The organism is Buchnera aphidicola str. Ak (Acyrthosiphon kondoi) (genome assembly GCF_000225445.1).
GTDB lineage: Bacteria > Pseudomonadota > Gammaproteobacteria > Enterobacterales > Enterobacteriaceae > Buchnera > Buchnera aphidicola_A.
In genome coordinates, this window is the sequence record NC_017256.1 from 461,372 (window position 1) to 519,042 (window position 57,671).

Below are 57,671 nucleotides of genomic sequence, written 5' to 3' on the forward strand. Positions count from 1 at the left end.
TACCCTTTGAAACAATTGCTATTGGTGTTAATTTTGATCGACCAAATTTAATAAGTTTTTTAGCAATGTACACAGCTTGATAAGTACCCATGTATACTACTAAAGTATAAGAAGAATCAGATAGAATTGACCAATTATTTAAAAAACCGTCAATACACTTATGTCCTGTAATAAATATGACTCCTTGTGCATATTGACGATGCGTTAATGGTATTCCAGTATAGGCTGCAATACCAATTGCAGAAGTAATACCAGGAACAACTTGAAAATTAATACCCGAATTTTTAGCAGCTTCTATTTCCTCACCACCACGTCCAAAAATAAAAGGATCTCCCCCTTTTAAACGTACTACTTTTTTCCCTTCTCGTGCTAAAAAAATTAATAGTTTAATAATTTTATCCTGAGTAATATTTTTTAAACCAGCACGTTTGCCAACACATATACGTTTTGCATCACGACGAATTAAATCTAAGACATCCTCAGAAACTAAATGATCATATAAAACAACATCTGCTTGCTGTAATATTTGCAAACCTCGTAGTGTTAATAAACCACTATCTCCTGGCCCCGCGCCTACTAAAATAATTTCACCTTTCAACAAATTATTTTTATGCATATTTTTTTTTAAAATCTTAATTGCTTCTTCTTTTCTTCCGTTAAGAATATGTTCGACAAAAATACTCTTAAATAATCTTTCCCAAAATCGACGTCTTTCTAAAAAGTTAGAAAAATATTGTTTGATTACTATTCTCCATTCACCCGCTATTTTGGCAACATCACCTAATCTTATAGGTAATATTGCTTCAATTTTTTCACGCAAAAAACGTAACAATACAGGAGCAGTACCTCCAGAAGAAATAGCTACAACAATAGGAGAACGATCAATAATAGAAGGAAAAATAAAAGAACATTTTGATTTATCATCAACTATATTAACTAACAAATAACGTTCATTGCATTTTTTAAATATATATTTATTTAATTTTATATCATTTGTAGCAGAAATTACTAAAAATATTTTCTTTAAATAAATTAAATCGAATTTTTTAGATAGCCAATTTATTTTTTTTTGTTCTAAAAGCAATTTTACTTCTGAACATAATTCTTTGGCAATAACATTTACTATAGCTTCGGCACGAAGTAATAATGTGATTTTATTAAAAGCTACTTCTCCAGCACCAATAACTAAAACATTTTTGCACTTTAAATCTATAAATAAAGGAAGATAATTCACAGTAACCTTATTTCAAAAATATAAAATTTATTAATAGAAAAAATATTTTTTTATCTCAATAAAATATTAAAAAAATTATATGTATGTCATATAAACATTTATTAGATGTAATACTAAAAAATATTTCTTATTGTTCTAAGATGAAAAGAAAATTATTATAAAATAATTTTTATATAAAAAATAATGATTAATATTTTATATATTAAAAAAAAGAGTTAATATAAAATATATTTATCTATAAATTAGAAAAAATCTTTTATTTTTAATTAGATAAAAAAAATTACAAGTATTTTTTAAAAAATATTTTTTATTAACAATTTAACTAGTATTTAATTTAATTTTCATGCAAACCACATTCGCGTTTTAATCCAAAAAAACGAGTGTCTTCTTCTAACATCCCAGGCATGTGTTTTACGGTAGTATGTATATCGCCTACTGACGAATATCCATTTTGATATAAAGGATGAATATCTAAATTATTTTCTTGTAAGTAATTTTTTATTTTATTATTAGACCAATCTAATATTGGTAATATTTTAAATATTTTTTTTTGAATAGAAAGATATGATAATGAATTTCGACTTTTTGATTGATCATGACGCAATCCAGCAAACCATGTTTGTGCCGATAATTCATGTATAGCACAATTCATTGGCTGTACTTTATTGATATTATTATAAAAATTAATTCCCTTTATCCCCTTTTCCCATAATTTTCCATATCGTGCTTCTTGCCATGCTGGAGATATTTTTGATCTAAAAATTTTTAAATTTAAATTAAACTTATCAGTTAATGTATCAATAAAATTATATGTTTCAGGAAATAAATAACCTGTATCAATTAATACGACAGGAATGTCAGATTTTTGTTTAGTAATAAGATGTAATAATACTATTGATTGAATGCCAAAACTAGATGACATAATATGTGTATGCGGTAAATTTTTTAATGCCCAAGTAATACGCTCTTCTGCAGAATAATTCGACATAAGTAAATTATATTCAGATAATATCTTGTTTTTTTTTTCAGAATTTAATAGATCAATATTTTTACTGTGAAATATAGACATTATATTTTCTCCATACTAATTCCAAAAATCATGAATTGGATTAACAATTTCTTTAACAAAATTTTTCCTAATAACAAAATCTCCAAAATCTTCTTGTGCTTTCCGTTTATTAGACCAAGTCTTAATTAAATATTTTAAATTAATTAATATCTCTTTTTGAGTAATATTTTCTTTATAAATTTTTGGAATACGATTTCCAATTCGATTTCCTCCTATATATAAATTATATCGATCAATAGATTTTCCAATTAAACCAATTTCAGCTAATAAAGATCTTCCACAACCATTAGGACATCCAGAAACACGTACAATTATAGTCTCTTCTTCTACACCATATTTTAACATGATATTTTCTAATTGAGTAATAAAAAAAGACAACATACGTTCGGCTTCAGCCATAGCTAAAGGACATGTAGGAAATGAAACACATGCCATGGAGTTTTTACGTACATTACTAATTTTATCAATTAATCCATATGATAAAGCTATTTTTTCTATTTTACTTTTATTTCTTTCAGAAACTTCGGAAATAATTATATTTTGATTGGATGTGATCCTAAAATTACCATCATGAATATTTGCTATTTTTGACAATCCAGATTTCAATGATTTGTTATTATCATCATATATACGTCCGTTTTGAATAAACAATGTTAAACTCCAATAATTATTAATATCTTTAATCCAACCAAATCTATCTCCTCGATTAGTGAAACTATAATTACGAATTGGTTCGAGATTAACATTAGATCGTTTTTCAATTTCTTTTTTGAAAACATCTAAACCTATATTTTGTATAGTATATCTAGTTTTAGCATTCGCACGATCAGTACGATTTCCCCAATCTCTTTGAGTAGTGACTATAGCTTCAGCAATAGATAAAGTGTTTTCTATAGAAATATAACCTATTTCTATTGCAAGAAATGGCCATGTATTTTTATTTCCATGGATAAAAGACAATCCTCCACCAATTAATACATTAAAACCAATAATTTTATTATTTTGAACAATAGCAATAAAATTCATGTCATTAGCATATAAATCTACATCATTATATGGTGGAACTACTACTGTTGTTTTAAATTTTCTTGGCAAATATGTTTGACCTAATATAGGTTCTTTATCTGTCGTGACAATTTTTTTTTGATCCAACCAAATTTCTGCATATGCTTTAGTATGTGGTAATAAAAAATTTGAAATTTTTCGCGCCCATTCATATGCTTCTTGATGGACTAAAGATTCCATAGGATTTGATGTACAAAGTACATTTCTATTTACATCATTAGCTGTAGCTAATGAATCTAATCCTATATTATGCAACATTTTATGTACATTTTTGAGATTTTTTTTAAAAATTCCATGAAATTGAAAAGTTTGACGGTTAGTTAATCGAATCGTTCCATATAATGTATATTTACTAGCAAAATAATCAAGTTTTAACCATTTTTTTGCTTTAATGACTCCTCCAGGTAATCGACAACGAAGCATCATCGCATAACGTGGTTCTAATTTCTGTTCATGACGTTCTATACGCAAATCACGATCATCTTGCTGATACATACCATGAAATCGAATAAGTGAAAAATTATCTCCACTGAAACCATTGGTAATTTCATTCTTTAAATCATCAACAATTGTGCCTCGAAGATAATTGCTGTTTTTTTTAATACGTTCTGCATCAGTTAATTTTTTTTCTGAAACTATTATTTTACAGTTTTTTTTCATTAATATACATCTCTTTTATAACGTTTATTTAAACGTAAATTGTTTAAAAATTCATGGGAATCTTCAGTATTTAAGCAACCATTTTCGCTAATGATATCCAACAATACTTTTTCAACATCTTTTGCCATTTTAGAAGCATTTCCACAAACATATATTTGAGCTCCTTCTTTTATCCAAGACCATATTTCTTTTCCATTTTCCTTCATTTTATCTTGTATGTATAATTTATGTTCTTGATCCTGTGACCAAGCTAAATGCATATTAGTAATTAGTCCTTTTTTTATGTATTGTTGCCATTCTATTTGATATAAAAAATCTTCAGTAAAATTAGGATTGCCAAAAAAAATCCAATTTTTTCCTTTAGCCCCCTCATTATCTCTTTGCTGCATAAAAGAACGAAATGGAGCAATTCCTGTACCTGAACCAATCATTATTATTGGAACATTCTGATCAACAGGCAATCGAAAATTATTATTAGTTTCAATAAAAATTTTTATTTTATCATCAGATTTTAAAGATTGTGAAAGATAACCAGAAGCTCCTCCTAAGTACAAACAACCAGAAATTAAATTTTTTACCACTCCAACTGTAATATGAATTTCATCATAAACTTCTGCTTGTGAAGAAGAAATAGAATATAGTCTAGGTTTTAACGGACGAAGTAAACTGACTAGTTGTTGAGAAGATAATTTTGATGGGTGATCATTTATCATTTTAATCAAAGGTGTTTGAACAACATATTTTTGTAAATGAGCATCGTCAGATACAATATTCTTTAAAAATTTATTATTTGTAAGATTTGCATAATTTTTAACAATGTTTTTAGTATTAGTTGTTAATTCAAAATTGTTTTTTAAAGCATCAAAAATTGTAACAATATTATCTTGAATTTTAATGTTATCAAACATATTGATAGATAATGATTCTAATATATTTTTTACTAAATTAGTATCATTTTTATACCAAACACCAAGTGCATCGCCTGGAGTATAATTAATATCTAAATTACTAATATCTATTTCAATATGATGAACATCTTTTTTGGAATTACGACCAGTAATTTTTTGATTTGTCAATACAATAGCTGTAGCAGGTTTATTTTTTGTATAATAAGATTGTGAGAGTGTCAATGTATTTTCTTTATGTCTATGTAATAAAGAAGTATTTGAAACTATATCTATATTATTAATAGATTTTAATAAGTCTTGAGACCATTTATTATAATTATCTTCATATTCAATATCTGCATCGAATCGATCTAATAAAGAATTACCACCTAACTCTTTAAATCTTTTATCAAAATCTTTTCCTGCTTGACAAAATAAATTATAGGATGTATCTCCTAATCCAAATATACTATAATATAAATGATTTAAATTAGGAGCTTTTTTTGACATGATAAACTTATACAAAGATAATGCTTCTTCTGGTGGTTCACCTTCACCTTGAGTAGAAATAATTAAAATTAATATTTTTTCATCTTTTATCTTTTTAAATTTATAATCAATTGCGTCAATTAAACGACTAGTCTTATTATTTTGATTAAAATATTCATACAGACGTTGAGATAACAACTTTGCATTACCAGTTTGAGAAGCAGAAACAATAGTAATCGTTTGATTATTTTCATTCAATTCATCTGTTTTAAGGGATATTGCATCAGATTTTTGATTTGCAATTTTCCAAAAATAACCTGATAACCAAGCACTTTGAATATTAGTACAAGTACTTTCAAGTTTTTTTAAATGATTTAATTGTTCTGAACTTAATGGAAGTAAAATATCAAACATATTTTGATTTTTCATTATACTAAACATCCAAATTTTATTGCATTAAAAATATAAAATTATCAATAGAATATAATTTATAGAAAATATTAATTTTGTGCTACTCGTCTAATGATAAAATTAAAGTTTTATGTAAAATTATTTTTATAAAATATTTTAAGAAAAAATAAGCCATTAATAAAATTTTATATATTTTCTATTTCCATTAACTTTCTTTTTGCATTTTCTATAACAATATCTGGTAATCCAGATAATGAAGCTACTGATATGCCATAACTTTTTTTTGATACACCATTTTTTATTTTGTATAAAAAAGCTATATGTGAATTACTTTCAACAGCAGTAAAATGAAAATTTTTTACAAATTTTTGTATTAATGCTAATCTTGTTAATTCAAAAAAATGTGTAGACAAAAGTGTCATAGATTTATTTTTATTTATCAAATATCTAGAACATGACCAAGCTAAAGATAGCCCCTCATTAGTTGAAGTTCCTCTTCCTAATTCATCAATTAAAACTAAACTATTAGATGTTGCGTTGTGAAGAATATTGGACATCTCCGTCATTTCCATCATAAAAGTTGAACATCCATTACTTAAATCATCTGCAGAACCAATCCTTGTGAAAATTTTATCAATTAAACCAATAGAAGCATATTTAGCAGGAACAAAACTACCTATCCAGGCCATAATTACAGTAAGAGCAATTTGACGCATATAAGTACTTTTTCCACCCATATTTGGACCTGTTATAATAAGCATTCTTTGTGTCTTCGATAGAATAACAGAGTTATTTATAAATGGCGTTTTTAAAAAACATTCAATAACTGGATGACGATTTTCTAGCAAAGAAATACCATACTTTTTACTCATAATGGGACAAACATAATTTAAAGATATAGCACGTTCAGATAAATTAACTAATACATCTAATTCTGATAACGCTAATGCACTATTCTGTAAATTTTCTAAAAAAGGTTCTATAATATCAAAAATTTCTGCATATAACTTTTTTTCTAAAAATAATGATTGACTTTCTGAATTAGAAACTTTTTCTTCATATTCCTTTAATAAAGGAATAGTATAACGTTCTGTGCTTTTTAATGTTTGAATTCTTACGTAATGCTGTGGGATTAAATGAATATGGCGTTTACTTACTTGAATATAATAACCAATAATTTTATTAAATCTAATTTTAAATGATTCAATCATTAATTTTTTTTTTTCTTGCTGTTCAAAATTTTTAATGTATTCTTTAGAATGTATTTTAATAGATCGAAGATTATCAAGCTGAACATTATATAATGAAGCTATTACGCCTCCATCACGAATAGATACAGATGGTTTTGAAGTAATAGCTTTTTTCAATAAAGATAAAATATCTTTAAAATAACCAATAGACAAACGTATTTTTTTTATATGTTTAAATTTTATTTTTTTTAATATCAAATGCAATTCAGGCAAGATTTCTAATGTAGAACGCATTCGTATAAAATCATGAGGTGAAGCAGTACGTAATGCTAAACGAGAATAAATCCTTTCTAGATCATTCACTTGACGAAGAATTGGTTGTAATGTTTTATAAAACAATTGTAAAATTTCAACGCTTTTATGACGGTTTCTAACTATATTAAAATCTTTTAATGGAGAATTTAACCAACGGTTTAACATTCTACTACCCATAGATGTAACTGTTTTATTTAATATTGAAGACAGAGTATTTTTTTTCCCTCCTAAAATATTTTGAGTAATTTCTAAACTTTTACGTGTGCTGAAATTCATAAAAATATTATCTTTCATGTAGTTATATTTTAACTCACGAATATTAGGTAGAACAGTGATATGCATTAACTTGACATATTGCAACAAACAACCAGCAGAACGTATTATAAAATCGTCTTTTTGTATTCCAAATCCATTTAAACTATAAGTGTTAAATTGCAAATTCAGCAACTTATATGATGTGTCTAAATCAAACTCTAACAATGGACGTTTGCGAATACATTTTCTATTTTCAATTAAAGAAATATCTGAAAAATTTTCTGGATAAAGTATTTCTTTAGGATTTGTACGTTCAATTTCTGAAAGCAAATCACTAGTATGAAAAATTTTAGATACACCAAAAAAACCTAAAGAAATATCCAAAATAGAATATCCAAATTGATTATTCTCTTTCCAAATAGCGGCTATAAAATTATCTTCATTTTCTTCAAGAAATGCTTCATCTGTAATAGTTCCAGGAGTAATTATACGAACTATTTTGCGAGAAATTAATTTGTTTTTATTATTGATCTCTTTTTCTTGATCACATATTGCAACAGATTCACCTAATTTTACTAGTTTTGACAAATAATATTCTGATTTATGGCATGGGACTCCAGCCATTGGTACAATCTTATTATTTGAATACCCTTTTTTTGTTAAAGTGATTTTTAATAATTCAGAAATACGCTTAGCATCCTCATAAAATAACTCATAAAAATCACCCATTTGATAAAAAAGCAACATATCAGGATGCTGTGATTTTAAAGATAAATACTGTTTTATCATTGGAGTATGATTATTGATATCAGTATTAATATTTATTTTTTTTTTCATGATATAAAATTTATATTTCTCTAGTTATATAATCTATAATATTAAAAGATACAAGATATATACATGTAGTATTTTCCATTTATATATTATATCATTTTCAATATCACTTTTATTCTTTTAAATATTAATGATATAAAGCAAATAAAAAAATAAAATTAGGTGATTGAAATGAAAAAAATATTAATTATGTTATGCATTTTTGTCTTGTCTTGCAATGCTTATTCTTGCGAATTTAGAAATGGAAAAGAATATACTACAAAACATAAAACTATATCTAATATTCCTAATATAATAGAATTTTTTTCATTTTTTTGTCCATATTGTTATGAATTTGAAAAAACACATAATACAAGATATTTAATAAAGAATAATATTAAAAAAAATATAAAAACAGAAACATACCATGTTGATTTTTTCGGAGGAAAATTAAGTTCTATTTTAACAAAATCCTGGATAATAGCTCAAAAAATTGGAATTGAAAAAAAAATTGTTTTACCTATTTTTAAAGGTATTCAGGAAACTCATACAATTAATAATATTCATAATATAAAAAAAATATTTAAAAAAGAAGGAGGGATCAGTGAAAATAAATTCAATGATTTCTGGAATAGTTTAACACTGAAAATATTAGTTAAAAAACAAAAAAAAGAAATTAAAAAATTTAATCTAGAAAACGTTCCAACCATGCTCATTAATGGAAAATATGTTATTGATTATTCAAAAATAGAAGAGATTTTTAAAGATGATTTTTCTCAAAAATATATTAAATTAATTCAATTCCTAATAAATAAAAAATAAAATATCTATGAAAAAATAAAAGAGAACACATGAATCAAATAAAGAAAAACCCTGTTATCATAATAGACGGAAGTTTATACCTATATTCATCTTATTATGGATTTCGTGATTTTAATAAAGCTTCAGGAGAACCATTTGGTGCAATATATGGAATATTAAAAATGATAGATAATATTTTGAAAAAATATGAAAAATCAAAAAAAATTATTATCGTATTTGATTCGCCTCAAAAAACATTTAGAACTAAACTATTTAAAGAATACAAAAAAAACCGATCACCTATGCCAAATTCATTATCTATTCAAATTCCACCTCTTTTTGAAATTCTTAAAAAAATTGGTATTAAAATATTGACTATGCCAGGAATAGAAGCAGACGACATTATTGGTAGTTTATCCTATAAATTAGAAAAAAAGGGAGAAAAGATATTAATTATCAGTCATGATAAAGATATGCTACAACTTGTATCACCTAATATTAATATATTCAATAAAAAAGATAATCGTATTATTACACCAGAAGTTATAAAAGAAAGGTATGGTATCAAACCTAAAGAATTTATTGATTTTCTGGCTTTAATAGGAGATGTTTCTGATAATATTCCAGGAGTTCCTAAAATCGGAATTAAAACTGCATTATCTTTATTACATAAATTTTCTAATATTAAAAATATTTATAACAATATTGAAAATATAAAACTTTTACCATTTCGAAATGCCAAGAACATTGCAATTCAACTAAAAGATAATAAAAAACAAGCTTTCCTTTCGTATGAATTAGCAGCAATAAAATTAAATATTCCTATTAATATAAATTCAAAAGAAATAATTTTAAAAAAATATTCTTCTCAAAACACATTTCAAATTTTGAAAAGTTATATTTTTAAAATAAAATAAATAAAAAATTTTATCATAATCAAATCAATAATGTTTTATTTTTTAGAAATTTTTATTTTTTTAAAACAACATAATTCTTATACCAATCATTTAGACTTGATTCTAGTTTTTTAATACCAATCTTTTTATAAGATGAAAACAAGATAATTTCAACAGAATCTAATAAAAAATTTAATTTTTTATATACAGTATTAACTTGAATGTTTTGTTGACTTCTTGTCATTTTGTCACATTTAGTTAATAATACTAAAATAGAAACTTTTTTATGCAAAACTATACTGATTATTTTTTGATCAAGTTTTTTTAATGGATATCTAATATCCATTAAAAACACAAAACCTTTTATTTGATCTCTTTTTTCTAAATAATTATATACTGTTTTTTGCCATTTTTCTCTAACTAATAAAGGTGCTTTAGCATAACCATATCCAGGTAAATCAACTATTCTCAGGCCTGAAATTACTTCAAAAAAATTAATTAATTGAGTTCTGCCAGGAGTTTTACTAAAACGAGCTAATCGTTTTTGGTTAGTCAGTGCATTAATAGCACTAGATTTTCCTGAATTAGAGTAACCAATAAATGCAATTTCAATACCATCTTGAATATCTATGTCAGTTATTTTTGAATAACTTTTTAAAAAACTTGTTTTTTTATAGTCTATTAGGTTCAAAATTTAATCCTGATTATTAAATCTATATGAATTGATTAAGAAAACTTTAATATAAAATTTTCTTATAATTTCTCTAATTATAAAAAAGTACTTTTTAAACATACTTGTAAAATTTAGTATTTAAATACTATCACCTCAAAAATGAATCTTATCTTGTAATTCTATCTAAAACCAGTCAATCATATATCTACTTTATTACTATTTTTTAAAAGGAAAGAAAATGCATCATAATATAAGAAATATTGCTATTATAGCACACGTTGATCATGGAAAAACTACATTACTTGATAAACTGTTACAACAATCAGGAACATTTCAAGAACATGAAGAAAAAACCGAAAGAATTATGGATTCTAATGATTTAGAAAAAGAACGTGGAATCACAATTTTATCTAAAAATACTTCTATAAAATGGAAAAATTATAAAATTAATATAGTAGATACTCCTGGACATGCAGATTTTGGTGGTGAAGTAGAACGTGTAATGTCTATGGTAGACTCTGTACTGTTAGTAGTAGACGCATTAGATGGGCCAATGCCACAAACACGATTCGTAACTAAAAAAGCATTTAAATATGGTTTAAACCCTATAGTTGTTGTTAATAAAATCGATAGAACTAATTCTCGTCCTGATTGGGTAGTAGATCAAGTTTTTGACCTTTTTGTTGACCTCGATGCAAATGATCAGCAACTTGATTTTCCTATTATCTATACATCTGCTGTTCTTGGAACCTCGGGAACAGATTATCTAAAAATGCAAAATAATATGGTTCCATTATATGAATCTATTATTAAATATGCTCCTGCTCCTAATGTTAATCCTGAAAAAAAATTTCAAATGCAAGTCTCGCAACTTGATTATAATAATTATTTAGGAGTGATAGGAGTTGGTCGAATTAAACAAGGATCTATTAAGCCCAATGATCAAGTGACTATTATTGATAGTTTTGGAAAAAATCGCAATGGAAAAGTGAATAAAGTTTTAAATTATTTTGGGTTAAAAAGAATAGAAATAAATGAAGGCAATGCAGGCGATATAATTGCTATTACAGGTCTTAATCAATTAAATATTTCTGATACAATTTGTCACCCAGATAATTTACAAGCTTTACCAATATTAAGTGTAGATGAACCTACAGTAAGTATGTTTTTTTCAGTAAATACATCACCTTTTTCAGGAAAAGAAGGTAAATATATTACATCTCGTCAAATTTTAGAACGATTAAAAAAAGAAACTATGCATAATATTGCTTTACAAATAAAAGAAACAAAAGATACAAATATTTTTTCCGTATCTGGACGAGGTGAATTGCATTTATCTATATTAATTGAAAATATGCGTCGTGAAGGATTTGAATTAGAAGTCTCTCGTCCAAAAATTATTTTTCGCGAAATAGATGGAATCAAAAAAGAACCATTTGAAAATGTAATTTTAGATATTGAAGACCAACACCAAGGAAGTGTTATGCAGTTTATAGGAATAAGAAAAGGTGAATTAAAAAACATGATTATAGATTCAAAAAAAAGAGTACGACTTGAATATATATTATCTAGTAGAGCATTAATTGGTTTTCGTACGGAATTTATGAGCATAACTTCTGGAACAGGACTTTGTTATTCATCCTTTAGTCACTATGACAATCTTCAAAATAATAATATTGGACAAAGAAAAAACGGAGTTTTAATATCTAATAGTACAGGTATGGCAGTTGGTTTTTCTCTATTTAATTTGCAAGAAAGAGGAAAATTATTCATAGGACATGGTGCTCAAGTATATGAAGGACAAATAATAGGACTACACAATCGCTCTAATGATTTAACTGTTAATTGCTTAACTGGAAAAAAATTAACCAACATGAGAGCTTCAGGAACAGATGAAGCAATAGTTTTAACAACAGCTATTAATTTAACATTAGAAGAAGCATTAAGTTTTATTAATGATGACGAACTTGTAGAAGTCACACCACATTCTATACGATTACGTAAATTTTATTTAAAGGAAAATGATAGAAAAAAAGCTAATCGTAATAAGAATATTAATATTAAATAAAAAAAAATTATAAATTAAAAAAGTAAAAATATTTGATACAATCTTTTGAATTATATAATTCTATTTATTCAATAGAATTATATAAAAGCATTTTTTACATTATTTGATATTGTTTAAAATCAGCGCTTTAATAAATTAGAAATCAATAAATTATATTTATTTTTTTGATGAAATAAACATAAATGTTCAGCAGTAATAATTGTTTTTAAATCATTTACTGCCTGTTTAAAATCATCATTAATAATTAGATAATCATATTCTGCATAATGCTGCATTTCATCAACTGCTTTTTCCATTCTATTTGCAATTACTACATCACTATCTTGACCTCTTTCTCTTAATCTTTTATATAATGTATCTTTAGATGGTGGCAATAAAAAAATGCTTTTTGATTCTGGCATTTTGCATTTAATTTGCTTAGCTCCTTGCCAATCAATATCAAGAAAAACATCAATTCCAGAAAATAACATTTTTTCGATAGAATGACGTGAAGTTCCGTAATAATTACTGAAAACTTTTGCATATTCTAAAAAAGATTCCTCTTTAATCATGATTTGAAATTCTTTTTTTGATATAAAATAATAATGTTTTCCATGTAATTCACCAGGTCGTATAATTCGCGTAGTATGAGAAACAGATACTTGAATATTATACAAGGTTTTTAATTCTAATATTCCTTGAATTAAACTTGATTTACCTGTTCCGCTTGGAGCTGAAATAATAAAAAGAATGCCTTGAGACATAATATTTTAAAAGATAGTTTTGGCTGAAATTTTATAAAAAATAAATTTTGTATTTTTTAAAATATATAAATAAAAACATAATTTCTATATCACTATCTAATTTCTTATAAAAAAAATATTTTTAAACCCACATATTCTAAAAAAATTATTTACATCTACAGGTTTACGTAAAACTGCTTGTATATAAATTTCTTTAGATTTAACATAAACTACAGATAATAAAACACCAATTTTACACCATTTATCATTTATCTGAGTTTCAATAAATGAACCTATTTCAGGAGAAATTTTTCCTGTACTTGTAAAAGAAGATAAAAAATACTTGTTTATTTTTTTAAAAAATATCCGCGCTATTGTTTCTTGTCCATAATAACATCCTTTTTCAAAACTGATAGCTTTAAGCTTATCTAAATTAATTGCTTGTGGTGTAAATCTTTGAGAACATATTTTATCAATAATAGGAAATCCTGCTTCAATATCTAATAATAACCATTGTTGGTTATTGTTCAAAAATATATTTTTATTAATTTGTCTTTTTAAATTTAAAAAATCAGAAAAAGATAAGACTAATAAAAATCGTTCTGATGGTTCTGCATACCATAGTATAGTTTTATTATTTTCATGAATTACTGGGCAATTTTTGTCGGGTATTTTAATAAAAAAACTCAATAAAAATGATCTAACATTTAATCCTGTAAATCCTATTAAACAAATATCGTTTAATTCATAAATTTTTATTTTTGAAAAAATAGAATACTTGCGAATTTCTTTAATTTGAACTTTAGAAGTACTTTTTCTCTGAATATAACCATAACCTTTTCGATAATGAAATAAATGCATAACACTTAAGACTTTCCCATTAAAATTACAGTGTGCGCAAAGTGTATGATGAGTCTTAGGTAACAAATTCATATCAATCGTCAATTGACTTTGAAGATATGTTTTACTATCAAAACCTTCTACATAAATTAGAGACCATTCTTCAAGTAAGATCATTGTTGGTGACAATTCATTTGAAGGATAAACAATATTTTGTGATGATATAAATGATGACATTATTCTTATTCCCTAAAATATATTTAATATAAACTCTATCAAATCAAAATAAATTTACCTATTGAATTAAATATATATAATAAAAAATATAATTTTTATATATTTTAAAAGCAACTATAAAAAAAATTTTAAATTTAAATTAAATTAAAAGAAGAACTATAAAATTATGTTAGAAACAAATATGATTACTAATCAAATTAAAATTTTCAAAAAACGTATACAAGATCTTAAGAGGTATCTTTGACTATAATAAAAAAGAATCGCGTCTTTCAGAAATTAATTTAGAATTATCGTTACCTGAAACGTGGGAAAAACAAAAATCCATTAAAAAACTTAATAAAGAAAAATTTTTATTAAGTTCTGTCATTAAAAATATTGATGAAATAGAAAACAAAATAATAGAAGCAATTATTTTTTTAGAATTGGCAATAGAAACAGAAGATCATATAGTACTGAATGACTCTTTTATAGAAATACAAAAAATAGAAAAAAAGATAAAAAAACTTGAATTTTATCGTATGTTTTCAAAAAAAAATGATCACTGTAATTGTTATATTGATATACAATCTGGTTCAGGAGGAACAGAAGCACAAGATTGGTCTAAAATATTACTTAGAATGTATTTAAAATGGGCTGATAGAAAAGGATTTCATACGGAAATTATTCATGAATCTGTTGGAGAGATAGTTGGAATTAAATCCTCTACTATCAAAATCAGCGGAGAATATGCTTTTGGATGGCTAAGAACAGAAACAGGGATACATCGTTTAATTAGAAAAAGTCCTTTTGATTCGAGTAAAAGACGTCATACTTCTTTTAGTTCAGTTTTCATATATCCAGATACAGATGATAAAATTGATATCAACTTTGAAACATCTGATCTAAGAATTGATGTTTATAGAGCATCTGGTGCTGGAGGTCAACATGTGAATAGAACAGAATCAGCTGTTCGAATTACTCATTTACCTACAAATGTTGTTACTCAATGTCAAAATAATCGTTCTCAACATAAAAATAAAGAAGAAGCAATAAAACAAATGAAAGCAAAGCTATATGAAATGCAAATAAGAAAAAGACAAGAAGAAAAACAAAAAATAGAGAATAATAAATCAGATATAACCTGGGGCAATCAAATACGCTCATATATATTAGATAACTCAAAAATAAAAGATCTACGTACTGGTATTGAAACAAACAATGTTCAATCTGTTTTAGATGGTGATATAGATAATTTTATCGAACAAAGTCTAATAATTGGATTGTAAGGGACAAAAATGTTGGAAGTAAAGAAAAATCATAATAATGACAACGATAGTTCTACTAATGAGATAAAAATAAGAGAAAAAAAACTTATTGATATGAAAACAATAGGATTTTCTTTTCCAAATAAATTCAAACGAAATACCACTTCAAAAAAAATCTATCAAACATATGGAATAAAAGATGGTAATGAACTTAAAGTATTAAATATTGAAGTGTCTATTGCCGGTCGTATGATACAAAGACGTATTATGGGAAAAGCTTCTTTTTTCACGCTTCAAGATATGGAAGGAAAAATACAAATCTATATAAAAGAAAAAAATATATTATCTGATATTGATTATACTGATTTTAAAAAATGGGATATTGGAGATATTTTAGGTGTTATTGGAATATTATTTAAAACTAAAACAGGAGAATTATCTGTTTATTGTAAAAATATAAAAATACTTAACAAATCATTAAAACCCTTACCAGATAAATTTCATGGTCTGTCTAATCAAGAATTACGTTATCGAAAAAGATATCTAGATTTAATTAGTAATAACAAATTAAATGATGTTTTTAAAAAGCGTTCTAATATTATAATGGCAATTCGTAATTTTATGACAGAAAATGATTTTTTAGAAGTAGAAACTCCAATGTTACAAAGTATTCCCGGAGGAGCAAATGCTCGTCCTTTTGTTACTTATCACAATGAAATTAATGCTAAAATGTATTTAAGAATAGCTCCTGAATTATACTTAAAAAAATTAATCGTAGGTGGTTTCGAACGTATTTTTGAACTTAATAGAAATTTTCGTAATGAAGGAGTATCTGCCCGACATAATCCAGAATTTACAATGATGGAAGCATATATTGCATATTCTGACTATGAAGACATGATGCAATTAATAGAAAATCTTTTTAAAAATATTACAAAATTACTTTTTAATGACACTAAAGTTTTTTTTCATAAAAACATTTTTGATTTTAGCAAACCATTTCATAGATTAACTATGAAAAATGCCATCCTTCAATTTAATCCAACAATTAAATTATCTGATTTAGAAGATTTCGATAAAATAAAAAAATTTGCAAAATTCATAGGTATAAAAGTAGAAAAAAAATGGGGACGTGGTCAAATTGAAACTGAAATATTTGAAAAAACGGTAGAAAAAAAATTAATTCAACCAACATTTATTACTCAATATCCAGTAGAAGTTTCTCCGTTAGCAAGACGGAATGACATTAATCCAGATACAACTGATAGATTTGAACTTTTTATTGCTGGATATGAAATAGGAAATGGATTTTCAGAACTCAACGATGTAGAGGATCAAAAAAAACGATTTTTAAATCAAATTAAAAAATCAAACAAAGAAGATAATAAAAATATATTTTATGATCACGATTACATAGAAGCATTGACATATGGTTTACCACCAACATCAGGTTTAGGCATTGGAATAGATCGTTTAATTATGATATTAACAAATCAAGTTAGTATTCGTGATGTTATCTTGTTTCCAACACTACGTACTTTTCAAAAATAGTTTTTATCAATTAAAAACTTTTCTTTCGAAAGATAGAAAAAAAATTTTATGAGACATCAAATGCCACAAATTTTAAATAATACTAAAAACAATCTTAATATAAAAACAATTAAAGATCTAATAAAAAAATATCAACCTCCATTTTGGGTTTATGATTCTGATATCATATACAAAAAAATAAAATTATTAAAAAAATTTGATGTTATTAGATTTGCTCAAAAATCTTGTTCAAATATTAATATATTACGATTAATGAAAGATAAAAAAGTAAAAATAGATGCTGTTTCATTAGGTGAAATTGAACGAGCTTTATCATCTGGATTTAAACCTAAAACAAATGAAATAATTTTCACTGCAGATATTTTAGATCAAGAAACTTTATCTAAAGTAGTTGATTTTAAAATACCAGTAAACGCTGGTTCATTAGATATGTTAAAACAATTAGGAAAAGTGTCACCAGGTCATCATGTTTGGTTGAGAATCAATCCGAGATTTGGATATGGACATAGCAAAAAAACTAATACTGGAGGAGAAAATAGCAAACATGGCATTTGGCAACCTAAACTTGCAATACCAATCATAGAAAAATATAAATTAAAATTAATAGGTTTACATATGCATATAGGCTCAGGAGTTAATTATTTACATTTAACAAAAGTTTGCCAATCTATGATTAAACATGTTTTTCAGTTAAAACAAAAAATATCATCTATTTCTGTTGGTGGAGGATTACCTATACCCTATAAATTCAATGATCCAGCCATTGATGTAGAAAAATACTTTATGTTATGGGATCTAGCAAGAAAAAAAATATCTGAATTTTTAGGCGAAAAAATTCAGTTAGAAATTGAACCTGGAAGATTTCTAGTGGCAGAATCAGGTCTTTTAATTTCAAGAGTATGGGCTACAAAAAAAATGGGTAGAAAAAATTTTGTTTTAGTAGATGTTGGATTCAATGATTTAATGAGACCAACTATGTATGGAAGCTATCATCATATATCTGTTATTTCTGGAGATAATAGAAATATCAACGAAAAAGAAATGATTGATACTGTTGTAGCTGGTCCTTTATGTGAATCAGGAGATATTTTTACACAAAAAGAAGGAGGAACTGTTCAAACAAGAAAATTACCTATTATAAAAGTAGGAGATTATTTAATTTTTCATGATACAGGGGCTTATGGTGCTTCAATGTCATCTAATTACAACACAAGACCACTTATTCCAGAAATATTATTAAAAAATAATAATTCTTTTGTAATTCGAAGACGTCAAACAATTGAAGAAATATTAAATTTAGAGAAATAATTTTTTTTTAAAAGGGATATGATCTAAATATATGTACATCTTTTTTCCTAACTTAAATCCTATAATTTTCACTATTGGTCCTATATCTGCTCGTTGGTATGGTTTTATGTATATAATTGGTTTTTTATTTGCAGTATGGTACGGGAAAAAATGTATTATAAAAAATAAAAATGCATGGTATGAAAAAAAAATAAATACATTATTATATTCTGTTTTTTTAGGATCCTGTATTGGAGGAAGAATAGGATATATTATTTTTTATAACTTCCCATATTTTTCTCAAAACATATTATGCATATTTCATATATGGGAAGGAGGAATGTCATTTCATGGGGGATTAATAGGTGCTATAATTGTAATGTTATATTTCTCTTTTAAATATAAAAGAAAAATATTAGAAATATCTGATTTTATAACGCCACTAATACCTTTTGGTTTAGGTGCTGGACGATTAGGGAATTTTATTAACAGTGAATTATGGGGTCGTGTATCACCAAATTTTTCATATGCAATGATTTTTCCTAATTCTTATAGTCGAGACCTAGAGATAGTAAAAAAATACCCTCAGTTACAACCATTATTAGACAAATATGGAGCATTACCGCGCCATCCTTCGCAATTATACGAATTTTTTTTAGAAGGCATTATTCTATTTTTTATAATTTACTTTTTCTCAAAAAAAGATAGACCAATAGGTAGGATCAGCAGTTTATTTTTAATTTTTTATGGAGTGTTTAGAATATTTATAGAGTTTTTTAGAGAACCGGATCCTCAAATAGGGCTATTAAAAAACATAATAACTATGGGACAATTATTATCAATTCCCATGATTATTTCTGGATTAATTATTATGTATCAATCTTTCTATAAAAAATAGATCGTGAGAAATTATGAAACAATATATTAAATTGATCAAAAAAATAATTAAGATTGGAAACAAAAAACAAGATCGCACAGGAACAGGAACTTTATCTATTTTTGGTTATAATATGAAGTTTAATTTAAAACAAGGTTTTCCACTTCTTACAACCAAAAAATGTCATATTCCATCTATTATTCATGAACTTTTATGGTTTTTAAAAGGAGATACTAATATTGATTATCTTAATCAAAATAAAATATCCATTTGGAATAATTGGGCAGATGAACATGGTAATGTTGGTCCGATATACGGAAAACAATGGAGAAGTTGGAATACATTAGAAGGAAATAAAATTGATCAAATAAAAAATATATTAATACAATTAAAAAAAAATCCTGATTCTCGTAGAATATTGGTTTCTAGTTGGAACGTTGGAGATATAGATAAAATGAGATTACCTCCTTGTCATGTTCTATTCCAATTCTATGTTTTTAAAAACACATTAAGTTGTCAACTATACCAACGTTCTTGTGACGTATTTCTCGGACTACCTTTTAATATAGCTAGTTATTCGATACTCATACATATGATAGCACAACAATGTAATTTAAAAGTTGGAGAATTTTTATGGACAGGAGGTGATGTTCACTTGTACAATAATCATCTTGAATTAGCACAAAAACAAATACTTAGAACACCTCGAAAACTTCCAGAATTAATAATTCTTAAAAAACCTCAGTCATTATTTCATTATTCTTTTCAAGATTTTAAAATTATTGGATATCATCCTTATCCTTCTATTAAAGGAAAAATATCTATATAAAAAAAGTTAAAAATAAATATAGAAATAATATTTTTGCAGATTGAAATGGATTAATTTTTATGCATACAAAAAATATATATATAAAAACTTGGGGCTGTCAAATGAATGAATATGATTCATCTATGATAGTTACTTTATTACAGAAAAAAAATAAATATTTATTTACTAAATCAGCAGAAAATGCTGATATTTTAATATTAAATACTTGTTCTATAAGAGAAAAAGCTCAAGAAAAAGTTTTTCATCAACTTGGAAGATGGAAGAAATTAAAAAATAATAACCCACAAGTGATTATTGCCGTAGGAGGTTGTGTTGCAACTCAAGAAGGCAAAGAAATTTTTAAAAGAGCAAATTATGTAGATATCATATTTGGAACTCAAACTTTACACAGATTACCAAACATGATTTCTGAAGTAGAAAAAAAACGTAAATTATCTATTGATATTAGCTTTCCTAAATTAGAAAAATTTAAATATTCTTTAGAACCTAAAAAAAAAGGATATACGGCAGATATTTCTATTATGGAAGGATGTAATAAATATTGTTCATTTTGTGTAGTACCATATACAAGAGGAAATGAAATTAGTCGTCCATGTGATGATGTTTTGTTTGAAATATCAATTTTAGCAAAACAAGGGGTAAGAGAAATTAACTTATTAGGACAAAATGTTAACGCGTATCAAGGTCCGACATTTAATGGAAAAATTTGTTATTTTTCAGAATTAATAAGATTAGTCGCGGAAATAGACGGTATTGATAGAATTCGTTTTACTACTAGTAACCCACTTGAATTTACTGATGATATTATTGAAGTATATCAAGATACACCAAAACTAGCTAGTTTTTTACATCTTCCTGTACAAAGTGGTTCGAATAAAATTCTTAATTTAATGAAGCGATCCTATACAATAGAAGATTACCAGTCTATTGTCAAAAAACTAATTATTGCTAGACCTAATATTCAAATCAGTTCTGATTTTATTGTTGGTTTTCCTGGTGAGTCTGAAATAGATTTTCAACAAACTATGAGCTTTATAAAAAATATTAATTTTGATATGAGTTTTAGTTTCATATACTCTAATAGACCTGGGACACCTGCTTCTCAAATGGAAGATTATCTTGATATAAAAGAAAAAAAAAGACGTTTATATCTTTTACAAAATCTTATAAATATACAAACAATGTTGTGGAGTAGAAAAATGTTCGGAAGTGTACAGTCTATTTTAGTAGAAGGTGTTTCTGATAAAAATATCATGCACCTATATGGACGAACAGAAAACAATAGAATTGTTACTTTTGAAGGTTCTCCTAAAATGATTGGAGAATTTGTTGATGTAAAAATTGAAAAAATACATACTCATTCATTAAAAGGTAAATTATTCTAATAATAATCGAATTAAAATATATGAAAAATATTATTATAAACCTTCAAATTTGTTGTAAAAAAAATCACAATATACCAAAAAAATTACATTTTAAAAAATGGACGCAAAAAGTTTTATATAAAAAAAAAACATTAATATTGTAACAATTCGTATTGTGGATGAATTAGAAATTAAAAAATTAAATTTTATTTATAGAAATAAAAACAAACCAACAAATATTTTATCATTTCCTGTTAATAAATTTATTAAAATAAATCACAAATTATTAGGAGATTTAGTATTATGTAAAAATATAATAGAAAAAGAATCTTTAAAATATAATAAATCATTAGAATCACATTGGGCTCATATAACAATACATGGAATACTACATCTATTGGGATATGATCATCAAAATTCTAAAGAAGCAAATATTATGGAAAAAATTGAAAATAAAATAATGCTATCTTTAAATTATAATAAACCATATATCTTAAAAAATTATTAATCTTTTATAAAAGATATTTTAACTAAGACATTTCTACAATAGAATAGTAGAACATATTTTTAAATAGACAATCTAATACTATGAGTGATAAGCATTTACCAAATTGTGGTAAAATAAATAGAAAAGGTTTTTTTTCTATTTTATTAAATCAAATTTTTCATGATGAACCTAAAAATAGAGAAGAACTGTTAGTATTAATTCGTGATTCAGAACAAAATGAACTGATTGATCAAGATACTTGCGATATGTTAGAAGGGGTTATGCATATCGCCAAAAAAAGAATAAAAGAAATCATGATCCCAAGAACACAAATGATAACATTAAAACTAAATTATAATTTAAATAAATGTCTTGATATTATCATTGAGTCTGCACATTCACGTTTTCCAGTTATGAGTAGCGATAATAATTATGTTGAAGGGTTTTTAATTGCTAAAGATTTATTACCATTTATAAAAAATTCAAAAAATATTTTTTGCATCAAAAATATATTACGACCAGCTGTTGTAGTACCAGAAAGTAAATATGTAGATAGAATGTTAAAAGAATTTCGTTCAAAAAGAAATCATATGGCTATAGTTATAGATGAATTTGGAGCTGTTTCAGGTTTAGTAACTATAGAAGATATACTTGAATTAATAGTTGGAGAAATCGAAGATGAATATGATGATGAAGAAACATTAAATATCAGAAAACTACAAAAATGCACATTTTCTATTAGAGCACTTACAGAAATAAAAGAATTTAATGAAACATTTAATACTAATTTTAGTGATGAAGAAGTAGATACTATAGGAGGATTAGTAATGAAAGAGTTTGGTCATTTACCAACTCGAGGAGAAAGTATCAATATTGATGGTTATTCTTTTAAAATTTCTATAGCAGACAGTAGGAAAGTTATACAAATACATGTAACGATTCCAGAAAATAACATACCAGTTCTAATAGAATAATAATAAAACTAATTCTTATATTCAAAAAATAAAAAATATTATATTTATCAAGTATTTCTTTCAGAGAAAAATATGGAAAAAGAATATTCTCCAAAAAAAATAGAAAATTACGTACAAGAGTATTGGAAAAAAAATAAAACTTTTGAAGTTAAAGAAGATTTTAAAAAAGAAAAATATTATTGTCTTCCTATGCTCCCATATCCTTCTGGAAAATTACATATGGGTCATGTTAGAAATTATACTATTAGCGATGTTATTGCTAGATATCAAAGAATGCTAGGAAAAAATGTCTTGCAACCTATGGGATGGGACGCTTTTGGTTTACCTGCTGAAGAAGCAGCTATAAAAAATAAAACAACTCCTTTTTCTTGGACTAAAAAAAATATTCAATACATGAAAAAACAACTGCAATCACTAGGTTTCAGTTATGACTGGAGTCGTGAAATTACTACATGTCATCCAGAATATTATCGTTGGGAACAGTGGTTTTTTACTAAATTACATGAAAAAAAACTAGTCTATAAAAAAAATAGTTTAGTTAATTGGTGTGATTATGATAAAACTGTTTTAGCTAATGAACAAGTTATCAATGGCTGTTGTTGGAGATGTCAGAATAAGATCATAACAAAAAAAATTCCACAGTGGTTTATAAAAATAAGAAATTATGCTGAATCTTTATATCAAGATTTAAAAAAATTAAATCACTGGCCTGAAAACGTAAAAAACATGCAAAAAAATTGGATTGGACGTATAAAAGGATTTCAAATCACCTTAAACGTTTTCAATACTCATCAAACATTAAAAGTGTTTATTAATAGATTAGATCTTATAATGGGTGTTACACATGTTTCAATATCCGCTTGTCATGAATTATCTACAAATATATCGAAAAATAACAAAATAATTAAAAATTTTATAAAAAAATATAAATATATCTCACAAGAAGAATTTAAAAAAGTTAAATATATAGGAATTAATACAGATTTGTTTGTTATACATCCGATTACAGAAAAAAAAATACCAATTTGGATTTCAAATTTTACTATAAAAGAATACGGTACTGATGCAGTACTATCCATTCCTGGACATAATGAAAATGATTGGTATTTTGCAGTTAAAAATAATTTAAAAATTAAATACGTTGTTTCGAATCCTAATCATCCAGAGTCAAATTCTTCTTTTATAGACATAAAAGGAAAATTATTTAATTCTGATGAATTCAATGGATTAAATTTTAAAGATAGTAGTAAAAAAATAAAAAAAATATTGTACCAAAAAAAAATATTAAAAGAAAAAATTAATTATAAATTGCAAGACTGGTGTGTATCAAGACAGCGGTATTGGGGAACACCTATTCCAATGGCAACATTAAAAAACGGAGAAATAGTATCTATACCAGAAAATAATTTGCCTGTAACTTTACCAAAAATTGAAAAAAATCTCGATTTATTTAAAAAACCTATTGATTCTAATTCTAATTGGGCTCAAATTCTTATTAATAGTGAAAGTGCTATTAGAGAAACAGATACTTTTGATACATTTATAGAGTCGTCTTGGTACTATGCAAGATATACTTGTCCAAACTTTAATACAGGCATGATTGATCCAATAGCATCAAAATATTGGTTACCCGTTGATCAATATATTGGTGGAATAGAACATGCGATTATGCACTTAATGTATTTTAGATTTTATCACAAATTACTGCGTGATTTTAAACTAGTTGATTTTGATGAACCTGTAAAAAATTTATTATGTCAAGGAATGGTTCTGTCTGAAGCATTTTATGAAATCGATAGCAACTTTCAGAGAAATTGGTTTCATTCATCATCAGTATTAATTAAACGTAATGCAAAAGGAGAAATCATTAAATCCTGTACTAGAGAAGGAAAAGAATTAGTATATGCAGGAATGATTAAAATGTCTAAATCAAAAAATAATGGAATTGAACCAGAACTAATAATCCAATCTTATGGAGCTGATACAATTCGTTTATTTATCATGTTTTCTGCTCCGGTAGAATCGTCACTAGAATGGAAAGAATCTGGTGTAAAAGGAATATATCGTTTTTTAAAAAAACTTTGGAAACTCATACTCAATTATATCAATATACAAAATACACATCAAAAAATGAACTTTAATTTTTTAAACGATCAACAAAGTGAATTACGCTATAAATTACACAAAACCATTGCTAAAGTTTCTGATGATGTGAGTCGTCGACAAGCATTTAATACGGCTATTTCCTCAATCATGGAGTTAGTTAATCAATTAATAAAAGCTCCTATAAAAGAAGAGCAAGATAAATCTATTATGCGAGAATCTTTAATTTGTATAATTAAAATGCTCTATCCATTTACACCTCATTTTTGTTTTTTTGTCTGGAATTATTTTAATGAAAATATTCCTATTGATAATGAAACATGGCCTGTCTTTCAAAAAGACATTCTATCTAAGAAATATCATCTTATTGTAATTCAAATTAATGGAAAAACACGATGTACGACAAAAATATCAAATGATTTAAATAAAGAAAAAATAGTTTTACATGCACAAAGCCATCCTATTATTAAAAAATATTTGAAAAATATTAATATAAAAAAAATAATACATATTCCAAATAAAATAATAAATTTTGTAATATAAAATTTAAAACATACTGTTACTTATATGAATCATATAAATCCAGATAAACTAAAAAAAAAATTAATGCAGAAATTAAATTATTTTTATATTTTTTTAGGAGATGATCTATTTTTATCAGAAAAAAACCAACGTTTAATATTAAATTTTGCATTTGAAAAAGGATTTTTAGAAAAAGTAATAATTAATATAGAGAAGGATAAAGATTGGGAAAAAATTGTTTTTTTTTACGAAAATAAAAATTTATTTTTCAAAAAAACTACTTTAGTAGTGAATTTTCTTATGAAGAAATTAAATCCAATATTAATAAAAAAAATGCATAGAGTCTATTCATCATTGAATCTAGATATTTTAATAATATTAAAATTTAATCATTTATCTAGTTTTGTTCAAAAAAATAAATTATTAGATAAATTTGAAAATTGTGATATAGTTTCTTGTTTTACACCATATGAATTACATTTTATTCGTTGGCTTAAATATGAAATTCAAGAAAAAAATATAAATATAGAAGAAAAAGCGTTTTTTTTACTATGTAAATATTACGAAGGAGATACTTTATTTATATATAAAATTTTAGATATACTATTAATAACATGGCCTAATACTTTTATCACAACAGAAAAAATAAAAAAAATCATTATTGATTTTTTTGATTTTTATCCAATATATTGGGTTAATTCTATATTTTTAGGTCAAGCAGAAAAAGCCATTTATATATTAAATATTTTTTTTAAAAAACAATACAATCCTCTTTTTTTAATACGTTCCTTGCAAAAAGATTTATTAAAATTAATTTATATTAAACGTGAAAAACAATTAAGTATCCACTTTATTATGAAAAAACATAATATTTGGAGTTCGAGACATAAATTTTTTATAAGTGCTCTTAAAAAAATTAATAATAATAATTTATTAAAAGCAATTAATATTCTTGTACAAATAGAAATAAACATTAAAAAAAATTATAATAATCATGTTTGGAATCAATTACAAAAACTAACTTTAATATTATGCAACTAACATGTATATATAAAATAATAAAAAATGAAAAAGTTATATGGAATTTTCGGTGGGAATTTTGATCCTATTCACTATGGACATATTTATTCCGCTAAAAAGTTAGCAAAAGAAATTAACATAGAAAAAATAATATTTCTACCAAATAATTGTCCTCCTCATCGCGATAAAACTCAAACATCTTTATCAGATAAAATAAATATGATTAAACTTGCTATTAATAATCATTCTTTATTTGAAATAAGTTATTTAGAAACAAAAAAAAATAAATGTTTCTATACTATAGATACACTAAAAAAAATTAGAGAAGAAATAAGTTATTTAAGACCTTTATGTTTTATAATAGGAGAAGATAACTTGCAAAAATTCTATCTCTGGAAAGATTGGAAAAAAATATTATTGTACTCTCACTTGTTGATTTGTCCTAGAAAACATAAAAAAAAAAATAATAATGAATTAGAAAAATGGATTAAATCTCATATTGTATACGATTGTAATTTATTACATCAGAAATCATTTGGTTTGATTTTCTTTTCAAGAATACCTCTTATCAATATTTCTTCTACTAGAATAAGAAAAAATTATTTTATAGGGAAAAGTTCTCATTCACTCTTACCTCCTGTTGTAAATAATTACATTTTGTTTAAAAAATTATACTATAATAATAAATAGTGCTCTTAATTCTTTTATTTTATTTTTTACAACACTCAAATGTAAAATCAATTTGAATATATTCAATTAAAAAAATGAAGAAAAAAAATATTATTTTGAATTTAATTGGACTGAGATGTCCAGAATCAATCATGGTAATAAGAAAAACCATTCGTAATATGAAAAATAATGAAGAAATATTAATTTTATCAGATGATCCTACAACTAAAAGAGATATTCCAAATTTTTGTTATTTCATGGAGCATCAATTGTTAACACATGAAATACAAGTTAAGCCTTACCGATATTTATTAAAAAAAGGATTGTAAATTTTAAAGACTTTATAAAAAATTTCGTATAAAAAAATTTAATATATACACTTCACATTTTAATATACATGATCATTGTATATATAAAAAAATATAGTGTATATATTAAGAAAAATTTTATTGTTCTAATAATAAAAAATACATTATACATCAATTAGTATGTTTAACATTCTTCTTAAAGGTTCTGCAGCACCCCATAATAGTTGATCACCAACAGTAAAAGCAGATAAATATTTTTTACCCATATTTAATTTTCTTAAACGACCTATTGGTATATTTAATGTATTAGTTACGACAGAAGGAGTTAATTTCAATAATGTATCTTCTATATTATTTGGAATAACATTAACCCATTGATTATGATGCTCGATTATCTCTTCAATATTTTCTAAAGAAAGATCTTGTTTTAATTTAATAATAAATGATTGACTGTGACAACGAAGTGAACCTATTCGCACGCATATACCATCAATTAAAACTTGATTTTTATTTCCTAAAATTTTGTTAGTTTCAGCTTGTCCTTTCCATTCTTCTCGACTTTGACCATTACTCATTTCTATATCGATCCAAGGTATTAAGCTACCAGCTAAGGGCACAGAAAAGTTTTCTACAGGGAAATTAAAACTACGAGATATTTGAGTTACTTTCTGTTCAATATTTAATATTGAAAGAGAATTTTTTAACAAATCTTTGGCAACAACGTTATACATCATTCCCATTTGATTCAATAATTCTATGATATGACGAGCTCCTGCACCAGATGCTGCTTGATAAGTAGATACAGAAATCCACTCAATTAATTCTTTTTGAAATAATCCTCCTAAAGACATTAACATTAAACTAACAGTACAATTTCCTCCTACAAAAGTCTTGATTCCTATATCTATAGAATTCTGTATAAAATTATAATTAACTGGATCTAATATAATCACAGAATCACTTTTCATTCGTAAATAAGAAGCTGCATCTATCCAATAGCCTTTCCAACCATTTTTTCTCAATTTTCTATAAATTTTCTTAGTATAAAGACCTCCTTGACATGTAATTATAATATCCATTTCTTTTAATAAATCTATATTATAAGCATCTTCTAAAATATTATATGATATATTATTTATAATAGGAGCATTTTTACCAGCTTGAGATGTTGAAAAAAAAACAGGTTTGATTTTTGAAAAATCATTTTCTTCTTGCATTCGTTTTAATAAAACTGATCCAACTATTCCACGCCAACCGACTAAACCCACAAGTTTCATAATTAATAAATATACGGATAATTCACATTAACAATAATTTTTATCAAATAGATAACAAACGTAGTTAAAGTAAAATTTTCTTCCGTCTCCTGAAAATGATTGGTAAAAGAATATTAATTAATAATTATAAATTTTATATAAGAAAAATATATACTTTTAAAGATATTAAAATTTTTTAATAAAAATATTAAAATAGAAAATTCTATTTTAATTTTTAATATACTATAAAATCATAATTTTATATCAAAAAAAAGTATGGTATACAAATAAGAATATAATTTTAAAAGGATATAATAGATTAAAATGACTGAAATAATCTCTACGACCATATTACTAATTCTAATAATGGATCCTTTAGGCAATCTTCCAATATTCATGACAATATTAAAACATCTAGAAGCAAAACGACGAAGAATTGTAGTTATACGTGAAATGATTATAGCATTAATTGTTATGCTGTTATTCTTATTTGTTGGAGAAAAAATACTTATAATTCTAAATTTAAAAACTGAAACGGTTTCAATATCTGGAGGTATTATTTTATTTTTAATTGCTATTAAAATGATTTTCCCTTCTGAAGATAATAATAACAATGAAGTTTCTTCATATGAAGAGCCGTTTTTAGTGCCCTTAGCTATTCCGTTAGTAGCAGGACCATCTTTACTAGCAACATTAATGTTATTATCACATCAATATTTACATCATATGTTTTATTTAGTAGGGTCCTTATTAATTGCATGGTGTTTTACTGTTATAATATTATTATTATCTGGTTTATTTTTAAAATTGTTTGGTGCAAAAGGTGTTAATGCTTTAGAACGTTTAATGGGTTTAGTTCTAATTATGCTTTCTACTCAAATGTTTCTTGATGGAATTAGAGCATGGTTTAAAAATTAAAATATATTATTTTTTTAAAAACCTGTTATTAACAGAATAACAGGTTAAAACAAGTTTTTTAAAAAAATATAAAAAATAAAATATACGTAAATTACTATAAAAAGGTATTATCATGAGTATAAAAAAGATAACTGAAATAAATATAACAGGAAAAAAAGTTTTAATAAGAAGTGATTTAAATGTTCCTATAGAAAACGGGATTATTCAATCTGATGCTAGAATACTAGCAGCTCTTCCTACTATCGAATTAGCTGTTCAAAAAAAAGCTAAAGTAATTGTTATGTCTCATTTAGGAAGACCGAAAGAAGGATATTATACAAAAAAATATTCTTTATTTCCTATATTTAAATATTTTCAAAATAAATTCAAAAGCACAAAAATACATTTTTCTAATAATTTTTTAGATGACGTTGTAATTAAGCCAGGAGAAATTGCAATTTTAGAAAACACTCGTTTTAATACAGGAGAATTAAATAATAGTGAAATACTATCTAAAAAATATTCTAATCTTTGTGATGTATTTGTAATGGATGCTTTTGGAAGTGCACATAGAATGCAATCCTCTACTTATGGGATTGGAAAATTTGTTAAAATTGCATGTGCTGGGCTTCTTTTAACAAATGAAATCAATGCTTTAAAAAAAGCATTAAAAAAACCAAAACGACCAATGGTAGCTATAGTAGGAGGTGCAAAGGTATCAACTAAATTTAATGTATTACACAAATTATCTAAACTTGCAGATACGATAATAGTAGGTGGGGGTATAGCAAATACTTTTTTAGCTATTGATTACCAAATAGGAAAATCATTGCATGAACCAGATTTTATATTAGAAGCTAAAAAGTTACGCGATAAATATAATATTATTGTACCTATTGATTCTCGTGTTGGAAAAAATTTTTGTAAAAATGAAAAATCTATAATTAAATCTCCTGATAACATTGCAGAAGATGAGGAGATTATGGATTTTGGTGATCAAAGTATCGAAAAAATTGTTGATATTCTAAAAAAATCTCAAACAATTATTTGGAATGGACCAGTTGGAGTATTTGAGTTTCCAAATTTTAGAAAAGGAACTGAAACAATTGCAAAAACAATTGCACATTGTGATGCTTTTTCTATAGCTGGAGGAGGAGATACATTATCTGTTATTGATATGTTTAACATAAAGAATAATATCTCTTATATTTCAACTGGAGGAGGAGCTTTTCTAGAGTTTATAGAAGGGAAAAAATTACCTGCGATAGAAATGTTAGAAGAAAAATTTAAAAAATAAATTAAATAATTAATAGGAAAAAAAATTGAATATTTTAAATGTTATTGAACCTGGTGTTATGAATGGTGATGAAGCACGAATAGTATTCGAATTGGCTAAAAAAAAACAATTTGCAATACCAGCTATAAATTGTATAGGAACCGATTCTATAAATGCTGTTTTAGAAACCGCTGCGAAAGTAAAATCTCCAGTTATCATACAATTTTCACATGGAGGAGCTTCTTTTATTGCCGGTTATAAAAATAATTTTTCAAAAAATCAAGAACAAGCAACGAAAGGATCTATATCTGGTGCTCAACATGTACATTTAATGGCAAAGTACTATAAAATTCCAGTAATACTTCACACTGATCATTGTCCTAAAGAACTATTATCATGGATTGATGAACTATTAGAAGAAGGTAAAAAATATTATAACAATAATAATAGACCTCTTTTTACATCTCATATGATTGATTTATCAAAAGAAAGTTTGCATGAAAATGTTTCTACATGCAAAAAATATTTAAAAAAAATGCATGATATTAACATGATGTTGGAAATAGAATTAGGATGTACAGGAGGAGAAGAAGATGGTATTGACAATACTACGATAGATAAAAAGTTACTTTATACACGACCTCAAGATGTTAATTATGCTTATGAAGAATTAAACAAAATTAGTAAAAATTTTAGCATCGCTGCTTCTTTTGGTAATATACATGGTGTTTATCAACCTGGTAATATTGATCTTCGACCTATTATTTTAAAAAATTCACAAGATTTTGTGAGTTCTAAACACAATTTAGAAAAAAATCCATTAAATTTAGTATTTCATGGAGGTTCAGGTTCACATTTGAAAGAAATTCAGGAATCAATTGAATATGGAATCGTTAAAATGAATATTGATACTGATATACAATGGGCTGCATGGAATGGTGTTTTAAATTTTTATAAAAAAAACAAAGAATTTTTACAAAATCAATTAGGAAATAAAAGCGATCAAAATAAACCTAATAAAAAATACTATGATCCAAGATCATGGATAAGAAAATCACAAGAATCTATGTCAACTAGATTAGAAAAATCATTTAAAGAACTAAATGCTTTTAATATTTTATAACAATTTTTAATTTTATTCCGGGGAATAAATAAAAATATTCTCCGAAGAGTAGATTTATTAAAAGATATGCTTGTATTAAAAAAATAGTAATAAATAATTATAAAATTTTTAGTCACTAATAGTTAAAATATACAGAGATCATAATGGATGAATTAAATGTAGTAAATGATATTAATCATGCAGGAAATTGGTTGATACGTAATCAAGAATTACTGCTGGGATATATGGTAAATCTAACATCTGCTATTATTATTTTAATAGCCGGAATGTTTATATCTAAAATTATATCAAATGGAGTCAATCAAGTATTAATTACTCGTAATATTGATGCTACTATTGCTGGTTTTCTTTCTGCATTAATGCGATATATTATTATTACTTTTACATTGATTGCTGCATTAGGTCGAATTGGAGTACAAACGACATCAGTCATTGCTATATTAGGAGCTGCTGGTATGGCAATTGGTTTAGCTTTACAAGGATCTTTATCTAATTTTGCAGCTGGTGTATTATTAGTTACTCTTAGACCATTAAAAACTGGAGAATATGTTAATTTAGGAAATGTTTCAGGAACTGTATTAAATATTCATATTTTTTATACGACACTCCGTACTTTAGACGGAAAAATTGTAGTAGTACCTAATAATAAAATTATCTCCGGTAACATTATTAATTATTCACGAGAACCTGCACGCCGTAATGAATTTATTATAAGTGTATCATATGATAGTGATATTGATTTAGTAATAAAAGTATTACGCACAGTAATAGAAAAAGAAGATAGAGTAATTAAAGACAAAGATGTTATTGTTGGTCTTAGTGAATTAGCTCCATCTTCTTTAAATTTTATAGTTCGTTGTTGGAGTAAAAATCATGATTTAAATTCAGTATATTGGGATTTAATGGCTAAATTTAAAAAAGAATTAGATAAAAACAATATCAATATTCCTTACCCTCAACTAGATATAAATCTCTATAAAAAAGATCAAAAATGAAATTTAATAAAAAAAACCTTTTATTGTATTCTAAAAAAAAATTAGGTCACCATGTTTATAGTATATAAATCAAATTCACTAAATAGATTATTATTAAAAGCGTATCATATTATCCAAAAAAAACCTCTGTCTAATATTTTCGAAAAAGAGATTTTTGTTCATGACAACAAGATACTTTTTCAATATTTAAATATATTTTTTGCCGAAAAAACAGGAATTTCTGCTAATTTTAAATTATATCATCCTAATTATTTTATATGGAAATTATTTAAAATAATACTATCTAAAAAAAAATTAAAAAATACATTTACTCATGCTATGATAGCTTGGGAAATTATGAAGATTCTAGATAATAAAAATTTTCTAGAATATTATAATGAAAAATTAGACAACATACAAAAATTTAAATTTTCATTTTTAATGGCAAATATATTCGAACAATATATTGTTTATCGTCCTAATTGGATTAATGAATGGGAAAAAGAACAAAATATATCAATTACTGATCCAATGGCAAAATGGCAAAAAAAATTATGGATGAAAATAACATCTAATATAAAAAAAATATATCCATTTAGCTGTCATTTTGCAAAATTATTTTATAGTATACAAGCATTAATTCAAGAAAAAAAAATAAAAAAAAAATATTTACCGAATCGCTGTTTTATTATTTCTGATTTGACATTGAATCCTTCTTATATCAAAATTCTTAAAAAAATAAGCACATATATTAATATTTATTTTTTATACATTACACCGTGCAAAAATAATATATTCTATTTAATTAAGGATAATAAAGTTTCTTTACATGAAAAAATAGAAAAAAAAAATATGTTTCATAATTCATTAATAATGTTATGGATACAATATGAAAAAATTTATTCTTTATATATTATACAATCGAAAAAAATTAAAAAAATAAATTGTTTTAAAAAAAATAAAAATGATAATTTATTAAATAATATTAAAAACGATTTTTTAGAAGGTAACAAATTAAAAAAAAAAGATTATTAAAACCAACAGACAATTCAATTTCTATAAATATTTGTTTTAATAAAAAAAATGAAATTGAAATACTACATAAAAAATTATTAGTATTTTTTTCTGAAAATTCATCTATAAAACCTGGAGATGTAGTTGTTACATCTTTTTCACTTGAAAGTTATATTTCATATATTGATTCAATCTTTACATCATTAGACAATAAACAACAAATTCCTTTTTTTATCTCTAAAAAATTTTCTAAAAAGACAGAAATAATATTCTCTTCTTTTAAAAAAATACTAAATTTATCTAATAGTCGTTTTGAAAATGAAGAAATACTAGAATTACTAGATGTTCCTGAAATAGCAAATAAATTTAATTTTTTAGAAGAAGAAATAAAAATTTTATATCATTGGGTAGAAGAAGCAAATATTCGATGGGCCATTGATTCTAGACATAAAGATTATTTATCTTTTCCTGAAAACAAAGAAAATACTTGGTTTTACGGTATAGAAAAATTACTCCTTAGTTATGCAATGAATGATACGGAAACAATTTGGAATAATATTTTATCATGTAGTTTAATTAATGGTTCTAGAGCAGAATTAATAGGAAAATTAATTATATTTATAAAGGTACTTAAAAAATGGCAAAATAAATTGTCAAAATCGCAAAATCTTACATATTGGCGTTCATTATCTAAAAACTTAATTAATGATTTCTTTTATTATAATAAAAAAACGGAACAATCTATTCATATGATTCACAGATATTGGATAGAAATGATTGATGATGGTTTATCATCTAACTATTCAAATAAAATCTCGATCAATATACTAAAAAAAAATTTTTTCTATAAATATTATCATACTGATAATCAAATGTTTTTTCCTGGGGTAGTAAATTTTTGTCATCCTGCTTCTATATGTTATATTCCATTTAAAATAATATGTATTATTGGATTTGATCATCTAAGTATTCCAAAAATTAATCATTTAGATAATTTTAATTTATTAAAAAAATATCCATTAATCGAAGATATTGATATATATCAAAAATATTGTTACTTATTTATTCAAAGCATATCCTGTGCTGAAAAATATTTTTATATCAGTTATGTTGGATATTCTCTTAAAGATGAAAGTAAAATATATCCTTCTGTTTTAGTCGATCAATTATTAAATTATATAGCGTTTAATTTTTATCTTATAGGCGATAAAAATTTAACTTTAAAAGATAATACTAAAAAATTAATTAAACATCTATGCAAAAAATATAAAAAACAATATTTTTATGAAAAAAAAAATATAAATTATCTTACTAAAGAAAATTTCAATAAGATATTTAAATATCCAGAAAAAAACATTTATGAAAAAGATCTATTAAATAAAAATAATTTCAACAAAATTAATATAAAAGATTTAATAGATTTCTGGAAAAATCCAATACGATATTTTTTTAATTTTAGCTTAAACATAAAAATAAATATAAAAAAACAAATACTTAATACAACAGAACCCTTTTTAGTAGATCAATTAGAAGCTTTTAAAATCAAAAATATTTTGTTAAACAAAATTATAAATAATCAAAATACAATTAAATTATTTCAATATTATATTCTTTCTGGAAAATTACCTTATCATTTTTTTGGAAAAATTTTTTGGGATCAAAATATTAAAGAAATAACATTAATTGCAAAAGAAGTCATGAAATATAGAGTTTTAACACACGAAAAAAAAATTAATTTAAACATAGAAAAATATCAAATTAATGGAATATTATATGAAATACAAAAAATAGGATTACTGCGTTGGAAAATAAATAGAATAAATTATAGTGATCGTATTTCTTTATGGTTAGAACACTTAATTTACTCGGCATCAGGCGGTGATGGAGAAAGTATAATAATAGGTTATAAAAATCAAAATTGGTCTTTTTCCTCTTTGAGACCTGATATAGCATATAATTATCTTTTAAAATATATTAAAGGATATATCAAGGGTATAAGACAACCTTTATTATTAACAAAATCAGGTGCATCTTGGCTTGATCAAGTCTATGACATAAAAAATAATTCAATCAAAAACGATGATCATACAAAAAGAAAAGGATATAAAAAATTATTAGAAACTTGGATGGGAAACAGTTATGTTGAAGGAGAAAAAGAAAATTGTTACATTAAAAATATATTTAAAGAATTAAGTACAAACGATATAAAAAAAATTTGCGAAACAGCTAAAAAATGGTTAACTCCAATATTAAAAAATAAAAAAATAAAGAAATAATATGAATATTACCAATAAAAAAGAAAAACTTAATATATTTAAAATATTTATTAATGGAATAAATTTAATAGAAGCTTCTGCAGGAACAGGAAAAACTTTTACGATTGTACTATTATATTTACGTTTATTATTAGGTATAGAAAAAAAAAAAATACACACAAGAAAATTTTTAGTACATGAAATACTAGTAGTAACTTTTACTAATTCAGCAAAAGAAGAATTATATATACGTATTAAAGAGGGTATTGAAAATTTATATTTAACTTGTATCAATAAAAAAAATATAAATTTTTCTTTTGATTTTTTTTTAAAAGAAATAAAAGATATCGATGAAGCTATTTATATTTTAAAAAAAGCACAAAATGATATAAATAACTCTTCTATTTATACAATACATAGTTTTTGTCAACATATATTACAATTACATACCTTACATTTAAATTTTTCTTTTGAAGATAAAATTATTGAAAATGAAGACCATTTGTATCTACAAGCTACACAAGATTTTTGGAGACGCTCTTTTTACAATTTACCAGAAAATATTATTAATATTATTTATAAAGATTATAAAAATCCAGATTCTCTATTAAAAAAAATAAAACCATTTTTTCATATGCAGTCAATAAATTTTAATAAAAAAATTTTAAACAATAAAAAATTAATTATATATCATCAAAGAAATATACAAAAAATTATTTTTTTTAAAGAAAAATGGTTAATTTATAACCAAATAATACTAAAAGAAATTAATATTTTAAAAATAAATAAAAAAATATACAATAATTTTAATCTTTCTAAATGGATTAATAATATTACAATATGGGCAAAATCTGAAACTGAAGATTATACAATACCTGTTCAATTAAAATATTTTTCAAAAAAAAATATAAAAAAAAATACAATCAATAATGCTTGTTCAAAGTATATTATTTTTGAAGAAATTGAGAAAATATTAAAAGAAAATTTTTCATTAAAAAATATTATTATAATCTATGCTATAAAAAAAATTAATAAATTTTTACTAAAAGAGAAGAAAAAAAAATCATTAATAGGATTTAATGATTTATTAAGTATTCTTTTAAAAACTATAAAAAAAGAAAAAAACCTAAGAAACTTAATAAGAAAAAAATATCCAGTAGCATTTATTGATGAATTTCAAGATACTGATATTCAACAATATAAAATATTTAATCTTTTATATAAAAAAAGCGAAAAAACGGCATTATTTCTTATCGGTGACCCAAAACAAGCAATATATAGTTTTAGAGGTGCTGATATTTTTTCTTATTTATATGCAAAATCTAAAATAAAAAAATACTATTATCTTGATACTAATTGGCGTTCTTCAATAAATATGTGTAGAAGTGTTAACTTTTTATTTTCTCAATATAGCAATCCATTTATTCTTAAAGATATTCCATTTATACCTATAAAACCTTCTTCTGAAAATTCACATATGAATTTTACAATTAATGGGATCTCTCAAATTCCGATGACTTTTTTTTTTCAAGAAAAAAAAGAAGTAGATATGGAAGATTACCAGGTTTGGATTTCAAAACAGTGCGCTAATGAAATTAGTTGTTGGTTAAATTACGCAAACAAAGGACAAGCTAAAATTACAATTAAAAATAGAGAAAAAAATCTCACAGCTAGCGATATTGCTATATTAGTTAGAAACAAAAAAGAAGCTGGTTATATTCAAAAAGAGCTAGAAACACTTAAGATAAGTTCAATATATTCATCTAATAAAAATAGTGTATTTCAAACTTTTGATGCTCAAGAATTACTATTAATACTAGAATCTATTTTAGAACCCGACAATGAACAATCTTTAAGAAAATCAATTTCTACACATATTTTCCAAAAATTATTAGATATAGTGAAAAAAAAATCAATAAAAAAAAGTTTATATTTTATAATGGAAAAATTATATGAATATTATGATATATGGGAAAAGGTAGGTATTTTCCATATGATTAAAGCTATAATATTAGAATATCAAATAAATTCTAATGCTATAGAAATAAATCAGAATTATATAAAAAATTTAAATTTTCTACATATAGCAGAATTATTACAAGAACAATTTCAATTTCTTTATAAAAAAACATCTTTAATTCGTTGGTTTCAAAAAAAGATTTTACAAAAAACACAGCCTTTATATAATGAATATATTAGATATATTAATGAATCTCAATCAGTTAAAATTATTACTATACATAAATCAAAAGGATTAGAATATCCGATAGTTTGGATACCTTTTGGAATAGATTTTAAAAAATCAACATTATCTATTTATCATAATCAAAAAAACTTCAAAATTTTTTTTGATATAATGCAAAGTAATGAAAATATAAAAATGGCAGATAAAGAAAGATTAGCAGAAGATATACGGTTTTTATATGTTGCACTTACAAGATCAATTCTGCATTGTAGTATCGGAATAGCATGTTTAACAAAAAAAATAAAAAAAAATACAAATAATAATAGTGCTGTTCATAAAAGTGGTTTAGGATATACTATACAGTGTGGAAAGCCTATGAATTATGAAAATTTATTTAATCAATTAAAAAAATTAAGTACAAATAATCTTATAGAAGTAAAAAATAATATAGATAATTTTAAATTATTCATACCTGAACAAACAATATATTTAATACGTCAAAATAATTATTTAAATGAAAATATTAAAAATATTTGGAATATAACAAGCTTTACTCAATTAAATAAAGAAAACCAATTATTAACAAAAAGAAATGAAGAAAAAATCATCTCAAAAGATTTTTCAATAAAAATTATAAAAAAAAACAATAAATCTTTAACAATACATAATTTTCCGAAAGGAAAAAATACTGGTTTGATGATTCATTATATATTAAAACATCTAAATGTCTTAAATAAGAAAAATTATAATTGGTTTTCTGAAATTTTAGAAAAATATAACATTTCTCTAAAATGGACTTCTGTATTAATTTCTTGGGTAAAAAATATCATCAATACTCCATTCTATAAAAAAAATATTATTTTATCAGAAATAAATGAAAAAAAATGTATAAAAGAATTAGAATTTTTTTTTCCTATAAAAAATATACTATATAGCACAGAATTAAACAAAATTATTCAGTCTATAGATCCTATATCTACTATCTCTCCAAAATTATTATTCAATCCAGTAAAAGGAATATTAAAAGGATTTATTGATTTAGTTTTTATTTGGGAAAAAAAATATTATATATTAGATTATAAATCCAATTGGTTGGGAAAAAATAATAGTTTTTATTCTAACATGTATATAAAAAAAGAAATCATTAAAAAAAGATATGATTTGCAATATCAAATATATACTATAGCCATACATAAATATTTACAAAAAAAAATAAAAAAATACAATTATAAAGACAATTTTGGAGGTATTTTTTATATTTTTTTACGTGCTATGGATCATAATAAAAAAAATAATGGAATTTTTTATACTATTCCAGATTATTCACTAATAGAAAAAACAATACACTTAATTTCGTAAAAAAATATGATTATATTATTAAAAAAAGCTGTAAAATTAAAGATTATACGTCCAATTGATTTTTATTTTTCTCAGTTTGTAGCCCAAAAGAACACCATTGTTATGTTAGTTGCTGCTTGTGTAAGTTATGAAAACAATAAAGGACACATTTTTCTACCAATTAAATATTTTGAAAAAAATTGTTTTTTTTCAAGTTCGAATGAAAATTTTATAAAAAAAATATTAATAATTCTTAAAAAAAAAATAAATTGGTCTGTTGAGTTATTGAAACACGCATCTATTAGTAACGGATCTATCCCTACACCTTTAGTCTTATACGAGAAAAAAATATACCTGTATAAAATGTGGAAATCTGAAAATAATATTTTTAACCATTTGTATATAAAAAACAAAAAAAATAAAATTAATTTCATAAAATGTTCTAAAATATTAGATAATTTATTTTCTGATAAAACTATTAATTTTCAAAAAATAGCAGTAGCGCTAACTTTAATAAATTCTATAACTTTTATTCTTGGTGGTCCTGGAACCGGAAAAACAACTACTATATTAAAAATAATCATTGCATTAATTAAAAGTTCAAAAACAGAGATTAAAATTCAATTATCTGCACCAACAGGGAAAGCAACGACACGTTTAAATCAAATAATAAACAATAATATTTTTGATCTTTATTTATCTGAAAAAGAAAAACGTTCACTTCCATCAAGAGCTACAACTATACATCAACTATTAGGAATTCAAAAAATATCACAAAATAGCTTTTTTAATAAAAATAATTTATTAAATTTAGATGTTTTAATTATTGATGAAATCTCAATGGTAGATATTTTAATGATGGAAAAAATATTATTTTCAGTTTCAAAATATACTAAATTAATTTTTATAGGAGATCACAATCAATTATGCCCAATAGAATCAGGTTCGATTCTAAGAAAAATTTGTAATTACAACTATAATAGATATAGTTTGAAAACTATAATGAATATTGAAAAACTTACGCAGTATAAACTATTAAAAAAAATAAATAAAAAAACAACAACATTTATCAGTAATAGTATATGTATTTTAAAAAAAAACTATAGATTTGAAAAAAATTCAGGAATTTATTTTTTATCAAATGCTATTTGTCATAAAAAAACAAAAATTATTGAAAGTCTATTTAATAATTTAATAGAAAATGTTTTTTTTTACGAAACGAATTCTATTCAAAAATATAAAAAAATGATTACAAGAATAGTTTCAAACTATCAATTTTTTTGGGAAAAAATATATAAAAAAGCAACAATCAAAGAAATTATAGAATCTTTTCAAGATTATCAAGTGTTATGTGTATTACATGATGGTTTATTTGGTGTAAATATTTTAAATAAAAAGTTAGAAGAAAATATGTATCAAAAAAATATGATTAAATATTTCTATATTAATGGAGAACAATGGTATGTAGGAAAACCCGTAATGATTACTGATAATAACAAATATTTAGATGTGTTTAATGGAAATATAGGCATTACAAATATTAATAAAAACGGTGTTTTACAAGTATCTTTCTTGAAAGAAAACAATATAATTAATAACATTCCTGTAAAAATTTTAAGAAATTATAAAACTGCTTGGGCTATTACTGTTCATAAAGCACAAGGTTCAGAATTTATGCATACAGCTTTAATATTACCAGATTTTAATTCACATGTTTTAAATAAAGATATTTTATATACTGGTATAACAAGATCTCGAAAAATATTGAGTATTTTTTCAGATAAAGAAATATTTATAAAAACTGCTTTAAAAAATACAGATTAAAAATAGTTTTATGGTAATAATTTATTTTATAAAATATTTATAGATATTTAAATTACATCAATCATCAAAATTTTTGAACCGCGCTGATAATTGTACATTTTCTTTTTACTTTCAGGTAACATTTCAATGTCGACTAAGACAAAACCTCTTTCTTGAAACCAATGAATACTCTGGGTTGTTAATACAAAAATCTTTTTTAAATACATTTCTTTAGCATGTATTTTGATTGTTTTTAATAGTAAATCACCACGAGAAGAATTTCGATAATCAGGATGAACAGCTAGACACGCCATTTCTCCTATTTTTTCTTTTAAAAAAGGATATAGCGCTACGCAAGCAATAGTTAAATTATCGTGTTCAATAATAGTAAATTTATCTACTTCTATTTCTAATTGCTCTCTTGATCTACGAACTAAAATACCCTTATTTTCTAAAGGACGAATTAATTCCAGTATCCCTCCGATATCATTAATACTGGCTCGTCTTATTTTTTCCGCTGATTCCATAACCATCTGAGTACCAATACCATCACGAGAAAATAATTCTTGCAATAGTGCTCCGCTCTTATGATAGCTAATTAAATGACTACGATTAACACCACTTTTACAAGTTTTTATTGCTCCTCTTAAAAAACGAACTGTTGGAGAAATATAATCACCTGTTCTTTCTAACTTTATAATTGTATTTCTTATATCATTAGGTAACAATTCGGAAATAATTTTACCTTTACAATTTATAACACCTTGATTACTACAAAAACCTATCATTTTTTCTGCTTTTAGTTTGATACTCACTTGAGTTGCTATTTCTTCAGAAGTCAAATTAAAACTTTCGCCTGTCACTGAAACAGCAACTGGACCAATCAAAACTATAGCTCCATTTTTTAATTGACAATCAATCGCATTTTTATCAATTCTTCTGATTCGACCGCTATGACAATAGTCTATACCATCATCTACTCCTAATGGTTGAGCAATAATGAAATTACCACTCACTACATTAATATTTGCTCCTTGCAGAGGAGTATTAGTTAAACTCATTGACAAACGTGCTGTAATGTCAAGTTGCAATCTGCCTGCTGCTTGTTTTACTTGTTCTAAAGATTCTAAATCAGTAATACGTATATATTTATGGTAAATAATTTTAATATTTTTTTCTGTTAGACTAGCATTAATTTGCGGACAAGCACCGTACACAACTACTAAACGAATACCTAAACTATGTAATAAACCTATATCGTTAATAATACCGGAAAAATTTCCATATTTAATAGCTTCACCGCCTAACATTATCACAAATGTTTTACCCCGATGAGCATTAATGTAAGGAACGCTGTGACGAAAACCCTGAACTAATTCAGTATTACGTTCTTTCATAACAATCCTCTTGCATTTTTACTGCAACCTATATATTATTTTTTATTAATATAATTTTTCTTATCTCGGACAAGATTAAGATGTTAGAAAGTTTTTTTGAAAAAAATGGGGTTAAATTAAATTTTTTAGTGTAATTTTATTATAATTTATTGGTTGCGGGGGCTGGATTTGAACCAACGACCTTCGGGTTATGAGCCCGACGAGCTACCAAACTGCTCCACCCCGCGTCTGTATTAAAATATATTATACACTTTTATAAAAAAATTGCAATAATTTTTATGTATTAAATAATTATTTAAAATAATCTCACAAATCAATAAAATTTAACATAAAAAATGAAAAAAATAACAATAATACTCTTTATTTTATTCCTTTCGCCTATAACATCATATGCACATATACTCATTAATCAAGGACAACAATACGAAAAAAAACTAATACAAAATTTCACAAAAACAAAAAAAATAAATATTTCAAAAAAAATAACTAATTCACAATTACTTCTGATACAAATAGAAAAAATAAAAAAATCTTCTCCATCTTTATATTTAAAAAATAAATCTCTTTACCAGAAAATTGAAAATTGGTTAAAAAATAACTCTAATATTAATGAAATAAATCAATTTGGAATTGATTTATTTCAAATGAAAGGAACAGATAACTATGGCAATGTTAAAATAAGTGGATATTATACTCCGATAGTACAAGCCAGTAAAATTAAAACAGATAACTTTAAATATCCAATATATTCTATGCCTTATCATCTGAATAAAAATGAACCTTTACCAAAAAGAAAAGATATATATAATGGAATTTTAGATAAAAAATATATTTTAGCTTATAGTAATTCTTTAATAGATAATTTCATTATGGAGATTCAAGGAAGTGGATTTATAGATTATGGAAATAATAAAAAATTAATTTTTTTCAGTTATGCAGGGAAAAATGGATGGCCCTATAAAGCAATTGGACAAATTTTAATAAATCGTGGTGACATACAAAAAAAAAATATGTCGATGCAATCCATTAAGAACTGGTTTAAAAAACACACTAAAAAAGAAATACAAGATTTATTAGAAGAAAATGAATCTTTTGTATTCTTTAAAGAAACAGAAAAAAAAGAAGTATTTGGTGCAAGTAGAGTTCCATTAATAGCGCAAACATCAGTAGCAGCAGATAATTCTATAATAAAAAAAGGAAGCGTGATTTTATTAAAAATGCCATTGCTTGATCAAAATGGTTTATTTATAAATAAATATGAAATGCGTCTAGTAATTGCACTAGATGTAGGAGGTGCAATCAAAGGTCAACATTTTGATATTTACCAAGGAATCGGCAAAAAAGCTGCTATATTAGCAGGTTTTTATAATCACTACGGATATGCTTGGGTTTTAAACAATAAATAATTAACTATCTTGATTTTAATAATGAGTAAAAATATGAATATAATTCAATCAGGAATTAGAGCTAAAAACGCATCTATTGCTATAATCATTGCTCGATTTAATCAGTTTATCAACAATAATTTATTATTAGGAGCATTAGATACTTTACAAAGAATAGGAGAAGTCAATAAAGAAAATATTCTAAAGGTATATGTGCCAGGAACATACGAAATACCGACTGTTGCAAGTCATATCGCACATTCTGGTAAATATGATGCTATCATTGCTATAGGAACAATTATAAAAGGAAATACTGATCATTTTAAATATATTGCTAGTGATACTAGCAGTAGTCTTTCTAGAATTAGTACTCAATATTTTTTACCCATCACATTAGGCATATTAACAACAAAAAATATTGAGCAATCTATTGAAAGATCTGGAACAAAAATGGGGAATAAAGGTTCTGAAGCTGCTTTAGCTGCATTAGAAATGATTAATATTATGAAAAATTTAAAAAAAGTATTATAATATTAAATATTTTTTATTCAATATCTATTTTGAAATTTAACTATAAATAATGAAATATACTGAATTTGAAATTATCTCACGATATTTTCAACGTAATCAAAAAAAAGATTGTAATGAAATTAAAGGAATTGGAGATGATAGTGCTTTAATAAAAATACCCAAAAATAATGTTCTAGCAATTAGCACCGATACATTAGTTGAAGGAACTCATTTTTTAAAAGATATATCTCCTGAAGATTTAGCATACAAAACAATAGCAGTTAATCTTAGTGATCTTGCTGCAATGGGTGCCAATCCTAAATGGACTACATTATCTATTACAATGCCTAAATCTGACAGTTTATGGCTAGCAAAATTTAGCAATAGTTTTTTTGATATGTTAAATAAATATAGTGTAAAATTAATTGGTGGTGATACAAACTGTGGCCCGTTGAGTATAACCTTAAGTATTTATGGATTATTAAAAAAAAATACTGCTTTACTAAGAAGCAATGCTAATGTAGGAGATTTAATTTATGTAACAGGAACTCTTGGAGCAAGTGCTGCTGGTTTATTTTTACTTAAAAAAAAAATTTTCATAAAAAACGCTAATGTGCGAAACTATTTAATTAAAAAACACCTAAATCCTGTTCCTAGAGTTTTTGAAGGAATCGCTCTTAGAAAAATTGCTAATGCAGCTATTGATATATCAGATGGATTAATTTCTGATTTAAGTCATATATTAAATAATAGTCAGTGCGGAGCAAATATTAATTTAAACATGCTACCTATTTCAAAAGTTTTAATTAATAATTTTCAACATCAATATTGCTTAGATTGGGCATTGAACATAGGAGAAGATTATGAATTATGTTTTACTGTATCAAGAAAAAATATAAAAAAAATGGATTTAATTAAAAAAAAATTTTTAGTTAATTTTACATGTATTGGATATGTCACACCAATCGAACAAGGTTTTAACTTTTTTTATAATAAAAAGAAAATTATTTTAAATAAAAACGGTTTTGATCATTTTAATTAAAAAATTTTATAAAAAATAAAAAAATATGTTGGTTAAATATGAATGATATATTTTATATGAAAAGAGCAATAGAACTTAGTAAATTAGGTGAATTTACTACAGCACCCAATCCTAATGTAGGATGTGTAATTGTAAAAAATAACATCATTGTTGGTGAGGGATGGCATAAACAACCAGGAACAAATCATGCAGAAATTAACGCATTAATCATGGCTGGAGAAAAAGCAAAAGGAGCCACAGCTTATATAACACTAGAACCATGTAATTATTTTGGAAAAACACCACCATGCTGTAATGCACTTATTGCAGCCGGAATCAATCATGTTGTTATTTCTAATATAGACCCTAATCCTAAAGTTTCTGGTAATGGTATTTTATACTTAAAACAAAACGGTCTTTCTGTAGAAATAGGTTTATTATCAAAAGAGTCTAAAAAATGTAATAAAGGATTTTTTAAAAGAATGAAGACTGGTTTACCATGAATACAACTAAAACTAGCTATGTCCATAGATGGAAAAATTGCTATGAAAAACGGTGCTAGCAAATGGATTACGTCAAAATACGCACGTCAAGATGTTCAAAAATTTCGGGCAAAAAGTTCAGTTATTCTTAGCAGCAGTTCTACTATTTTAAATGACAATCCTTTGTTAAATGTACGTTTACAAGAATTTGATAAAAAAACACTATCTATTTTCCCTCAAAAAATATTTCAACATCCAATAAGAGTAATTATAGACAGTAAAAATCGTGTTCAACCATCACATAATATTATTAAAACTGAAGGAAAAATCTGGTTAATACGATTAAAATCTGATAAAAAAATGTGGCCTGGAAACATAGCACAAATTATAGAAAAAGAACACAATAAAAAAATTGATATATTTTCTCTTTTAAAATTTTTAGGACGATCAGAAATTAATAATGTTTGGATAGAAGCAGGAAGCACTTTATCAGGATTTTTATTAAATGCGCATTTGATAGATGAATTAATTATATATATGGCACCGAAAATACTGGGACATGAAGCAAAACCATTATGTAAAATTTATAAAAAATTAAAGATATCAGATTCTCTTCAATTCAAATTTCAAGATATTTGTAATATAGGTTCTGATATAAGATTAATCTTATCTCCTAAATAAATATAATACTAATATATAACAAACAAGAGAGATTTTATTTATGAAACCATCTTCTCGACGAAAAGCACGCGCGTGTGCTTTACAAATGCTATATTCTTGGGAAATCTCTCATAATAATATTAAAGAAAGTGCTATTCAGTTCTTAAAAGAAAGAAATAAAAAAAATATTGATATTATATACTTTTATGAATTGATTATTGGAATTACATGTGATTGTGAAAATATAGATAATTTAATGAAACCTTATTTATTCAGATCACTCAAAGAATTAGGACATATTGAAAAAGCAATTCTTAGAATTTCATTCTATGAATTACATAAAAGAAATGATATACCTTATAAAGTATCTATCAATGAAGGTATTGAACTAGCTAAATTATTTGGTTCTCAAGATAGTCATAAATTTATAAATGGTGTTTTAGATAAAGCAGTTTTTAAAATGGGCTATAATAAAAAAATTATTATTACATGATATTTTTATAAAAAATATGATTTTTTTTATTTAGTTCTATCAATATTTTCTATATCATTGTTTTAACCAATAAAATATTTGTTTATGAATACCTTCTGCATCTAATTTATAATCATGTCTAATTTCTTCTTGAGTACCTTGTGGTACAAATACATCTGGTAATCCAATATTTAAAACTGGCAGGAAAATTTTATTGACCATAATAAATTCATTTACAGCACTTCCTGCCCCACCAGAAATTACACCTTCTTCAAGAGTAATAAAGAATTTATGCTTATAAGATAATTTTAAAATCATATTTTCATCTAATGGTTTAACAAAACGCATATCTACTAGTGTTGCATCTAAACTATCTGCTGCAAAAAAAGCGTTTTGTAATAAAGTACCAAAATTTAAAATTGCTATTTTTTTTCCAGTTCTTTTTATTATAGATTTTCCTAATGGAATACTACTCATAGGCATTAATAATGCTCCAATACCATGTCCTTTAGGATATCTTACAACGCTAGGACCCTTACTATACATATAACCAGTATAAAGCATTTGACGACATTCATTTTCATCACTAGGAGTCATAATAACTATGCCAGGAATACATCGTAAATATGCTAAATCAAAAATTCCTTGATGAGTTTGTCCATCATTTCCAACAATACCTCCTCTATCAACAGCAAATAAAACAGATAATTTTTGTAGCGCTACATCGTGTATAAGTTGATCATATGCTCTTTGTAAAAAAGTTGAATAGATAGAAACTACTGGTTTGTAACCACTAATCGCAAGACCAGCAGCAAAAGTAACTGCATGTTGTTCAGCAATAGCAACATCAAAATATTGATTTGGGAAAAGACGAGAAAATTTTAACATTCCAGAACCTTCACACATTGCAGGTGTAATAGCTATTAATTTTTTATCAAATGCAGCTATTTCACACAGCCAAGAACTAAAAACATCTGAATAACTGAGAGAATTTGAAACTGATCTATTACATGAAGATATTGCATGCCATTTAATCGGATCTCGTTCAGCTGGAAGATAGCCTTTTCCTTTTTTAGTTACAAGATGTAACAAATAAGTACCTGTTTTATTTTTTATTTCTGTTAATATATTAATAATAGAAAAAATATCATGACCGTCAAATGGACCTAAATATTTCAATCCCAAACTAGAAAATATAGAGTTAAACGGAATATGATTTTTTTTCGATTTTTTATTTTTTCTGAAAAGTTGTTGATGAAAAAAACGCATTATTTTTTGATCTTTTTTAATGTTTTTAATGTTTCTCAAAATCTTTAGATGATTATGTAAAGCTCCTACGTTTTTTGAAATAGACATTTGATTATCATTCAATACAACTAATAAATTAGATTTTATTTCTCCAGCATGATTCATAGCTTCAAATGCCATACCAGCAGTCATAGCACCATCACCAATAATACAAATAGTTTGCCTATTTTTTCCTTCTTTTTCAGCCGCAATAGACATACCCAAACCTGCACTGATTGAAGTAGAAGAATGACCAACACTTAAAACATCAAATTCACTTTCTTCTCGACAAGGAAATGAATGTAATCCATTTTTTTTTCTAATACTACTAATTTTTTTACTTCTTCCAGTTAATATTTTATGAGGATACGCTTGATGTCCTGTATCCCATAATAAATTATCGAATGGAGTATTATAAATATAATGAAGTGCTACAGTAATTTCCACTACACCTAATCCAGAAGCAAAATGTCCTTTGGAAACAGTAACTATATCTAATAAATATGCACGTAGTTCAAAACATAGTTGTGGTAACTGTTCGATACGTAATAGTCTTAGATTTTCTACTGAATTAGCGAAAGATAAAATTGGATATTTTTTAGAATTAAAATTCATTGGATGCTCATTATTAAATTTATTTAATACTTTTAATTATGAATTTTGTTAATTTTTCTAGCATATCAGTATTAATTTTTTTTTTTTTAAACTATCTAATGCTAAAAATGATTGTTTATATAGTTTTTTTATTTTTTCTTTTGATTTATCTAAACCTATTATTGATGGATAAGTATATTTTTTAATTGTTTTATTATCCTTTATTTTTATACTATCATTTTTTAAATCTAAAATATCATCTTGAATTTGAAATGCTAAACCAATAGAAATTGAAAAAAAATCTAATATTGATAATATAGATTTAGAAAAATTATCAGAAGAAAAATACACCAAACGTACAGCTGAGCGCATTAAAAAAGCAGTTTTATACAAATTAATAGTTTCTAATTTAGATAATTTTGATTCTTTTTTTTCTTCTTCTAAATCTAACTTTTGACCCATACACATTCCAGACGCACCAATAGAACTAGATAATTCAGAAATCATTTTCATACGTTTTAAATTAGATACATCTGGCATAAAGCTTTTTGACAAAATATTAAATGCAAGACTTTGCAAAGCATCACCCGCAAGTAGAGAAGTACTTTCACCATATTTTATATGACAAGAAATTTTTCCTCTTCTATAATTATCATTATCCATACAAGGTAAATCATCATGTATTAAAGAATACGAATGAATGCATTCAATAGCAGTAGATATTACGTCTAGTGTTATTAAATTTACTCTAAAAACCTCTCCAGTTACATATACTAAAGATGAACGTAATCTTTTACCACCTGAACATACACCATATTTCATTGCTTTCAAAAGATTCGAGTTTTGAAAAGGTAACGCATTTAAAGTATTCAATAATTTTTTATTTATACGATGTTTATATTTCTTGTGCAGACGAGAAAAATGCATATTTAGACACCTAAAAAAATAAAAATTTAATTTTTTATAAAAAAGAAAAAAATTATAACAAATATCTGTTATATATTAAATTTAATTATACTATAGATAAAATTTACTTCTTGCAAAAAAAACTAAGAATCAACCATAATATAACAATAAATATCTCGAACAAAAACATTTGTGAAAAATTTAAAAAACTATATAACCATCCACTGGAAACACCTCCAAAAAAAATACCTAAAAACTGGCTAGTAGAATAAATACTCATTATACTACCTTTATAATTATTTAATGATTGTTTACTTAGATATGAAGGTAAGAAAACTTCAAGAAAATTAAATGAAATAAAAAAAATTTGCAAAGCAATTATTAAAAATAACAAATTATTTTTTGCTTCTAAAAAAATAATTGCTGAAAAAAAAATCCATACAATGCATATTTCAATAATGTTTTCTAGAACATATTTATATTTACAATAAAATATAAATAAGAACAAAATAAAAAAAGAAATTAATATAGTACCTAAATAAACCTTCCAATGATTATTTAAAGAAAAACCAGATATTTCAAATTGATTAGGAATAATCATAAAATTAATCATCAATAAAAAATGTAAAAAAAATATACCTAAATAAGATCTAAAAAATTGTTTATTTAAAATAAATTTCAGTGTTTTGCTATATGAACAATATATACTATTTTTTTTTGAATAAGGAATAACAGCATAAACAATAATCATACAAATAATAGACAATAAAACAGATATCCAAAAAATCGAAAAAATTCCAAAATATTGAACAATTACTGGTCCAGAAACCATGGCAATTAAAAAAGAAATAGCAAAACTTACACCTATAGCCGCAATAGATTTAACACGATTTTCTTCTCTAACTAAATCCGATAAAAAAGCCATACATACACCAGATATAGCTCCTGAACCCTGTAAAAACCTACCAACTATCAACCCCCAAATTGAATGAATATTGGCCGATATTATATTTCCAATAAAAAACATAAAAAGACCTAATAAAATTATTTTTTTTCGACAAAACTTATCAGATAATATTCCAAATGGGATTTGAAAAATTACCTGGGCAATACCATATATTCCTATCGATAAACCAATTAAAAATTTATTTGCTCCATCTAAAAACATCCCATACTTACTCAAAATAGGAAGAATCATAAACATTCCTAACATACGCAATAAAAAAATTATACAAAAACTCAATGTGACTTGTAATTCTAAAAAGTTCATTTTATAATTCTCCATATTCAATTTAATATTCTTTAAAAACTTACATCTAACTTAAAAAATATTCATCAAAAACATGCATACTCATAAAAAAATATTATATACATATGAAAAAATCGAAAAGGATTCAGAGGGATATTTAAAGAGAACCAAAGATTGGAATACAATTTTAGCAGAAGAAATTGCAAAAAAAGAAAATATTAATTTAAGTTCTGATCACTGGAAAATAATAATTTTTATACGAAAATTTTATTTTAAATTTAATATAACACCTTCGATGAGAATGTTAATTAAAAGCATTAAACAAGAAATAGGAGAATCTAAAAGTAATAGTATTTATTTATTTAAATTATTTCCTAAAGGACCTGCTAAACAAGCTAGTAAAATTGCTGGAATACCTAAACCGGTCAAATGCTTATAAAAATACAGATCAAAATAAAATATCAATTGATATTAAAAAATTAAATACAACAATAACTACTATTGAATAATAAAACAATTGATATGCATGCTTTTTACTATTATTTTTTTTAATATTAGAATAAGATAAAAATAACCAATAAAAATTTATAATAGAAGATAAAAATAAAAAATTATAACTTAAATAATCTAAAAATGTTAATAATGAAGTACAAAAAACAAAACCAAAAACATAAAAAAAAATATGTTTTTTTGTAATATAAATACCTTTTACTACAGAAAAAATAGGAATTTTAGCTTTCTTATAATCTTTTATTCTCATAATAGAAATGGCATAAAAATGAGACATTTGCCAAAATATTAAAATAATAAACAATAGTATAGAACAGATATCAATAGTATTAGTAACCGCAGTATAACCAATAACAGATGGAGTCGATCCTGAAAAACTACCAACAAATGTCGAGTAAATCGATCTTCTTTTATATAACAATGTATATAAAATTACATAAACAAAAAACCCAAAAATCGATAAACTCATTGATAAAAAATTTACTAAATAACCTAATATAAATATACCTAATATACCTAACACAATAGCAAAATTTAATACGGGCAAGAAAGGTAGCAGTTTTTTTGATAACACTCTATTGCTCGTACGCTTCATTTTCTTATCTATATCAAAATCAATTAAATTATTAAAAACACAAGCGGAAGCTATTACTAGAGATGCACCTAAAATAGTATAAAAAAATAACAAAGAATTAAAAGTAGCATGTCTAGATGCAAATAAAAACCCCCCTATAATCAAAGTAATATTTCCGATAATAATACCTGGTTTAATTATCTCTAAATAATTTTTAAACATATAAATAATAGATCTTTAATTAAATTTTACATTATATGATGATTTAAATTATGCATAATCCATATAGAACCAAATACAACAATAAAAATTATCATAATGACGAATAATAAAGTTATAAGATTCCATCTTTCTTCTTTAGAAAAATTCAAATGTAAAAAATATATAAAATGAACAATAATCTGACTAATAGCACATAATATAAAGATTATACAATTAATTTTACTATAAAAAAAATTTTGTATTGCCAATACAAATGGAACTATAGTTAATAAAGTAGAAAACAAAAAACCTAATAAATAAGATTTAATGTCTTTATTCATATTTTCTTTAACAATATCAAACATTAAGCAGCTCCATTTAAATAAACAAAAGTAAAAACACAAATCCATATAATATCTAAAAAATGCCAAAAAATACTAAGACATAAGATTCGCGTACGAATAGAAGAGGTTAAACCTAGTTTTTTTATTTGATAAATAATTGATAATATTAGAATTAAACCGAAAAAAATATGAACTCCATGAGTAGCAACAAGAGTAAAAAAAATAGAAAAAAACGCATTTGTATCAGGTCTAAAATTCTCTAGTACAAGCTGATAAAACTCATAAATTTCCATCAATAAAAAAATAAAGCCCAAACAAAAAGTGATTGTTAAAAATGAATAAATCATTTTTATATTTTTCTGATTCATTGCAATAATAACAAAACCACAGGATAAAGAACTTAATAATAATAAAAGTGTTTCTAATAGAACAGAAGATAAATTAAAAATTTTATTGCTAATTAAATCAATTGATATATTTGAAGAAATTATAGCGTAAACAGCAAACAATACTGCAAACATAATACAATCGCTCATCAAATATATCCATAAACCAAATAATTTATTAACTTCTGAAGTTTTATCATGAACGCTTGAATTGACATGTAATGTTACATTATTTGTCTTATTTTCTATCATTTTAAACCTGCTTTTCGAATATTTTTCCAATGTTGATTTTCAATTCTTTTTATGTCTTTTGCTAATATAGTATACTCTTTATCCTCATTAAGACTGTTAATAATCAAACTCACAATAATCGCAAAAAAAGATAAAAAACACAACCAGGTAATATGCCAAACAGCCGAAAATCCAAATAATAATGAAAATATACTAATTAAAAAACCTAATCCTGTATTTTTAGGCATATGAATATCATGATAATTTGTATGATTCATTATTTTATTATAATTTTTTTCTTTTTTATTTTTCCAGAAATCATCTCTATCTTGTACTACAGGAATAATAGCAAAATTATATTCTGGAGCAGGTGAAGAAGTAGACCATTCTAAAGTTCTACCATCCCAAGGATCACCGGTTAAATCTAAATTATGTCGACGTTCTTTTATAGAAACTAAAAATTGAACTATTTGACATATAATTCCTACTCCAATCAAACATGCTCCAATAGCAGCAACACATAATAATATATGAAATTCAGAATCAATATTTTGACTTAAACGACGAGTCATACCCATCAATCCTAAGAAATATAAAGGAATAAAAGCAAGAAAAAAACCTATTATCCAAAACCAAAAAGCACGTTTACCCCATGTTTCATTCAAAACAAAACCAAATAATTTGGGGAACCAATAACTAATACCAGCAAAACAACCAAAAACAACTCCACCAATTATTACATTGTGAAAATGAGCAACTAAAAATAAACTATTATGTAAAATAAAATCAGCTGGAGGTACTGATAATAATACACCAGTCATTCCCCCAATAGAAAATGTTATTAAAAAACCTAAAGTCCATAACATAGAAGAATGCATATGCACGCGACCTTGATACATTGTAAATAACCAATTAAAAATTTTTACACCGGTAGGAATTGCTATAATCATAGTAGTAATGCCAAAAAAAGCGTTTATGTTTGCTCCTGCTCCCATAGTAAAAAAATGATGCAGCCATACAATAAAAGATAAAATAGTAATAGATAATGTAGCCCATACTAAAGAAACATAACCAAACAACCGTTTTTTAGAAAAAGTTGCTACTATTTCTGAAAACACACCAAATACTGGTAGTACTAAAATATAAACTTCTGGATGACCCCAAATCCATATTAAATTAACATACATCATTGCATTCCCACCTAAATCATTAGTAAAAAAATGAAAATTAAAATAACGATCTAAAGTCAGTAATACAAGAGTAATAGTTAAAACTGGAAATGAAATAACTATAAGAATATTAGTACACAAAGAAGTCCATGCAAAAACTGGCATTTTAAAAAAAGACATACCAGGTGCTCTCATTTTTAAAATTGTTACTAAAAAATTAACTCCTGTTAATGTTGTTCCAATACCAGCAATTTGTAAGCTCCAAATCCAATAATCAACTCCAACACCTGAACTGTATTTTATACCAGATAATGGGGGATAAGCTAACCATCCTGTTTGAGCGAATTCTCCTATTCCCAATGATAAAGTAAGCAACACAGCACTACTAACATTCAACCAAAAACTTAAATTATTAAGAAATGGAAAAGCGACATCACGAGCTCCAATTTGTAATGGTATTACTAAATTCATTAAACCAATTACAAGAGGCATAGCTACAAAAAAAATCATTATCACACCATGAGCTGTAAATATTTGGTCGTAATGATGTGGTGGTAAAAATCCTTTTAAACCTGCTGATGAAATTACTTGTTGAGTACGCATTAATATAGCATCAACAAAACCACGAAACAACATAATAAACGCTAGGATTACATACATAATAGATATTTTTTTATGATCAACTGTAGTAAACCATTCAGACCATAAATATTGCCATTTTTTGTAATAGGTAATAGTTGATACAATACATAATGCAATTAAAATAATAGCGCTATATGTAATCATTATAATAGGTTCATGATAGGGTATAGCATCAAATGTTAATTTTCCGAACATTATTCTATTTCTCCACGTTAGAATTTTTCTCTACAATTTTATGCATCATATCTTTATTTAAAATTTGAAAATTTTTTATAGAAAATTGACTTATAATTTGATTAAATAAATTTTTTTTAACACTAGAAAAATATTCTATTGAATATTTTTCATCTGGAATAGACAATGCATTAAAGATTTTTATTGTATTTAATTTTAAAGGTGAAGTTTTTATTTTTTTGACCCAATTTTGAAAAGTCAAATCTTTTAAAACAGATATGGCAGTGAATTTCATATTAGAAAAACCTTTTCCACTATAATTAGATGATATACCTTTATATTTTCCTGGATTATTAGCAATTAAATTTAATTCAGTTGTCATTCCAGGCATAGCGTATATCTGACTGCCTAAGGATGGAATAAAAAAAGCATTCATAACAGAATTTGAAGTAATTCGAAAAACTACAGGTCTATTAACAGGAAAAACAATTTCATTAATAGTGGCAATATTATAATCTGGATAAATAAATAACCATTTCCAATCTAATGCAACTGCATCTATTTTTATAGGATTATTAAAAGATGCTATAGGTTTTTTTGGCTCTAATCTATGGCTGTAACTCCAAGATAAAAATGCTAAAATAGAAACTATTATAATTGGAATAGTCCACACTACTATTTCTATTTTTTTTGAATCAGACCAATCAGGTTTATAAATCTGATTTATATTCGTCGAACGATATTTAATAGAAAAATATATAGTCATAAATATTACAGGAATAATGATTAACAACATCATTATAAAAGATATTAATATTAATGAACATTCCTCTATAGCAATAGTTCCATGAGGATTTAATAATAAACTATCGCATCCACTTAGAAAAAAAAATATTAAAGTTAATGATGATATTTTAAAAAAATTATTATAATTTAAACAGGTCATTCAAAAACCTCAAAAATAATATGATTGTTTTTTATTAAAAATTTTTTATAAAAATAATATTTTTAAAAATTATTTTTATTTAAAAATTATTCTTTTATAAAGAAAGTAATAATTTGTGAAATAATTGAATTATTTTTTAAAAATTGATAAAATTTAAAATTAAAAAATATAATATAATGCTCTTCATATAATTAGTATAAAAGTATTTATTTATAATTTTTTTATTAAATAAAACAGGCATAACATCAATTCATGACTCTAGAAAAAATAAAAAAGTATTTAACTTCCACAATAAAGATAAAATTTATTGAAATTCATGATGATAGTTTGTTTCATAATTATCAAGAAAAAGGTCTTACACATTTAAGAATAATTATTGTCAGCAATGATTTTATTCATCAAAAAATAATTGATAGACACCGTGTAATTTTTTCAAAACTGTCAAAAATACTTACAAAAAAAATATATTCATTGACATTGAATACTTATACTTTACATGAATGGATATTTAAAGAATTTAAAAAAAACAATAACACTAAGTGTTTAAAAA

The 57,671-nt window shown here is 24.6% G+C and carries 46 protein-coding genes, 1 tRNA gene and 2 pseudogenes (2 of these 49 running past the window's edge); 30 read left to right on the forward strand and 19 right to left on the reverse strand.

What is annotated here, in order from left to right; genetic code table 11:
* The 5 genes from cysG to mutS form a co-directional block, all read right to left on the reverse strand.
* Positions 1–1,234, reverse strand: partial view of a siroheme synthase CysG gene (cysG, locus tag BAKON_RS02165; RefSeq protein WP_014499563.1) — the 5' portion only. Its footprint begins 188 nt before the window's first position; the window shows 1,234 of its 1,422 coding nt (coding positions 1–1,234); the start codon lies at positions 1,232–1,234; its stop codon lies off the left edge, out of view.
* A 334-nt stretch (positions 1,235–1,568) separates the two neighbouring features.
* Positions 1,569–2,303 (reverse strand): phosphoadenylyl-sulfate reductase, encoded by a 735-nt coding sequence (locus tag BAKON_RS02170; RefSeq protein WP_014499564.1) that lies wholly within the window; start codon positions 2,301–2,303, stop codon positions 1,569–1,571.
* Positions 2,304–2,318: 15 nt separating this feature from the next.
* Entirely contained in the window at positions 2,319–4,028 is a 1,710-nt protein-coding gene (gene cysI / locus BAKON_RS02175) for an assimilatory sulfite reductase (NADPH) hemoprotein subunit (protein WP_014499565.1), read from the reverse strand.
* Positions 4,028–5,833, reverse strand: a complete 1,806-nt coding sequence (locus BAKON_RS02180; protein WP_014499566.1) for an assimilatory sulfite reductase (NADPH) flavoprotein subunit — start codon at positions 5,831–5,833, stop codon at positions 4,028–4,030. The genes cysI and BAKON_RS02180 overlap by 1 nt, the downstream gene beginning before the upstream one ends.
* A 167-nt stretch (positions 5,834–6,000) precedes the next feature.
* Positions 6,001–8,412, reverse strand: a complete 2,412-nt coding sequence (gene mutS / locus BAKON_RS02185) for a DNA mismatch repair protein MutS (RefSeq protein ID WP_014499567.1) — start codon at positions 8,410–8,412, stop codon at positions 6,001–6,003.
* 168 nt (positions 8,413–8,580) lie between these two features.
* Between mutS and BAKON_RS02190 the strand changes: the two genes are divergently transcribed.
* Positions 8,581–9,210, forward strand: coding sequence for a DsbA family protein (locus BAKON_RS02190; protein ID WP_014499568.1), 630 nt, complete (start codon positions 8,581–8,583; stop codon positions 9,208–9,210).
* Between the two features lie 29 nt (positions 9,211–9,239).
* Complete coding sequence (locus tag BAKON_RS02195; protein ID WP_014499569.1) at positions 9,240–10,106, forward strand: 5'-3' exonuclease; 867 nt, start codon at positions 9,240–9,242, stop codon at positions 10,104–10,106.
* A 52-nt stretch (positions 10,107–10,158) separates the two neighbouring features.
* Here the strand turns inward: BAKON_RS02195 and yihA are convergent, their stop codons facing one another.
* Entirely contained in the window at positions 10,159–10,776 is a 618-nt protein-coding gene (yihA, locus tag BAKON_RS02200) for a ribosome biogenesis GTP-binding protein YihA/YsxC (RefSeq protein ID WP_014499570.1), read from the reverse strand.
* 220 nt (positions 10,777–10,996) lie between these two features.
* Between yihA and typA the strand changes: the two genes are divergently transcribed.
* A complete protein-coding gene (gene typA, locus BAKON_RS02205) occupies positions 10,997–12,826 on the forward strand; it encodes a translational GTPase TypA (RefSeq protein ID WP_014499571.1) in 1,830 nt (609 codons plus the stop codon).
* Positions 12,827–12,945: 119 nt separating this feature from the next.
* On the opposite strand, the gene gmk is transcribed toward typA, so the two are convergent.
* Both gmk and ygfZ read right to left on the reverse strand, forming a co-directional pair.
* Positions 12,946–13,569: a guanylate kinase gene (gene gmk, locus BAKON_RS02210; protein ID WP_014499572.1), complete on the reverse strand. Its 624-nt coding sequence runs from the start codon at positions 13,567–13,569 to the stop codon at positions 12,946–12,948.
* Positions 13,570–13,665: 96 nt separating this feature from the next.
* Complete coding sequence (gene ygfZ / locus BAKON_RS02215; RefSeq protein ID WP_014499573.1) at positions 13,666–14,625, reverse strand: tRNA-modifying protein YgfZ; 960 nt, start codon at positions 14,623–14,625, stop codon at positions 13,666–13,668.
* A 166-nt stretch (positions 14,626–14,791) separates the two neighbouring features.
* Here ygfZ and prfB point away from each other — a divergent pair.
* From prfB to tusA, 12 genes are all read left to right on the forward strand, one after another.
* Positions 14,792–15,890, forward strand: a protein-coding gene (gene prfB, locus BAKON_RS02220; protein WP_193372670.1) for a peptide chain release factor 2 whose coding sequence is annotated in 2 segments (ribosomal slippage) — positions 14,792–14,866 and positions 14,868–15,890 — 1,098 coding nt in all. Because the reading frame shifts where the segments join, the coding sequence is not laid out codon by codon here.
* A 9-nt stretch (positions 15,891–15,899) separates the two neighbouring features.
* Positions 15,900–17,420, forward strand: coding sequence for a lysine--tRNA ligase (lysS, locus tag BAKON_RS02225; RefSeq protein ID WP_014499575.1), 1,521 nt, complete (start codon positions 15,900–15,902; stop codon positions 17,418–17,420).
* Positions 17,421–17,480: 60 nt separating this feature from the next.
* Positions 17,481–18,728, forward strand: coding sequence for a diaminopimelate decarboxylase (gene lysA / locus BAKON_RS02230; protein ID WP_014499576.1), 1,248 nt, complete (start codon positions 17,481–17,483; stop codon positions 18,726–18,728).
* Between the two features lie 31 nt (positions 18,729–18,759).
* Positions 18,760–19,605 (forward strand): prolipoprotein diacylglyceryl transferase, encoded by an 846-nt coding sequence (gene lgt, locus BAKON_RS02235; protein WP_014499577.1) that lies wholly within the window; start codon positions 18,760–18,762, stop codon positions 19,603–19,605.
* 13 nt (positions 19,606–19,618) lie between these two features.
* Positions 19,619–20,413 carry a thymidylate synthase gene (thyA, locus tag BAKON_RS02240; protein WP_014499578.1) on the forward strand — a complete coding sequence of 265 codons (795 nt, stop codon included), beginning with the start codon at positions 19,619–19,621 and terminating at the stop codon, positions 20,411–20,413.
* Positions 20,414–20,472: 59 nt separating this feature from the next.
* The gene (miaB, locus tag BAKON_RS02245; RefSeq protein WP_014499579.1) at positions 20,473–21,798 is read left to right on the forward strand and encodes a tRNA (N6-isopentenyl adenosine(37)-C2)-methylthiotransferase MiaB; all 1,326 of its coding nucleotides are present in this window, start codon (positions 20,473–20,475) and stop codon (positions 21,796–21,798) included.
* Between the two features lie 154 nt (positions 21,799–21,952).
* Positions 21,953–22,285, forward strand: coding sequence for an rRNA maturation RNase YbeY (gene ybeY, locus BAKON_RS02250; protein ID WP_014499580.1), 333 nt, complete (start codon positions 21,953–21,955; stop codon positions 22,283–22,285).
* Between the two features lie 80 nt (positions 22,286–22,365).
* Positions 22,366–23,238, forward strand: a complete 873-nt coding sequence (gene corC / locus BAKON_RS02255) for a CNNM family magnesium/cobalt transport protein CorC (protein WP_014499581.1) — start codon at positions 22,366–22,368, stop codon at positions 23,236–23,238.
* Positions 23,239–23,310: 72 nt separating this feature from the next.
* On the forward strand, positions 23,311–25,884 hold the full coding sequence (leuS, locus tag BAKON_RS02260) for a leucine--tRNA ligase (RefSeq protein WP_014499582.1): 2,574 nt from the start codon (positions 23,311–23,313) through the stop codon (positions 25,882–25,884).
* Between the two features lie 24 nt (positions 25,885–25,908).
* The gene (gene holA, locus BAKON_RS02265; RefSeq protein WP_014499583.1) at positions 25,909–26,904 is read left to right on the forward strand and encodes a DNA polymerase III subunit delta; all 996 of its coding nucleotides are present in this window, start codon (positions 25,909–25,911) and stop codon (positions 26,902–26,904) included.
* Between the two features lie 24 nt (positions 26,905–26,928).
* A complete protein-coding gene (nadD, locus tag BAKON_RS02270) occupies positions 26,929–27,573 on the forward strand; it encodes a nicotinate-nucleotide adenylyltransferase (RefSeq protein ID WP_014499584.1) in 645 nt (214 codons plus the stop codon).
* A gap of 74 nt (positions 27,574–27,647) precedes the next feature.
* A complete protein-coding gene (gene tusA, locus BAKON_RS02275; RefSeq protein ID WP_014499585.1) occupies positions 27,648–27,881 on the forward strand; it encodes a sulfurtransferase TusA in 234 nt (77 codons plus the stop codon).
* A 143-nt stretch (positions 27,882–28,024) separates the two neighbouring features.
* Here the strand turns inward: tusA and asd are convergent, their stop codons facing one another.
* Positions 28,025–29,137: an aspartate-semialdehyde dehydrogenase gene (gene asd / locus BAKON_RS02280; RefSeq protein WP_014499586.1), complete on the reverse strand. Its 1,113-nt coding sequence runs from the start codon at positions 29,135–29,137 to the stop codon at positions 28,025–28,027.
* 303 nt (positions 29,138–29,440) lie between these two features.
* Here asd and BAKON_RS02285 point away from each other — a divergent pair, with 303 nt between their 5' ends.
* The 8 genes from BAKON_RS02285 to recD all read left to right on the forward strand — a co-directional run bounded on the left by BAKON_RS02285 (position 29,441) and on the right by recD (position 42,002).
* Positions 29,441–30,034 carry a YhgN family NAAT transporter gene (locus BAKON_RS02285; RefSeq protein WP_014499587.1) on the forward strand — a complete coding sequence of 198 codons (594 nt, stop codon included), beginning with the start codon at positions 29,441–29,443 and terminating at the stop codon, positions 30,032–30,034.
* A gap of 112 nt (positions 30,035–30,146) precedes the next feature.
* Positions 30,147–31,310, forward strand: a complete 1,164-nt coding sequence (locus BAKON_RS02290) for a phosphoglycerate kinase (protein WP_014499588.1) — start codon at positions 30,147–30,149, stop codon at positions 31,308–31,310.
* A 25-nt stretch (positions 31,311–31,335) separates the two neighbouring features.
* The gene (gene fbaA, locus BAKON_RS02295; protein ID WP_014499589.1) at positions 31,336–32,412 is read left to right on the forward strand and encodes a class II fructose-bisphosphate aldolase; all 1,077 of its coding nucleotides are present in this window, start codon (positions 31,336–31,338) and stop codon (positions 32,410–32,412) included.
* A gap of 143 nt (positions 32,413–32,555) precedes the next feature.
* Entirely contained in the window at positions 32,556–33,407 is an 852-nt protein-coding gene (mscS, locus tag BAKON_RS02300) for a small-conductance mechanosensitive channel MscS (RefSeq protein WP_014499590.1), read from the forward strand.
* A 51-nt stretch (positions 33,408–33,458) separates the two neighbouring features.
* On the forward strand, positions 33,459–34,421 hold the full coding sequence (locus BAKON_RS03315; protein WP_264357795.1) for an exodeoxyribonuclease V subunit gamma: 963 nt from the start codon (positions 33,459–33,461) through the stop codon (positions 34,419–34,421).
* A 506-nt stretch (positions 34,422–34,927) separates the two neighbouring features.
* Complete coding sequence (locus BAKON_RS03320; protein ID WP_343207504.1) at positions 34,928–36,676, forward strand: hypothetical protein; 1,749 nt, start codon at positions 34,928–34,930, stop codon at positions 36,674–36,676.
* Position 36,677: 1 nt separating this feature from the next.
* Positions 36,678–40,199, forward strand: a complete 3,522-nt coding sequence (gene recB / locus BAKON_RS02310; RefSeq protein WP_014499591.1) for an exodeoxyribonuclease V subunit beta — start codon at positions 36,678–36,680, stop codon at positions 40,197–40,199.
* 6 nt (positions 40,200–40,205) lie between these two features.
* Entirely contained in the window at positions 40,206–42,002 is a 1,797-nt protein-coding gene (gene recD / locus BAKON_RS02315) for an exodeoxyribonuclease V subunit alpha (protein ID WP_014499592.1), read from the forward strand.
* 47 nt (positions 42,003–42,049) lie between these two features.
* Here recD and argA read toward each other — a convergent pair whose 3' ends face one another.
* Positions 42,050–43,378, reverse strand: a complete 1,329-nt coding sequence (gene argA / locus BAKON_RS02320; protein ID WP_014499593.1) for an amino-acid N-acetyltransferase — start codon at positions 43,376–43,378, stop codon at positions 42,050–42,052.
* Positions 43,379–43,528: 150 nt separating this feature from the next.
* Positions 43,529–43,605, reverse strand: a tRNA-Met gene (locus BAKON_RS02325).
* Between the two features lie 108 nt (positions 43,606–43,713).
* On the opposite strand from BAKON_RS02325, the gene mltA reads away from it, so the two are divergent.
* The 5 genes and pseudogenes from mltA to nusB all read left to right on the forward strand — a co-directional run bounded on the left by mltA (position 43,714) and on the right by nusB (position 47,929).
* Entirely contained in the window at positions 43,714–44,784 is a 1,071-nt protein-coding gene (mltA, locus tag BAKON_RS02330; protein ID WP_014499594.1) for a murein transglycosylase A, read from the forward strand.
* A gap of 33 nt (positions 44,785–44,817) precedes the next feature.
* Entirely contained in the window at positions 44,818–45,294 is a 477-nt protein-coding gene (gene ribH / locus BAKON_RS02335) for a 6,7-dimethyl-8-ribityllumazine synthase (protein WP_014499595.1), read from the forward strand.
* A gap of 49 nt (positions 45,295–45,343) precedes the next feature.
* The gene (gene thiL / locus BAKON_RS02340) at positions 45,344–46,315 is read left to right on the forward strand and encodes a thiamine-phosphate kinase (protein ID WP_014499596.1); all 972 of its coding nucleotides are present in this window, start codon (positions 45,344–45,346) and stop codon (positions 46,313–46,315) included.
* A 56-nt stretch (positions 46,316–46,371) separates the two neighbouring features.
* Positions 46,372–47,457: pseudogene (gene ribD, locus BAKON_RS03290) on the forward strand (bifunctional diaminohydroxyphosphoribosylaminopyrimidine deaminase/5-amino-6-(5-phosphoribosylamino)uracil reductase RibD).
* Positions 47,458–47,497: 40 nt separating this feature from the next.
* Positions 47,498–47,929, forward strand: coding sequence for a transcription antitermination factor NusB (gene nusB, locus BAKON_RS02355; RefSeq protein ID WP_014499599.1), 432 nt, complete (start codon positions 47,498–47,500; stop codon positions 47,927–47,929).
* Between the two features lie 54 nt (positions 47,930–47,983).
* Here the strand turns inward: nusB and dxs are convergent, their stop codons facing one another.
* The 3 genes from dxs to BAKON_RS02370 form a co-directional block, all read right to left on the reverse strand.
* Positions 47,984–49,810, reverse strand: coding sequence for a 1-deoxy-D-xylulose-5-phosphate synthase (gene dxs, locus BAKON_RS02360; RefSeq protein ID WP_014499600.1), 1,827 nt, complete (start codon positions 49,808–49,810; stop codon positions 47,984–47,986).
* 57 nt (positions 49,811–49,867) lie between these two features.
* Positions 49,868–50,716, reverse strand: coding sequence for a polyprenyl synthetase family protein (locus BAKON_RS02365; protein ID WP_014499601.1), 849 nt, complete (start codon positions 50,714–50,716; stop codon positions 49,868–49,870).
* A gap of 103 nt (positions 50,717–50,819) precedes the next feature.
* Positions 50,820–51,965, reverse strand: coding sequence for an MFS transporter (locus BAKON_RS02370; RefSeq protein ID WP_014499602.1), 1,146 nt, complete (start codon positions 51,963–51,965; stop codon positions 50,820–50,822).
* A gap of 73 nt (positions 51,966–52,038) precedes the next feature.
* Here BAKON_RS02370 and BAKON_RS02375 point away from each other — a divergent pair, with 73 nt between their 5' ends.
* A complete protein-coding gene (locus tag BAKON_RS02375) occupies positions 52,039–52,383 on the forward strand; it encodes a TusE/DsrC/DsvC family sulfur relay protein (RefSeq protein ID WP_014499603.1) in 345 nt (114 codons plus the stop codon).
* A 9-nt stretch (positions 52,384–52,392) separates the two neighbouring features.
* Here BAKON_RS02375 and cyoE read toward each other — a convergent pair whose 3' ends face one another.
* From cyoE to cyoA, 5 genes are read right to left on the reverse strand one after another with little or no spacing between them, the layout of a single operon-like run.
* Entirely contained in the window at positions 52,393–53,250 is an 858-nt protein-coding gene (gene cyoE / locus BAKON_RS02380; RefSeq protein ID WP_014499604.1) for a heme o synthase, read from the reverse strand.
* A gap of 26 nt (positions 53,251–53,276) precedes the next feature.
* On the reverse strand, positions 53,277–53,594 hold the full coding sequence (gene cyoD, locus BAKON_RS02385) for a cytochrome o ubiquinol oxidase subunit IV (protein WP_014499605.1): 318 nt from the start codon (positions 53,592–53,594) through the stop codon (positions 53,277–53,279).
* On the reverse strand, positions 53,594–54,211 hold the full coding sequence (cyoC, locus tag BAKON_RS02390; protein ID WP_014499606.1) for a cytochrome o ubiquinol oxidase subunit III: 618 nt from the start codon (positions 54,209–54,211) through the stop codon (positions 53,594–53,596). Before cyoC ends, cyoD begins: the two co-directional genes overlap by 1 nt.
* Complete coding sequence (gene cyoB, locus BAKON_RS02395) at positions 54,208–56,196, reverse strand: cytochrome o ubiquinol oxidase subunit I (protein ID WP_014499607.1); 1,989 nt, start codon at positions 56,194–56,196, stop codon at positions 54,208–54,210. The genes cyoC and cyoB overlap by 4 nt, the downstream gene beginning before the upstream one ends.
* Before the next feature lie 4 nt (positions 56,197–56,200).
* Entirely contained in the window at positions 56,201–57,121 is a 921-nt protein-coding gene (gene cyoA / locus BAKON_RS02400) for a ubiquinol oxidase subunit II (protein WP_014499608.1), read from the reverse strand.
* Positions 57,122–57,373: 252 nt separating this feature from the next.
* Between cyoA and BAKON_RS02405 the strand changes: the two are divergent.
* A pseudogene (locus tag BAKON_RS02405) lies at positions 57,374–57,671 on the forward strand (BolA family protein) (it continues 24 nt past the right edge of the window).

Coding starts and splice junctions, on each gene's coding strand:
- BAKON_RS02170 (WP_014499564.1), bottom strand. CDS start 2,303: ATGTCTATATTTCACAGTAAAAATATTGATCTATTAAATTCTGAAAAA.
- cysI (WP_014499565.1), bottom strand. CDS start 4,028: ATGAAAAAAAACTGTAAAATAATAGTTTCAGAAAAAAAATTAACTGAT.
- BAKON_RS02180 (WP_014499566.1), bottom strand. CDS start 5,833: ATGAAAAATCAAAATATGTTTGATATTTTACTTCCATTAAGTTCAGAA.
- mutS (WP_014499567.1), bottom strand. CDS start 8,412: ATGAAAAAAAAAATAAATATTAATACTGATATCAATAATCATACTCCA.
- BAKON_RS02190 (WP_014499568.1), top strand. CDS start 8,581: ATGAAAAAAATATTAATTATGTTATGCATTTTTGTCTTGTCTTGCAAT.
- BAKON_RS02195 (WP_014499569.1), top strand. CDS start 9,240: ATGAATCAAATAAAGAAAAACCCTGTTATCATAATAGACGGAAGTTTA.
- typA (WP_014499571.1), top strand. CDS start 10,997: ATGCATCATAATATAAGAAATATTGCTATTATAGCACACGTTGATCAT.
- gmk (WP_014499572.1), bottom strand. CDS start 13,569: ATGTCTCAAGGCATTCTTTTTATTATTTCAGCTCCAAGCGGAACAGGT.
- ygfZ (WP_014499573.1), bottom strand. CDS start 14,625: ATGTCATCATTTATATCATCACAAAATATTGTTTATCCTTCAAATGAA.
- lysS (WP_014499575.1), top strand. CDS start 15,900: ATGTTGGAAGTAAAGAAAAATCATAATAATGACAACGATAGTTCTACT.
- lysA (WP_014499576.1), top strand. CDS start 17,481: ATGCCACAAATTTTAAATAATACTAAAAACAATCTTAATATAAAAACA.
- lgt (WP_014499577.1), top strand. CDS start 18,760: ATGTACATCTTTTTTCCTAACTTAAATCCTATAATTTTCACTATTGGT.
- thyA (WP_014499578.1), top strand. CDS start 19,619: ATGAAACAATATATTAAATTGATCAAAAAAATAATTAAGATTGGAAAC.
- miaB (WP_014499579.1), top strand. CDS start 20,473: ATGCATACAAAAAATATATATATAAAAACTTGGGGCTGTCAAATGAAT.
- corC (WP_014499581.1), top strand. CDS start 22,366: ATGAGTGATAAGCATTTACCAAATTGTGGTAAAATAAATAGAAAAGGT.
- leuS (WP_014499582.1), top strand. CDS start 23,311: ATGGAAAAAGAATATTCTCCAAAAAAAATAGAAAATTACGTACAAGAG.
- holA (WP_014499583.1), top strand. CDS start 25,909: ATGAATCATATAAATCCAGATAAACTAAAAAAAAAATTAATGCAGAAA.
- nadD (WP_014499584.1), top strand. CDS start 26,929: ATGAAAAAGTTATATGGAATTTTCGGTGGGAATTTTGATCCTATTCAC.
- tusA (WP_014499585.1), top strand. CDS start 27,648: ATGAAGAAAAAAAATATTATTTTGAATTTAATTGGACTGAGATGTCCA.
- asd (WP_014499586.1), bottom strand. CDS start 29,137: ATGAAACTTGTGGGTTTAGTCGGTTGGCGTGGAATAGTTGGATCAGTT.
- BAKON_RS02285 (WP_014499587.1), top strand. CDS start 29,441: ATGACTGAAATAATCTCTACGACCATATTACTAATTCTAATAATGGAT.
- BAKON_RS02290 (WP_014499588.1), top strand. CDS start 30,147: ATGAGTATAAAAAAGATAACTGAAATAAATATAACAGGAAAAAAAGTT.
- mscS (WP_014499590.1), top strand. CDS start 32,556: ATGGATGAATTAAATGTAGTAAATGATATTAATCATGCAGGAAATTGG.
- BAKON_RS03315 (WP_264357795.1), top strand. CDS start 33,459: ATGTTTATAGTATATAAATCAAATTCACTAAATAGATTATTATTAAAA.
- BAKON_RS03320 (WP_343207504.1), top strand. CDS start 34,928: ATGAATGATACGGAAACAATTTGGAATAATATTTTATCATGTAGTTTA.
- recB (WP_014499591.1), top strand. CDS start 36,678: ATGAATATTACCAATAAAAAAGAAAAACTTAATATATTTAAAATATTT.
- recD (WP_014499592.1), top strand. CDS start 40,206: ATGATTATATTATTAAAAAAAGCTGTAAAATTAAAGATTATACGTCCA.
- argA (WP_014499593.1), bottom strand. CDS start 43,378: ATGAAAGAACGTAATACTGAATTAGTTCAGGGTTTTCGTCACAGCGTT.
- mltA (WP_014499594.1), top strand. CDS start 43,714: ATGAAAAAAATAACAATAATACTCTTTATTTTATTCCTTTCGCCTATA.
- ribH (WP_014499595.1), top strand. CDS start 44,818: ATGAATATAATTCAATCAGGAATTAGAGCTAAAAACGCATCTATTGCT.
- thiL (WP_014499596.1), top strand. CDS start 45,344: ATGAAATATACTGAATTTGAAATTATCTCACGATATTTTCAACGTAAT.
- nusB (WP_014499599.1), top strand. CDS start 47,498: ATGAAACCATCTTCTCGACGAAAAGCACGCGCGTGTGCTTTACAAATG.
- dxs (WP_014499600.1), bottom strand. CDS start 49,810: ATGAATTTTAATTCTAAAAAATATCCAATTTTATCTTTCGCTAATTCA.
- BAKON_RS02365 (WP_014499601.1), bottom strand. CDS start 50,716: ATGCATTTTTCTCGTCTGCACAAGAAATATAAACATCGTATAAATAAA.
- BAKON_RS02370 (WP_014499602.1), bottom strand. CDS start 51,965: ATGAACTTTTTAGAATTACAAGTCACATTGAGTTTTTGTATAATTTTT.
- BAKON_RS02375 (WP_014499603.1), top strand. CDS start 52,039: ATGCATACTCATAAAAAAATATTATATACATATGAAAAAATCGAAAAG.
- cyoE (WP_014499604.1), bottom strand. CDS start 53,250: ATGTTTAAAAATTATTTAGAGATAATTAAACCAGGTATTATTATCGGA.
- cyoD (WP_014499605.1), bottom strand. CDS start 53,594: ATGTTTGATATTGTTAAAGAAAATATGAATAAAGACATTAAATCTTAT.
- cyoC (WP_014499606.1), bottom strand. CDS start 54,211: ATGATAGAAAATAAGACAAATAATGTAACATTACATGTCAATTCAAGC.
- cyoB (WP_014499607.1), bottom strand. CDS start 56,196: ATGTTCGGAAAATTAACATTTGATGCTATACCCTATCATGAACCTATT.
- cyoA (WP_014499608.1), bottom strand. CDS start 57,121: ATGACCTGTTTAAATTATAATAATTTTTTTAAAATATCATCATTAACT.